At 72.9% G+C, this 49,524-nt stretch carries 32 protein-coding genes and 1 pseudogene (1 of these 33 only partly in view); 21 read left to right on the top strand and 12 right to left on the bottom strand.

The window, feature by feature from the left end:
• Positions 1–1,027: the 5' portion of an NAD(P)/FAD-dependent oxidoreductase gene (locus tag ACFP3U_RS12570; RefSeq protein ID WP_380225504.1), read on the bottom strand. Its footprint begins 191 nt before the window's first position; the window shows 1,027 of its 1,218 coding nt (coding positions 1–1,027); the start codon lies at positions 1,025–1,027; its stop codon lies off the left edge, out of view.
• Between the two features lie 5 nt (positions 1,028–1,032).
• The gene (locus tag ACFP3U_RS12575; RefSeq protein WP_380225505.1) at positions 1,033–1,221 is read right to left on the bottom strand and encodes a ferredoxin; all 189 of its coding nucleotides are present in this window, start codon (positions 1,219–1,221) and stop codon (positions 1,033–1,035) included.
• A gap of 310 nt (positions 1,222–1,531) precedes the next feature.
• Between ACFP3U_RS12575 and ACFP3U_RS12580 the strand changes: the two genes are divergently transcribed.
• From ACFP3U_RS12580 to ACFP3U_RS12590, 3 genes and pseudogenes are all read left to right on the top strand, one after another.
• Complete coding sequence (locus ACFP3U_RS12580; protein WP_380225506.1) at positions 1,532–2,890, top strand: glutamine synthetase family protein; 1,359 nt, start codon at positions 1,532–1,534, stop codon at positions 2,888–2,890.
• Between the two features lie 29 nt (positions 2,891–2,919).
• Positions 2,920–4,188, top strand: coding sequence for a cytochrome P450 (locus ACFP3U_RS12585; protein ID WP_380225507.1), 1,269 nt, complete (start codon positions 2,920–2,922; stop codon positions 4,186–4,188).
• 275 nt (positions 4,189–4,463) lie between these two features.
• A pseudogene (locus ACFP3U_RS12590) lies at positions 4,464–5,036 on the top strand (amidohydrolase family protein); the annotation flags it as partial.
• A 219-nt stretch (positions 5,037–5,255) separates the two neighbouring features.
• Here ACFP3U_RS12590 and ACFP3U_RS12595 read toward each other — a convergent pair.
• The gene (locus tag ACFP3U_RS12595; RefSeq protein ID WP_380225508.1) at positions 5,256–6,563 is read right to left on the bottom strand and encodes a glycoside hydrolase family 43 protein; all 1,308 of its coding nucleotides are present in this window, start codon (positions 6,561–6,563) and stop codon (positions 5,256–5,258) included.
• A 623-nt stretch (positions 6,564–7,186) separates the two neighbouring features.
• Between ACFP3U_RS12595 and ACFP3U_RS12600 the strand changes: the two genes are divergently transcribed.
• The 4 genes from ACFP3U_RS12600 to ACFP3U_RS12615 all read left to right on the top strand — a co-directional run bounded on the left by ACFP3U_RS12600 (position 7,187) and on the right by ACFP3U_RS12615 (position 12,429).
• On the top strand, positions 7,187–8,551 hold the full coding sequence (locus ACFP3U_RS12600) for an ABC transporter substrate-binding protein (RefSeq protein WP_380225510.1): 1,365 nt from the start codon (positions 7,187–7,189) through the stop codon (positions 8,549–8,551).
• The gene (locus tag ACFP3U_RS12605; protein WP_380225511.1) at positions 8,548–9,462 is read left to right on the top strand and encodes a carbohydrate ABC transporter permease; all 915 of its coding nucleotides are present in this window, start codon (positions 8,548–8,550) and stop codon (positions 9,460–9,462) included. The genes ACFP3U_RS12600 and ACFP3U_RS12605 overlap by 4 nt, the downstream gene beginning before the upstream one ends.
• Positions 9,452–10,390, top strand: coding sequence for a carbohydrate ABC transporter permease (locus tag ACFP3U_RS12610; RefSeq protein WP_380225512.1), 939 nt, complete (start codon positions 9,452–9,454; stop codon positions 10,388–10,390). The genes ACFP3U_RS12605 and ACFP3U_RS12610 overlap by 11 nt, the downstream gene beginning before the upstream one ends.
• A gap of 74 nt (positions 10,391–10,464) precedes the next feature.
• Positions 10,465–12,429 carry a DUF8034 domain-containing protein gene (locus ACFP3U_RS12615; protein WP_380225513.1) on the top strand — a complete coding sequence of 655 codons (1,965 nt, stop codon included), beginning with the start codon at positions 10,465–10,467 and terminating at the stop codon, positions 12,427–12,429.
• On the opposite strand, the gene ACFP3U_RS12620 is transcribed toward ACFP3U_RS12615, so the two are convergent.
• Positions 12,392–13,702 (bottom strand): cytochrome P450, encoded by a 1,311-nt coding sequence (locus ACFP3U_RS12620; RefSeq protein ID WP_380225514.1) that lies wholly within the window; start codon positions 13,700–13,702, stop codon positions 12,392–12,394. The genes ACFP3U_RS12615 and ACFP3U_RS12620 overlap by 38 nt on opposite strands.
• Positions 13,703–13,832: 130 nt before the next feature.
• On the opposite strand from ACFP3U_RS12620, the gene ACFP3U_RS12625 reads away from it, so the two are divergent.
• Entirely contained in the window at positions 13,833–14,453 is a 621-nt protein-coding gene (locus tag ACFP3U_RS12625) for an L-threonylcarbamoyladenylate synthase (RefSeq protein ID WP_380225515.1), read from the top strand.
• 32 nt (positions 14,454–14,485) lie between these two features.
• Here the strand turns inward: ACFP3U_RS12625 and ACFP3U_RS12630 are convergent, their stop codons facing one another.
• Positions 14,486–15,019 (bottom strand): universal stress protein, encoded by a 534-nt coding sequence (locus ACFP3U_RS12630; protein WP_380225517.1) that lies wholly within the window; start codon positions 15,017–15,019, stop codon positions 14,486–14,488.
• A 268-nt stretch (positions 15,020–15,287) separates the two neighbouring features.
• Here ACFP3U_RS12630 and ACFP3U_RS12635 point away from each other — a divergent pair, with 268 nt between their 5' ends.
• From ACFP3U_RS12635 to ACFP3U_RS12655, 5 genes are all read left to right on the top strand, one after another.
• Positions 15,288–15,860 carry a DUF4291 domain-containing protein gene (locus ACFP3U_RS12635; protein ID WP_380225546.1) on the top strand — a complete coding sequence of 191 codons (573 nt, stop codon included), beginning with the start codon at positions 15,288–15,290 and terminating at the stop codon, positions 15,858–15,860.
• Between the two features lie 48 nt (positions 15,861–15,908).
• A complete protein-coding gene (locus ACFP3U_RS12640; RefSeq protein WP_380225518.1) occupies positions 15,909–16,286 on the top strand; it encodes a hypothetical protein in 378 nt (125 codons plus the stop codon).
• Positions 16,287–16,290: 4 nt separating this feature from the next.
• Positions 16,291–17,007 carry a rhomboid-like protein gene (locus ACFP3U_RS12645; protein ID WP_380225519.1) on the top strand — a complete coding sequence of 239 codons (717 nt, stop codon included), beginning with the start codon at positions 16,291–16,293 and terminating at the stop codon, positions 17,005–17,007.
• Between the two features lie 40 nt (positions 17,008–17,047).
• Entirely contained in the window at positions 17,048–17,818 is a 771-nt protein-coding gene (locus ACFP3U_RS12650; protein WP_380225520.1) for a transposase family protein, read from the top strand.
• Positions 17,819–17,915: 97 nt separating this feature from the next.
• Positions 17,916–18,775 (top strand): IS5 family transposase gene (locus ACFP3U_RS12655; RefSeq protein ID WP_380225521.1). Its coding sequence is split into 2 segments (ribosomal slippage): positions 17,916–18,279 and positions 18,279–18,775, totalling 861 coding nucleotides; the frame shifts between segments, so codons are not numbered across the junction.
• Here the strand turns inward: ACFP3U_RS12655 and ACFP3U_RS12660 are convergent.
• From ACFP3U_RS12660 to ACFP3U_RS12670, 3 genes are all read right to left on the bottom strand, one after another.
• Positions 18,744–19,475 (bottom strand): Crp/Fnr family transcriptional regulator, encoded by a 732-nt coding sequence (locus tag ACFP3U_RS12660; RefSeq protein WP_380225522.1) that lies wholly within the window; start codon positions 19,473–19,475, stop codon positions 18,744–18,746. The two genes, ACFP3U_RS12655 and ACFP3U_RS12660, sit on opposite strands and share 32 nt — an antisense overlap.
• 107 nt (positions 19,476–19,582) lie before the next feature.
• Entirely contained in the window at positions 19,583–19,795 is a 213-nt protein-coding gene (locus ACFP3U_RS12665) for a DUF5988 family protein (RefSeq protein ID WP_380225524.1), read from the bottom strand.
• Positions 19,796–19,915: 120 nt separating this feature from the next.
• Positions 19,916–22,990, bottom strand: a complete 3,075-nt coding sequence (locus ACFP3U_RS12670) for a helix-turn-helix transcriptional regulator (protein WP_380225525.1) — start codon at positions 22,988–22,990, stop codon at positions 19,916–19,918.
• Between the two features lie 455 nt (positions 22,991–23,445).
• Between ACFP3U_RS12670 and ACFP3U_RS12675 the strand changes: the two genes are divergently transcribed.
• Positions 23,446–26,748 carry a BTAD domain-containing putative transcriptional regulator gene (locus ACFP3U_RS12675; protein ID WP_380225527.1) on the top strand — a complete coding sequence of 1,101 codons (3,303 nt, stop codon included), beginning with the start codon at positions 23,446–23,448 and terminating at the stop codon, positions 26,746–26,748.
• A gap of 91 nt (positions 26,749–26,839) precedes the next feature.
• On the opposite strand, the gene ACFP3U_RS12680 is transcribed toward ACFP3U_RS12675, so the two are convergent.
• From ACFP3U_RS12680 to ACFP3U_RS12690, 3 genes are all read right to left on the bottom strand, one after another.
• Positions 26,840–28,504: an MFS transporter gene (locus ACFP3U_RS12680; protein ID WP_380225529.1), complete on the bottom strand. Its 1,665-nt coding sequence runs from the start codon at positions 28,502–28,504 to the stop codon at positions 26,840–26,842.
• A gap of 209 nt (positions 28,505–28,713) precedes the next feature.
• Positions 28,714–29,778: an alpha/beta hydrolase gene (locus ACFP3U_RS12685; RefSeq protein ID WP_380225530.1), complete on the bottom strand. Its 1,065-nt coding sequence runs from the start codon at positions 29,776–29,778 to the stop codon at positions 28,714–28,716.
• Positions 29,775–30,590, bottom strand: a complete 816-nt coding sequence (locus tag ACFP3U_RS12690) for a 2-oxo acid dehydrogenase subunit E2 (RefSeq protein ID WP_380225531.1) — start codon at positions 30,588–30,590, stop codon at positions 29,775–29,777. The genes ACFP3U_RS12685 and ACFP3U_RS12690 overlap by 4 nt, the downstream gene beginning before the upstream one ends.
• A gap of 187 nt (positions 30,591–30,777) precedes the next feature.
• Between ACFP3U_RS12690 and ACFP3U_RS12695 the strand changes: the two genes are divergently transcribed.
• From ACFP3U_RS12695 to ACFP3U_RS12710, 4 genes are all read left to right on the top strand, one after another.
• The gene (locus tag ACFP3U_RS12695) at positions 30,778–31,791 is read left to right on the top strand and encodes a threonine ammonia-lyase (protein WP_380225532.1); all 1,014 of its coding nucleotides are present in this window, start codon (positions 30,778–30,780) and stop codon (positions 31,789–31,791) included.
• 127 nt (positions 31,792–31,918) lie between these two features.
• A complete protein-coding gene (locus tag ACFP3U_RS12700) occupies positions 31,919–32,482 on the top strand; it encodes an allene oxide cyclase barrel-like domain-containing protein (protein WP_380225533.1) in 564 nt (187 codons plus the stop codon).
• Positions 32,483–32,839: 357 nt separating this feature from the next.
• Positions 32,840–33,520: a thioesterase II family protein gene (locus ACFP3U_RS12705; protein WP_380225534.1), complete on the top strand. Its 681-nt coding sequence runs from the start codon at positions 32,840–32,842 to the stop codon at positions 33,518–33,520.
• Between the two features lie 26 nt (positions 33,521–33,546).
• Positions 33,547–34,323 carry an AfsR/SARP family transcriptional regulator gene (locus ACFP3U_RS12710; RefSeq protein WP_380225535.1) on the top strand — a complete coding sequence of 259 codons (777 nt, stop codon included), beginning with the start codon at positions 33,547–33,549 and terminating at the stop codon, positions 34,321–34,323.
• Positions 34,324–34,435: 112 nt separating this feature from the next.
• Here the strand turns inward: ACFP3U_RS12710 and ACFP3U_RS12715 are convergent, their stop codons facing one another.
• Positions 34,436–37,534, bottom strand: coding sequence for a non-ribosomal peptide synthetase (locus ACFP3U_RS12715; RefSeq protein ID WP_380225536.1), 3,099 nt, complete (start codon positions 37,532–37,534; stop codon positions 34,436–34,438).
• Between the two features lie 317 nt (positions 37,535–37,851).
• Here ACFP3U_RS12715 and ACFP3U_RS12720 point away from each other — a divergent pair, with 317 nt between their 5' ends.
• From ACFP3U_RS12720 to ACFP3U_RS12730, 3 genes are all read left to right on the top strand, one after another.
• A complete protein-coding gene (locus tag ACFP3U_RS12720) occupies positions 37,852–38,730 on the top strand; it encodes a hypothetical protein (RefSeq protein WP_380225537.1) in 879 nt (292 codons plus the stop codon).
• A gap of 4 nt (positions 38,731–38,734) precedes the next feature.
• Entirely contained in the window at positions 38,735–39,514 is a 780-nt protein-coding gene (locus tag ACFP3U_RS12725) for a thioesterase II family protein (RefSeq protein ID WP_380225539.1), read from the top strand.
• A 127-nt stretch (positions 39,515–39,641) separates the two neighbouring features.
• Positions 39,642–49,524, top strand: a 9,883-nt coding sequence (locus ACFP3U_RS12730) for a type I polyketide synthase (RefSeq protein WP_380225540.1), incomplete at its 3' end; no start/stop codon positions are given.

Genomic DNA, 49,524 nt, shown 5'->3' on the forward strand with positions numbered 1-49,524 from the left:
CGCCGAAGGACTGGAGCCGGAAGTCGTGCTGGTCGCTCCAGAAGGTGGGGAGCGGCGCGAAGGGGGCGAGGTCCGGCTCGGCGCCGCCGAGGTGCGCGACCAGCGTCTTCGCGCCGTGCTTGGCGGTGTCGCCGGGGATGGACCAGTGCTCGACGCGGCGCGGGACGCCGTCGTAGCGGGCGTTGGGGAAGCGCGCGACGTCACCCACGGCGACGACGTGGGGGAGGCCGCCGGCCCGGAGGAGTTCGTCGGTGAGCACACCGTCGGTGAGGTCGAGGCCGTTGCCGTCGAGCCATTCGGTGTTGGCGACGGAGCCGACCGACTCCACGACCACGTCGGCCGCGAGGACGGTGCCGTCCCCGAGGACCACACCGGTCACCCGGTCGTCGCCCTCGAAGGCCGACACGCCCGTCCCGAGGGCGAAGCGCACGCCCCGGTCCTCGTGGCGGCGGTGCAGGGCGCGGGCCAGCAGCTCACCGAGGGGGCGGAGCATCGGCAGCGGCTCGGGGTCGACGACGGTGACCTCGACCGCGCCGAGGCCGACGGCGGTGGCGGCGACCTCGCAGCCGATGAAGCCGGCGCCGACCACGACCACCCGCACGCCCGGGCGGGTCAGCTCCGCGCGCAGGGCCTCGGCGTCGGCGAGGGTGCGCAGGGTGTGGCGGCCGGCCACCGGGCCGGGGCAGCGGAGGCGGCGGGGGCGCATGCCGGTGGCGATGACGAGGCCGTCGAAGGGCAGCTCCGTGCCGTCGTCCAGCGTGAGGAGGCGGTCGGCCAGGCGGGCTCCGGCGACAGCGGCCCCGAGGCGCCAGCTCACGTCGGCGGCGGACGCCTTGGGGGTGAAGGCCAGCGACTCGAAGGGCGCCTTTCCGGCCAGCACCTCCTTGGACAGCGGCGGCCGGTTGTACGGCATGTGGGGCTCGTCGCCGATGACCGCGATCTCGCCGGTCCAGCCGGCGCCGCGCAACTGCTCGGCGGCACGCAGGCCGCCCATGGAGGCACCGGCGATGACGATGCGGGGGGCCATCGGGCTCAGTCCTCGATCCGGATGGCCTGGAGCGGACAGACGTCGGCGGCGTCCTCGACGTCCGCACGCAGCGCCTCGTCCGGCTCGCTGACGAAGGCCAGGTGGCCGCTGTCGTCGAGTTGGAAGACGTCGGGGGCGGCGAAGACGCACTGACCGTGGTCCTGGCACTTGTTCATGTCGACGACGACCTTCATGGCCGTTCCTCCTGCAGATGAGAGGCGTCGGGGCGCCGCGGGAGTGAGTGTGGGGGGAGTGGGGTCCGGCCGCGGCCGGACCCCCAGCCAAAGGGGTGCGAACCCCTTCCTCGTTTGGCTTCAAACAAGATAGGAGGATCGCCAGGACTGGTCAATGGCTATCCACCTGGATAAATTTGCGGCCCCAAACCCTTGCGACAGCGGGCGGCCCTCCCTACCGTTTGACATCAAATGACCACCTCCCCCCACCCTGGGCCCCACGAGAGGCCGGGAGGTGCCCCACCCAACGTCTGCCCGAGGAGATTCGCCCATGAGCGCATCCGACACCCCCGACGTCCGGCAGCACATGGACCGCCTGGCGGCCGAGGGCATCGACGTGGTCCGGGTGATCTACCCCGACCTGATCGGCACCGACCGGGGCCGCGACGTCCTACGCGGCCACCTGCCGTCGGCCGTCGAGCACGGCCTGGCCTTCTGCTGCGCCGTCTACCACACCACTCCCCGGGGCGGTGTGGTCCCGATCGCGGGCGGCCTGGAGGCCGGGCTGCCCGATGTCTCCGTCCACCCCGACCTGGGCAGCGTCCACGCCCTCCCGTGGGAACCCGGAGTCGCCTGGTGCCTGGGCAACACGACCGACCCCGCGACCGGCGCCCACTCCCCCGAGTCGCCGCGCGACCTGCTGCGCACGGTCCTCGCCCGCTGCGCGGATGCCGGACTGCGGCCCGTCGTCGGTCCCGAACTGGAGTACTTCCTGCTCGACGAGGCCCCGGAATCCCCGACCGGATGGCGCCGCTACTCCCGGGCCGTCGACGGCGCCGTCTACACCGCGGGGCTGCGCGCCGACCCCGACAACCACCTGCTGCGCACCCTGCGGCAGGTGCGCGACCTGGGCATCGGCGTCGTCAGCGGGAACCACGAGTTCGACGCCGGCCAGTTCGAGATCAACCTGACCCACTCCGATGCCCTGGACGCCGCCGACCGGGCCTTCCTCTTCAAGGCCGCCGTCAAGGAACTGGCCCGACGCGAGGGCCGGCTCGCCACCTTCATGGCCAAGCCGTTCAACGACGCGGGCGGCTCCGGTTTCCACCTGCACTTCTCCTGCCAGGACGAGGACGGCCGCAACGTCTTCGACGCCCCCGCCGCCCCCTTCGGCCTCTCGGACACCGGCCGCCACGCCATCGCCGGCATCCTCGCCCACGCCCCGGCACTGGCCGCGCTGCTCAACCCGACCGTCAACTCCTACAAGCGGTTCGGCCCGAACACCCTCGCCCCCTGGCTCATCGACTGGGGTCTGGACAACCGCAGCGCCATGATCCGCATCCCGCCCGAGCGCGGCTCCGGCGCCCGCCTCGAACTGCGCCTCGGCGACGCCAGCGCCAACCCCTACCTCGCCATCGCCGCCCTCACCGCCGCCGCCCTGCTCGGCATCCAGGAAGCCCAGGAGCCGCCCGCCCCGCTGGAGGGCTACGGGTACGACCCCGAGAAGTCCCGGATGCTGCCGATGGGCCTGCCCGCCGCGCTCGACGCACTGGAGGCCGACACCGCACTGGTGGACGTCCTCGGCAAGTCCTTCACCGACTCCTTCCTCGCCTACAAGCGCGACGAGGTCGCCCGTTTCCACCGGCACGTCACCGACTGGGAGTTCGCCGAGTACTCCTACCACCTCTGACCGATCCGCAGCACTCCCGGGAGAACCCCATGCCGAACCCGTTCGACCCCATGCCGCTGGACGAGATCGACCTCGCCGACAACGACAAGTTCCTCGACGGAGTCACCCCCTGGCGGATGTTCCACACCCTTCGCCACGAGGACCCGGTCCACTGGCAGCCCGAGCCCGAGCCCAACCGCGGCTTCTGGGCCGTCACCCGCCACGAGGACATCGCCCGGGTGGACCGCGACGCCGAGACCTTCACCTCCACGAAGTTCGTCAACCTCGAAGAGGTCGACGAGGACCAGATCAAGAAGCGCGCCTCCATCCTGGAGATGGACGGCGTCCGCCACCGCGCGATGCGTAGTCTGCTCCAGCGCCAGTTCGGCCAGGGAGTCATCAACCAGTACGCCGACTTCCTGCGCGGCCTGACCGCGAAGACCCTCGACGCCGCCCTCGCCAAGGGCAGCTTCGACTTCGTCAAGGAGGTCTCCGCCGACTTCCCCATCAACGTCCTCGCCCGGCTGCTGGACGTTCCCCCGGAGGACAACCAGCGGCTCATCGACTGGGGCAACCGGATCATCGGCAACACCGACCCCGACTACGCCGACGTCCTGCTCGACAGCGAGGAGAGCGAGAAGTACCGCGACCTTCCGTTCCGCTCCCCCGCCTCGCTCGAAGTCTTCGAGTACGGCCGCGAACTCGCCCGGCAGCGCCGCGGCGGCACCGGCACCGACCTGGTGTCCCGGCTCGTCAACGAGACACCGCGGGACGGCGTGCCACTGTCCGCCCAGGACTTCGACAACTACTTCCTGCTGCTGGTGGTGGCCGGGAACGAGACCACCCGGCACACCATCTCCCACTCGATGCTGGCCCTCATGCAGCACCCCGAGCAGTTGGCCCGCCTGCAGGCCGACCCCTCGCTGATCCCCACCGCCGTCGAGGAGTTCCTGCGCTGGGCCTCCCCGGTCTACCACTTCCGGCGCACCGCGACCCGCGACGTCGAACTCGGCGGCAAGCGGATCCGGGAGGGCGACAAGGTCGTCATGTGGTACGCGTCCGGCAACCGCGACGAGGAGGTCTTCGACAACCCCTACGACCTCGACGTCGCCCGGCAGAACAACGACCACGTCAGCTTCGGCAAGGGCAGCCCGCACCTGTGCCTCGGAAACCTGCTGGCCCGCACCGAGATCCGCATCATGTTCGAGGAACTGATCCCCCGCCTCGCGAGCATCCGCCTGACCGGGGACGTTCCCCGGGTCCGCTCCAACTTCGTCAACGGCATCAAGAAGCTGCCGGTCGAGGTCACCCTCGCCTGACGGTTCACCGATCCACCGGAACGGTCGCCCCGCGGTCGCGGCACCCACCACCACGGCCGCGGGGCGGCCGGCATCTCGGCCCATCTCACTCGGCGGGCAGTTCCCGATGGTTTTCGAGGCCACCGAGGCGATCGCCAAGAGGGCGTTGGACACGGGGCTGATCTGGGTGACGTACGGCGGATCGCTGGAACACCAGAGCGCGGACATCCAGTTCAGCTTCATCGAGGGCGGCGCACTGCTCGGGGAGGCCGCCGCGAAGTGGGCCAACCAGGAGCTCGATCGACACGGTGGTCGACGCCTTCCTCGCGGCGAACGCGGTTGCACCGCGCCCGGATGCCCGGCATTACGTCATCCACGGTGACTTCGTCAGCGCGGGCAGCCTCGCCAGGCTGGCCGCGCATGGCTACGGCGTCAATATGAACCCCGCCATCAAGTGGACCATCTCCGATCTGATGGACGAGGTCGTCGGCCCCGACCGCTCCGCCTACCAATGGCCCGTACGGTCCGCCGTCGAGGCCGGAGTCACGGTCTGCGCCAGCTCCGACGCGCCGATCACCGAGCCCGACTGGCGGCAGGGAGTGGCCGCGATGATGCTGCGGGAATCGAAGGCCAGCGGCCGACCGAGCGGGCCCGAGCAATGCGTGTCGCTCGCCGACGCCCTGCGCGCCTACACGATCGACCCGGCCCGTCAGGACTTCGCCGAGGACTGGAAGGGGTCCATCGAGGTCGGCAAGGTCGCGGACCTGTGCGTGCTTGACCGCCCGCCACTGGGCCTGGACCCGCACTCGATCACGGACGCAGAGGTGGACCTGACGGTATTCGACGGGCGCGTCGTTCACGAGCGCTGATCTCCCGACCCGGGTGTGGGGCACTCGCTGCGGTGGGGACACGGGCCGCAGTGCCGGGCGTCGAACGCCACGACTGTGTAGGGCGCTTGGGCGGGTGGCTCGGACCAGATGCCGCTGGTTCTCCCGCCCGGGCAGGTGACCTGGCGGCGGTCGACAGACAGGGTCGGGCGCCGAGTTGACGGTCCGGGCCCGACCCTGTGTTGGTTCAGCTCTTGCCGGTCAGGAGGTGAACTGCCACCAGTTCATATTGAACAGGTACCCGCTGCCACCGGCGAAGCGCAGGTACAGATCGTGCGTCCCGGTCGCACCGGTGACAGGGCACGAGACCGTGCTCCAGGACTGCCAGCCTCCGGTGCCCGACACCGTGCAGGTCCCGACCGTTGGCCCGGTAGTACTGTCCAGGTGCAGCTCAATGCGGCCGCCGCTGGTGCCTGAGGCCACCCTGGCGGTGAACGAGCGGGCACCGGTGCCGAATGCTACGCCCTTGACCTTGGTGTAATCGCCGTTCTCAATCCAGCCGATGTTCATCCCGCCCTCGCTGGAGGGTTCGGTTTCGATGCCGCTGCCCCACGCGATGGTCTCGGCTTCCTGACGGACATAAGGATTGAGCGTGCCGACCTGCGGCACCCCGGCCGTCGTCATATTGATCGTTGGAATGGTGCCGTCGGCGTTGTAGCTGAACTTCTCCACCGCGACCGACCGGGTGTAGCCACCGCCGCCCGGCAGAGCGCCGTTGTGGTAGAAGAAGTACGAGCCGCCGTTGAAGTCGACGAGGCCGGCGTGGTTGGTGAAGCTGCTGCCCTGCGTGGGCATGATGGTGCCGCGATACGTCCACGGTCCGGTCGGGCCGGGCGAGGTGGAGTAGGCGATGAACTCGGAGCAGCATTTCGCCGCGAACACCATGTAGTACAGGCCGTTTCGCTTGTAGAACCACGGGCCTTCCTCGTACTGGGTGGGCCGGTTCGCATCTCCCGTGCGGGTGCCGAACCCCGCGGTGGTCAGCGGTATCTGCGTCGGGCTGCCGGAGTACGAGGTCATGTCGGCGTTGAGCCGGACGTACCACAGACGCGGGTTGCCGTAATACAGATAGGCCTGCCCGTCGTCGTCGATGAAGACGGTGGGGTCGATTTCGGCGTTCTGGATCAGTGGACCGCCGATCGCGTCGCGGAACGGCCCGGTGGGGCTGTCCGAGACCCCGACTCCGATGGCTTGCGATCCGTTGGTCATCCGCACCGGCACATACCAGTAGAACTTGCCGTTGCGGTAGACGGCCTGTCCCGCCCAGGCGTCCGCGCCGGCCCAGCTGAAGGTCGCCAGGCTCATCGGCGAACCGTGATCGGTCCAGTTCACCATGTCCGACGAGGACGACACCCGCCACTCGCGCATCCTGAAAGTCGTCGAGTTGTCCTCGTCGTGTCCGGTGTACAGGTAGACCCGGCCGTTGTAGACCAGCGGTGCCGGGTCGGCGGTGTAGATGTGCTGCACGATCGGGTTGTCCGCCTGGGCCGCAGCCGGAAGAAATGCCATCAGACAGAGAAGGCTTACCGTCAAGGCGAGGACGCGTTGCGACCACCGCTGAAGTGTGGATGTCACTGTTGAGTCCCTTGTTCGGTTGGGCTGGGAAGGGGTGGCGTCGGCACCGACGGCAACTGCCCCGAAGTGGCGTGTGAGCGTTAACATTTCTGGGGACGAGCCGCACAGAGAGCCAACCGGCAGGGCAGCTGAACGCGCCCGTGCGACCTGAGTGTCCCTCAGCATGTGCAGGATCAGCCAGAGTTCTGTCTGAAGAGGAAGTGGCTGCTCCGCATCGAGGTCAGTGGCGGCGGCTGAACCGGGATCCACCGATCGGTTGGCACCGGGCCTTGGAGCTGTCGAGCAATCGGTGGTTCCCCTGACATGGGACCCATGGCGCCCTCGCGGCCCTACCACCACACCGCACCGCCGATAAAAGTATGAGTAATAGTCCCCCTGGGGGATTTTTCCGCCTACGAAAAAGTGCGCAACGATAAACGCTGGGGCATCTATAGAATGCCGATGACATTAACCCGCTCATCATTCCGACAGGCCTCGACATGAGGGCTTCTATGTGCGAAGAAAGCACGGCCCGCATCCCGGTGGTGTGCGGGCGCCACGACATAGTGGAGTTGTTCATGACAGCGAATGTCCGCGCGGTCGGCGCGAAGACAACTGGCGGACCCCGCAGACGCACCGGCCTGGCGGTCGTGGCCGGCGCTCTCGTGATGGCCGTCGTCGCCGCGTGCGGCAGCGGCGGAACGGCCGGGTCCGCCGGAAGCTTCCATCCGGTGGAGCAGACCGGCGGCACCCTGACGGTATGGGTGGACTCCACCCGCCTGGCGGCCGCCAAGCTGTACCAGCAGCAGCACCCCGAGGTGACGATGGACATCGTTACCTACGACGGGGACGCCAACGGCTCCGGCTACTTGCGCACCAAGGTCAGCCTGTTCAACCGCACCGGCAAGGGCTGGCCGGACGTGGTCTTCAGCAGTCAGAACAACGAGACCACCTGGGCCGTGGACGCCGGCTTCACCGCCCCGCTGAACAAGGGCCTCATCCCCGACTCAACGCTGTCCAAATGGGCGAAGGACGCCAACGTTCCCTGTACCGTCAACGGCACGTTGTACTGCCTGCGTAACGACCTGGCCCAGACGGTGCTGTGGTACAACGCGCCACTGATGAAGGAATGGGGCTACCAGGTCCCGCAGAGCTGGGAGCAGTACCAGGCGCTCGGGCAGCAGGTGGCCGCCGAACACCCCGGGTATCTGGTGGGTTCGGTCGGCGACGCCTTCGCTCCCGAGATCTACATGTGGGCGAGCAAGTGCGGGGCCAACCAGATCACCGGTCCCAAGACGGTGACGGTCCAAGCCACCGGTGAGAACTGCCGGCGCATGGCTTCGCTGCTCGACACGCTGATCGGGACCAGGACGATGTCGCTGAGCAGCGTCTTCAGCTCGGACTTCGGCAAGAACCAGGCCGACAAGATCCTCCTGATGCCCGGTCCGTCCTGGTTCGGCGGCGCGCTGTTCCAGGACACCCTCAAAACCCCGGCGGGCCAACTCGCCGTCGCGCCGACGCCCAGGTGGTCCGCCGAAGCCGACACCACCGTGGGCAACGTGGGTGGCGGAACCTGGCTGCTGTCCGCCCACAGCGCGAACCTCGCGGCCGGCACGGCCTTCATGACCTGGGTGACGACTTCGGACGAGTACCAGGTCGCCCTCGCCCCCACCTACCCCGCCTACGCTCCCGCGGCCGAGAAGTGGCTGGCCAGGCAGACCGCCTCGGGCTACTACGTGGGTGACATCGCCGGGCCGCTGCAGGCCGCGGCAGGCCAGGTCTGGCCCGGCTGGGGATACGGCGAGTTCAGCCAGGAAGCCATCTGGGCAGCCACGATGACCCCCAAGCTGACCGCGGGGGAGTCGATGGTCTCCCTCCTGCCGACCTGGCAGAAGGCGATCGTCGACTACGCCCGCGCCGCCGGCTACACGGTGACGCAGTGACCTCGCACCAGGTCGAGACCGGCCGGGCCACCGCGCGGAGCTTGCGCGCACGGTGGCCCGGCCGGGCCGGGCACGCCTTCGTCGCGCCCTACGTGGTGCTGCTGATCGCCTTCGGCCTGGTGCCGACCGGCTACGCGATCTACTACTCCTTCACCGACGACGGGGGCTCCTTCACCGGCCTGTCCAACTTCTCCACCGCCATGAACGATTTTCGGTTCGCCCCCGCCGTCTGGCACGTGGCCCTGTATCTGGTGTGCTGGATGACCTCGCTGGTCGTCTTCGTCGTCGGCCTCGCTCTCCTGCTGCACCGCCTGACACTGAAGGGCGTGAGCAGGGCCCTGCGGTTCCTCTACTACGTGCCCGGCGCGCTGGCCGGGGCGGCCGGCGTCATGGTGTGGCTGTTCGTGCTGGACCCCGCGGTCAGTCCCGTCGCCTTCCTGCTGCGGGCCCTCGGTTACGACTCCTTCGGCGAGGTCATCGCCCCAGGCCACCTGCCGATCCTGTTCACCCTCATGGCCTTCTGGACCGGGGCGGGCGGCTGGATCGTGGTGATGTACGGGGCGCTGAACAACATCTCGACCGATGTCCTGGAGGCCGCGCGGATCGACGGCGCGGGAGCCTGGCAGACGGCCTGGCGGATCGAGATTCCGCTGCTGCGGAAGTGGATCGTCTACATGGCCGTCCTCGTTTTCGCAGGCGGTACCCAGTTGTTCATCGAACCCCAGTTGCTCTCCCAGGCGAGCCTGGGCGTCGCGGGCCGGGACTACTCGCTCAACCAACTCGCCTACGATTTCGCGTTCCTGAAAAACGACGTCAACACCGCGGCCGCCATCTCGGTCGGGCTCCTGGTGGTCGGACTGGCCGCGACGGGCGTCTTCGTGGCCAGATCAGGGTTCTTCGATGCGGACTGACATCGGGCGGCGCTCCGTCGCCCCCCTCGTCCGGCAGGGCGCCGGGGCCGGTCCGGCCGGGACGACCGGGCGAGGCCGCGTGAACCCGCTGCCGGCCCTGGTGCTGCTGCTGTTCCTCGTCTTCTTCGTGCTGCCGGTGCTCTGGCTGCTGCTGGCCGCCACCAAGACCGACGAGCAGTTGGCGCACAGCAGTCCCCTGTCGTTCGGCTCCCTCCACGCGCTGAAGGCCAACTGGGATTCCCTGAGCGCCTACCAGGGTGGCGTGATCTTCACCTGGCTGCGGAATTCGGCCGTCTACTCCTTCGTCGCGCTGGCCATCACCTTGTGCGCGGTGGTACCGGCCGGCTACGCCATGGCGCTGATGGAGTTCCGCGGTCGGCACATGCTTCTGATCGCCACGCTGGTGGTGATGCTGATGCCGAACGCCGCCCTGGTCGTACCGCTGTTCCTGGAGCTCAACGTGGTGCACCTGATCGGCTCGATGTGGTCGATCATCCTGCCGTACGCGTTCTACCCGTTCGGGGTGTACCTGACCTACATCTACTTCAGCACGGCCCTGCCCCGGGAACTGCTGGACGCGGCCCGACTCGACGGCTGCTCGGAATTCGGCGTCTTCCGCCGGATCGCGCTGCCGCTGGCGGCCCCGGTCGTCGCCCTGGTCGGCTTCTTCAGCTTCGTCGCCAACTGGACCAACTACTACCTGCCCTACGTGATGCTGCCGGAGAGCAACCAGTACCCCGTCCAGGTGGGCCTGGGCATGCTGCTCAACTCGGTCCCCCAGTTCAACCCGACCGTGGGAGCAGTGGCGGTCCAGCGTCCCGAACTGGCCCTGGCCACGCTGCTGGCGATCACGCCCGTCCTGGCCGTCTTCCTGTTCTCCCAGCGGTTCCTGGTCTCCGGCCTGCTCGCCGGCGCCAACAAGAGCTGACCCCGGCCGGTCGCCTCACTTGCCTGAATCGAGTAGTCCCTGAATCGAGTTGTCCCTGAATGGAGTCGTCCCTGATGCATCCCCGCCTCACGGCCTCGGTGCCGCTGCTCGAACCGCCGGGCTGGGCGATCGCGCAGCGCGAGCTGTTCGATCTGCTGGACCGGGCCCGGCACCGGTTCGCGGCCGACTTCACCGGACCGGACGGGCGGCTTCGCTACACCGGTGAACTGACCTCCCGCGACGGCGCGGACGACTTCTACGAGGTCTTCTTCAACTGGCCGCAGCTGTACCTGCTCGGCGGCTCGGACGACATCCTGCACCAGGCCGAGCGGCACTGGGAGGGCGTCACACACCAGCTGACCGAGCTGGGCATGCTCAAGAACGAGTACGAGCGCGGCTATGACTGGTTCCACCAGGGCGAGAGCCTGCTCCTGCTGTACTTCCTGTGCATGGCCGCCCCCGACCGGTGGGCCGGGCGGGCACTGCGCTTCGCCGACCTCTACGTGGACCCGGCGCACGGCAACTACGACCCCGAACACCGCATCATCCGCCGGCCCCACAACGGCAGCGACCCCGACCGCGAAGGACTCTTCGACGGCGACGCCTACCCCTGGCTGCCGGACGAAGCCCGGACGTACGGCTTCCCGCTCGACTGGACCCTTCCCGCCGGGGCCCCGCAGCCGCCGCTGGAGGCCGACCCGCGCCTCGGCGAGGAGATGCGCCGCCGCATGGGCTCCGGCGACACCGCGGTCAACCTGGCCGCCGCCGGCCTGGTCCACAACGCCTGGATGCTCTCCGGCGAACAGCGTTACGCGGACTGGATCACCGAGTACGTCGGAGCCTGGCGGAACCGCGCCGCCGCCAACGGCGGGATCCTGCCCGACAACGTCGCCCCCGACGGCACGGTCGGCGGCCTGCTGGAGGGGCGCTGGTACGGCGGCCACTACGGCTGGTCCTGGCCGCACGGCTGGTACAGCATCGGGCACGCGGCGATCGTCGCCGCGCTGGCCGGCGCCGCCGTCACCGGCGACGACTCCTACCTGGACCTGGTACGCCCCGCCCTGGACGAGATCATCTCGCACGGCAAGGTGATGTCCTTCACCGCGGCGGACTCCAGTCTCCGCTCCAAGTGGATCCCCCAGCTCGCCGAGGAGGTACGCACCCCCACCTTCCACGTGCCGCTGCGTTACAAAGACGAAGGCTGGTTCGACTACAACCCCATGCTGATGGCGGTGCCGACCGCGCTGTGGCACCACACGGCGTCGGAGGCCGACCAGCAGCGCATCGAGCGCCTGCGCGCTGCCGCCGGATACGACTGGCGCACGGTCCGCTCCTTCCGCAGCAAGGAGGAAGCCGGGCATGAGGAGCCCTGGCTGGCGTTCCTGGCGGGAGACGATCCGGACTACCCGGAGAAGATCCTGGCCGCCGCCCAGGCCCAGGTACGTCACCGGCTGACCCGGATGGAGCTCTACCGTGACAGGGAGGTGCCTGAAGCCGACATCCACCTGTGGCAGCAGTCCAACCCCGTCGTCACCGAGGCACTGGTCCAACTGACCTGGGGCGGCCCCCAGGTGGTCTACAACGGGGGACTGCAGCAGGCGCGCGTGCGCTACTACGACGCCACCGCCCGCCGCCCCGGCCTGCCCGTCGGCGTCGCGGCCCTGGTGTCGTCCATCGACCCGGACGCCACGGTCGTCGACCTGGTCAACCTCGACCCCGAACTCGCCCGCTCGGTGATCGTCCAGGCCGGTGCCTTCGCCGAACACACCATCCGCACGGTCGATCACACCGCCTGCGAGGACCCCTCCTGGATCGGCGACCTGTACGACTACGGTCACACGGCCCCGACAGTCACCACCCGCTCGATGCGGGTCGAAGGGCCCTGGCTGCAAGTGGAACTGCCCCGCTCCAGCACGGTCCGCCTCACCCTGCGGCTCGGCCTGCGCACCCAGGCGCCCTCCTACCGCACGCCCTTCGACATGGCAGGCCCCGGCGCCGGCGTCAGTCCTGCCGGCTCCACCGCACGTCCAGGCGCTTGAGGCCGTTCTGGAAGTTGGACACCAGCCGGGCGGGCACCGCGCCGGGGGCCAGCTCCAGTGCGGGCAGGCCGGTGAGGACGTGGCGCAGCATCGCCGTCATCTGGAGGCGGGCCAGCCGGGCGCCGATGCAGAAGTGCGGGCCGTGGCCGAAGCTGACGTGGTCGTTCGGGGTGCGGGTGATGTCGAAGCGGTCCGGGTCCGGGAAGACGGTCTCGTCCCGGTTGGCGGAGGCGTGGTACACCACCACCTTGTCCCCCCGCCGGATGCGCCGCCCGCCCAGTTCGACGTCCCGGGTGGCGGTGCGCCGGAAGTCCACCACCGGCGGCCAGTGGCGCAGCATCTCCTCGACCGCCGAGTCGATCAGCTCCGGCCGCCGCAGCAGCAGCCGGTACTGGTCGGGGTGGCTGAGCAGCGAGTACAGGCCGCCCGGCAGGGCGTTGCGGACGGTCTCGTTGCCGGCGACCGCGAAGAGGAAGAAGGTCGTCTCGAACTCCGCCGTGTCGAGTCCGCCCGCCCGCATCCGGGCGAGCACGCTGCCGGGGCGGGGGCGTTCGGCGAGCGCGTGGGCATAGGCGAACATGTCCGTGAGGGCGGCGTGCGAGCGGGGGTTGACCGGGCGGCCGTCCGGCGTGGTGCGGGTCGTGGGGCGGTGGGCGAGTGCGGCGCGGCCGAGGTCGGAGAGGGCGGCCGGGTCGACCGTACGGGAGTCGGCGTGGTCGGCGTCCTGGTAGCCGATCACCCGGTCCGCCCAGTCCTGGAGCAGCAGCCGGTCCTGCTCCGGGACGCCCATGATCCGGGCCAGCGTCCGCACCGGGAGGTCGGCGGGGAGCCGGACGAAGTCCGCCTCGCCGCGCGCCCGCACCTGCCGGACGGTGTCCGCGGCGTGCTGCTCGATGCCGTCCGCGAGCTCCCGCAGGGCGCGCGGGGTGAACGCCCCCGCGACGATGCGGCGCAGCCGGGAGTGGCCGGGCGGGTCCTGGTTGAGCATCATCGTCCGGGCGAAGTCCAGGTCGGCCGGCGAGTCCGGGTCGCGGATCTGGGTCGCGCCCAGGTGCGAGGAGTACAGCTCCGGCGCGCGCAGCACGGCCTTGACGTCGGCGTGCCGCAGCACCGCCCAGTAGCCCGGCCCGGCCGGCCACGCCCCCGCCGCGGGCTCCTCCACCCAGCAGACCGGCGCTTCGGCCCGCAGCTCGCGCAGCAGCTCGTACGGCACGCCCTCGGCGTAGGTCTCGGGGCGGAAGATCCGGTTCACCCGCGCCTGCTCGAAGCCCATACCGCCCGACCGTACGCCGCGCCCCGGCGCGCGGCCAGACGGCGGGACGTTGCGGTGGCACGTGGCGGTGGCACGTGGCGGCTGCGCCCGGCTGCCGCCGGTGAGGGCCGGGATCCCGTAGGGTCGGCCAATGGCCAAGTACTTCGACGTGCACCCAGAGTCTCCCCAGCCGCGCACCATCAGCACGGTGGCCGCCAGTCTCCGGTCCGGGGCGCTGGTCGCGTACCCGACCGACTCCTGTTTCGCGCTGGGCTGCCAGCTGGACAACCGTGACGGCCTCGAACGGATCCGGTCGATCCGGCGTCTCGACGAGCGCCACCACTTCACCCTGATGTGCGAGGACTTCGCGCAGCTGGGGCAGTTCGTCCAGCTCGACAACAACGTCTTCCGCGCCGTCAAGGCCGCGACGCCGGGCAGCTACACCTTCATCCTGCCCGCCACCAAGGAGGTCCCCCGCCGGCTGATGCACCCGAAGAAGAAGACGGTGGGGGTCCGGATCCCCGACCACGCCGTCACCCGGGCCCTGCTCGCCGAACTCGGCGAGCCGCTGCTCTCCAGCACCCTGGTGCTGCCCGGCGACGACGAGCCGATGACCCAGGGGTGGGAGATCAAGGAGCGTCTCGACCACGTGCTGGACGCCGTGGTGGACTCGGGCGACTGCGGCACGGAGATGACGACGGTGGTCGACTTCTCCAGCGGCACGCCGGAGATCGTCCGCCGGGGAGCCGGCGACCCCGCGCGCTTCGAGTGACGCCCCGGGGCGCTGCGCCTCGGGCCAGTGCCTCAGGCCGCGGCGAGGGCCGCGAGTTCGCGCAGGTCGACGCCGCGGCGCAGCGCGCGCGCGTCTTCCTGGAGGTCGGACGGCGGCACCGCGAGGACGGTGCAGCGGGCGTGGGCGAGGCAGTAGTGGCTCACCGAGCCGCCGCCCTGGAACAGCCGGCGCACCGCGCCGCGCACCGCACCGCGCCGGCCCGCGCCGACCACCAGCAGGTCCCCCGGCCGGTCGGCCAGCCCGGTCAGCACCGGCCCGGCCGGGCCGCGGACCACCTGCGGCTCGACCCGCACCCCGGCCGGGAGCCCGCCGAACGCCTCGTCCAACGCCCGCTCCAGGCGGCCGGCGGCCATCTCCCGCCAGGCCCGGAGCAGCGGCGGGCAGGGCCGCAGCCGGTAGTTGTACTCCCCACCGACCGGCGTCCACGCCAGCACCGGCACCAGCACCGCACCCCGCTCACGCGCCTCGTCCGCCGCCCGGTGCAGGGCGGTCAGGCTCTCCAACGAGCCACTGACTCCGACGATGACGCGCGCGCCGTCCGACATGATCCTTCGCTTTCCGGTGTTCGATCGTCCGATTGCTTGGTGATTATGCTTCCACAAGGGCTCACGGCCTGCAAATCAAAGGCTTTAACTGTATATAGCCTTGCATCGTGCGGCGCCTCGCCCGTCCCCCGCCGAATTCACTGGCGGCGGCCCGACCGGTTCGGCCACCCTGGTCGGCGTGCCCGTACCGAACACCACCACCCCGAGCGCTGAAGCACCACAGAGCGCGGACCCGCAGAGCGCGGACCAGCCGGAACCGAGACACCGGATCCGCGCCGTCCATACCGCCGAGACCGTGACCGTCCACCAGGCGTACGCACCCGGGATCGGCCTGCCGGCGGCCCGCGACGGTCGCTTCCCCGAGCAGTGGAAGCGCGACCGGATGACGTGGATCAAGCCCTCCTTCCTCTGGATGATGTACCGCTCCGGATGGGCCACGAAGGAAGGGCAGGAGACCGTGCTCGCCGTCGAGATCGACCGGGCGGGCTTCGAGTGGGCTCTGGAGCACGCCTGCCTGGCCCATTACGAACGCGGACTCCACCCGGACCGGGCGACCTGGCAGCGCCTCCTGAAGCGCTCCCCCGCACGGGTCCAGTGGGACCCCGAGCGCGACCTGCACCTGCGGCCGCTGCCGTACCGCTCGCTGCAACTCGGCCTCACCGGCGAGGCCGCCCGGCGGTACGCCGACGAGTGGGTGGTGTCCATCACCGACGTCACGCCGCTCGTGCGGCGGATCCACGGGCACCTGAGGGACGGCGAGGCAGAGGCGGCCCGGCGGCTGCTGCCGGACGAGCGGCCCTACCCGATGGCCGGCGGCCTGCCGGCCCACCTGGGCGGGTGAGAGGCGGGGCGGAGGCGGACCGGCCGAGTGGCGGCATACGATCGGCGGGTGACCAAGCGCAGTGATTCCTCGTCAGCGTCCCCGGTGACGGTGTTCTCGCACGGCTGGGCGATGCCGGCCGGGGACTCCGTCCTGTCCGTCGGCTCCGTGGGGTCGGTGCTGTCCATCGGGTCGGTCGGTTCGGTGCTGTCGGTCGGGTCCGTCGGCAGCTTCCTGTCGATCGGGTCGGCCGGTTCGGCGGTCTCCGCGCTGTCCGTCGGCTCGTGGCTGAGCGTCGGCTCGCTGCTCTCCGCGAACTCGCGGTGGTCGGTGCTGTCCTGGCGGTCCCGGCGCGGGCTGATGGTGGCGGGCGCGGTGGCCGTCGCCGCCGGCGCGGCGGGTGCGGCGCTCGCGGGCGGGTCGCCGGCGCGCCGTCGGGGCCGGTAGGGCCGTGGTCCCGAAGCTTCCGCCGCTCGGCCCGTGGATCCGGCGCCTGCCGCGCAACCCGGCGTTCTGGTACGTCGCCGCGCTGGCCGCGATGTGGCCGGTGCTGCGGCTGCTGCCACCCGAGCGGGTGCACGCGCTGCGCGCCTGGGTGTCCACCGATCTCGGCAATCTGCGGCTGTGGCCGGACGGCCATCCGGTCGAGTCGCTGACCCTGTCGGCCTTCGTCCCGCAGGACACCATCTGGGTCTGGCCGGTGTTCGCGCTCTCCCTGTTCGCGGTGGTCGGGGCGCTCGGCGCCCGCCGGGCGGTGGCCGCGGTGGCCCTGGTCCACGTGGCGGCGACCGCGTTCACCGAGGGCCTGGTGTGGTGGCGGATCGAGCACGGCTCGCTGCCGGCCGAGGCCGCGCACGCGATCGACACCGGCCCGTCCTACGTCGTGGTGACCGCCCTGGCACTGGCCGCCACCCGGGCCCGGCCCGCCTGGTCGCGGGCGGTGTGGCTGCTGATGCTCGCGGTCGCGGCCCCGGACCTGCTCGGCGGCCTCACCGACGGCGGGACCGCCGCCGTCGGCCACCTGGTCTCGCTGCTCGGCGGGCTCGCCGTCGCGGCAGCGCACCGCTTCGGCCTGCGCCCGCTGGCCCGCCGCCCCCGCCCCGGGGCGCGTCCGGCCGAACCCGAACCCGAGCCCGAGCCCCAGCCGGAGCGGGTGCCCTGCCGCTAAAGCTTGTTCCGGAAGGTCGGAGAGTGGGCATTTCTGCGGTATGGGTGGGGTGCTCCGGGCTGAGCCGGTGTGGGTGGAGACGTTCACGGGTCTGCGGATGCGGCAGTTCGAGGGCCTGGTGCGGGTGGTGCGGGAACGGGGTGGCAACGGTCCGGGTGGTGGTCGGCCGTGGTGTCTGCCGCTGTCGGACAGGGTCCTGTTGGTGGCCGTGTACTACCGGACGAACCTGACCATGCGGCAGTTGGCTCCGTTGTTCGGGATCTCGACGGCGACGGTGTGCCGCGTCGTCCGGCGCCTGGGCCCGCTTCTGGCCCTGGAAGCCGTTCCACGCCCGGCCCCGGGCGTGGAACGGCTGTGGATCGTGGACGGCACCCTGATCCCGGTGCGCGACCGGAGCGTCGGGGCGTCGAGCCGCAATTACCGGTTCTCGGCGAACGTGCAGGTCGTCATCGACGCCGACACCCGGCTGGTGGTCGCCACCGCCCGCCCGGCGCCGGGCAACAAGGCCGACGCCCATGTCTGGCGGGCTTCCGACCTGCCCGCCGTGTGCGCCGACGCGACCGTGCTCGCCGACGGCGCCTACCCGAACACCGGGCTGGTCGTTCCCCACCGCCGACGACCCGGGCGTCCACTCCTGCGGGCCCAGGAGGAGGACAACGCCGAACACCGCCGCGTGCGCGCCCGCGTCGAGCACACCTTCACCCGCATGAAGAACTACAAGATCCTCCGCGACTGCCGACAGAAAGGCGACGGCCCGCACCACGCGGTGCAGGCCGTCGCCCACATGCACAACCTCACCCGAACCGCCTGAACCAGCAGGCCAGACCACACCCCCCACCTGCCCACACCCAGACTTCTGCAACAAGCTTTAGTGTCCGTCTTCAAAGCTGATCAAGTGATGAGGGATCATGGTGGTCGTGGTGGGTCGTCATGAGCTTTCGGATGCCGAGTGGGCTGTGTTGTCGCGGTTTCTGCCCGCTTCGGGGGTAGCCGGTCGTCCGCGGTCGGACGACCGGCTGGTGCTGAACGGGATCGTGTGGAAGCTGCGGACCGGCACGTCCTGGCGGGACGTGCCGGAACGCTACGGCTCGTGGCAGACCCTGTACACGCGTTTCCGCAGGTGGGCGCTGGACGGCACGTTCTCCCGAATGCTCCGTGCGATCCAGGCGGAGAAGGACTCGACGGGGGACATCGACTGGCTGGTGTCGGTCGACTCCACGATCGTGCGGGCCCACCAGCACGCCACCGGCGGCAAAAAGGGGCAGCAGACCGGGACGAAGCGGGTAATCACGCCCTCGGCCGATCCCGTGGAGGACTGAGCACCAAGCTCCATCTGGCCTGCGACGGACGGGGCCGCCCGCTCGGCTTCGTCCTCTCCGGCGGCAACACCAACGACTGCACCCGCCTCGAAGCCGTCATGGAAACGATCCAGGTCCCGAGGGTCGGGCCGGGGCGCCCGCGCACCCGGCCCGACCACGTCATCGCCGACAAGGGCTACAGCTCCCGCAAGATCCGCACCTACCTGCGCAGACGCGGCATCCCGCACACCATCCCCGAACGCGTCGACCAGGCCAACGGCCGCCTCACCCGCGGCTCGCACGGAGGCCGGCCACCCGCCTTCGACCGCAACACCTACCGGCTCCGCAACGTCGTCGAACGCTGCTTCAACCGGTTGAAGCAATGGCGCGGCCTGGCCACCCGCTACGACAAGACCCGCGAGTCCTACCAGGCCGCCGTCACCATCGCCTCAATCCTGCTCTGGATCTGACCTTTGAAGACGACCCCTGGCCGATAGCGCTCCGCAGGGCGGCCGGGTCGCCGACGACGATGCGGCGGCGGCCGCACTCGACACCCAGCGGTACCAGCTCGACCAGGGCCGCGCTGATCGTGTTCCGCGAGACGCCGAGGTGCTGGGCCAGCTCGTCGCGGGTCAGTGCGAGGGCGACTCCCGTTGGCGCCCCGGCGCCGGGTGCTCCGCCGGACAGTTCGGCCAGGACCACCAGGGCGGCCGAGAGCCTGGCCACGACATCCCCGCCGCCCCGGGCGACATCGGACTCCCGGAGCCGACCGAGGGCGTACCGGACCATGACGGGGTACAGGTCCTGGTCCGCGACGAACCGCAGGAAGGCCGTCCGGGTGACCACCGCGACCGAACAGTCCACCATCGCCTGCACGCTCGCCGAGCGCACGCCGTCGTCCAGTACGGCGACCTCGCCGAGCACCTCGCCCGGGCCGCGGAAGGCGAGGAGGGTGAGGTCGCCGTTCGGCTCGCGGCGGACTGCCTTGGCTACGCCGGTGAGCAGGGCGAGGACGTGGGTGCCGGGTTCTCCCTGCCGCAGCAGGGTGGTGCCGATCGGGTGGCGGCGTATGTGCGCTCCGGTCAGCATGGTGGACCAGCGCGCCTCACCCATGAGGTGACGCAGCGTCCGTTCCGACGGGTCCGGCGGTCCGCCGGCGCGGTCGTCCATGCGACGACGATAGGGGTGCCGGGGGGCGCGTGCGGGGCTCCCCCGGAAACTCGTCCGGTGACACGGTGACAGCCGCCGGGGGTGCGGCGGGCTGCCCCCGGCGGGTGTCACTCCGCGACGAAGGTGTTGCCGCTCCACTCGAAGACGGAGAGGGGGACGCCCTCGTGGACGGCCGTTCGGTCGGTGCGGCGGAAGTGTTCGTAGCGGTTTCCGGCGTGGACCTTGACGAGGCTCTCGCCGGGCGCGACCGCGCGCACGCGCTCGAACTCCGCCCCCGCCGCACCTCCTTCGAGCAGGATGTTCGCCTTCGGCTCCGTCATCTGTTACCTCCCGGGGGTGGCTTCGCCAGCGATACCTGACCTGGCCCCGAAGCTACGCGGCGCCTCCCGGCCGGTTAACCCCTAACCGACCCTTTGCCGGGTCGGTTAGGGGGTCCGGAATCAGCCAGTCGCGTCCGGCAGGAGGTGCGTCGGCAGGTCCGCCCGCCGGTTGACCCGGAGCTTGCGGTAGGCGCGGGTGAGGTGCTGTTCGACGGTGCTGACGGTGATGAAGAGCTTGTGGGCGATCTGACGGTTGGTGTGTCCGCGGGCGGCCAGCGCGACCACCCGGAGTTCGGCCCGGCTCAGCTCGTTGACCAGCGGTGGCTGCGGGCCGCGCGGTGCGGGCACGACCGCGCCCGGCCGCCGTACCGCGGGCCGGGGTGAGCGGCCGCCGGGCAGCAGCTCGGCGGGCTGGCCGGACAGCGGTCCGGCGGCCAGGTGGACGCTCCAGGCCGGGAGGACCGCACCGCCGACGGCCGCGCCGACACCGACCTCCGCGCCCACCACCCCGACACGCGTGCCGGCACCGGTGCCGATCGCGCCGCGTGGGGGGCGGGGCGGCGCGAAGGGCCCGAACCGGGAACCACCCCCGGTCCCGGGGGCCGAGAGCCCGGCGGACACCGGCTCGACCAGGCCGCACAGCTGGGCCAGCCGGTGCGCGCGGTCCTCCTCCGCCCGGGCCGACGCGTCGGCCCCCAGCCGCGCGTAGGTGCGGCTGAGTTCGGTCGCCGCGAGCATCTGCTCGTAGCGGTCGCCCCCGGCCTGGAGGTGGTCGAGCGCCTTGGCCAGCAGCCGGGCCCGCTCGCCGAGGTCCGCGGTGGCGGCGGCGAGCAGGACCAGCACCCGCCCGTGGGTGCGCCGGTCGTGGCGGCCGGTGGCGGCCAGCTGCTCGTCCAGCAGCTGACGGGCCTCCCGCTCGCGGCCCAGCCGCAGATGGGCCGCGGCCGCCTCGATCCGCCAGGCGACCAGGTTGGGCGCGTCGAAGCCGAACTTCTCCATCAGCTCCCCGCAGCGCAGGAAGTCGCTGAGCGCGGCCTGCACCCGGTTGCTGGCCAGGTGGTGGCGGCCGCGGGCGAGCAGGTAGAGCAGGCCGCAGGGGGTGCGGAAGACGATGTCGGGCACCGGCACGGCCAGGAAGGCGGCGGCCTCGGCGGGCCGGACGGCGGTGGTGGCGAGCAGCCCCACCGCCAGCGGCAGTCCGACGGCCGCGCCCCAGCTCTCCACGGGCACCATCCCGAGCGCCTCCCGGGCGCGCCGTTCGGCGGACGGGAGTTCACCGCGGCGCAGGTGGGTGAGCGCCTGGAGGGAGGTGAGCAGCGCGGCCCACATCGGGGCGTTGCGGCTGGCGGCCTCCGCGGCCAGCTGCCCGCACCAGAACGCGGCCCGCTCGCACTGGTCGGCGAGGATCAGCACGACCAGGGCGACGATGATCGCGCTCAGGGTGTCGTCGTCCAGCCGGGAGCCCTCCAGCACCGCCTCGGCGGTCTCCACCGTGTCGTGCCCGGTGTGCCCTGCCAGGACACCGGCCAGCGATCCGGCGGCGCGGACCTGGATGCCCGAGCCGAGTTCGGGATCGCTCGGGTCGGGGCGCATCCCGGCCGGCAGCAGCCGGTCGGACAGCTCGGGGTAGGCCTGGGAGATCATCAGACAGACCGTCAGCTTGTTGCGGTCCGGGGTGAGGCCGAAGTCGGCGAGGTGGCGGGCGATGGTGTCCAGGACCTCGGCGGCCTCGTCCAGCCGGCCGTGCCACATGAGCTGGCTCACCAGCGCGGACAGGTCACGGCAGTCGAGCCGGCTCTCCCGGGCCGCCGCGCACAGTTCGGGCAGGTGCCGGGCGGCCGCGGCCGGGTCGACCCGCCATTCGATGCGCAGCAGCGCGGCCCGCACCTCGGCGCGTTCCTGCGGTTCGCGGCACACCTCCAGGGCCACCCGCAGGCACTCGACGGCGAGCGTCACGTCGTCCACCCGCAGTGCCTCCTCGGCGGCCCGGCGCAGGACGTCCGGGGCCCAGGGGGCGGTGGGCCGCTCGGCGGCCACCAGGTGACGGGCGATCTGTTCGACGGGCGCGCCGGCGTTGTGCAGCGACTCGGCCGCCCGGGCGTGCAGGGCGGCCGGGCGGTCCGGCGGCATCGCGCGCAGCACGGCCATCCGGACGCCGTCGTGCCGGAACCGGCCGTCCGACAGCAGTCCGACCGCCTCCAGCGCGTGCAGGGCGTCGGCCGTGGCCTCGGGGCCGAGCTCCAGGACGTCCGCCAGCACCGGGGTGCCGAGGTCGGCGCCGAGGACGGCGAGGGCCCGGGCGACGTCGCGCATGGCGCGCTCGGAGCGGAACAGGAAGGTGCCGAGGGCCCGGCCGAAGGAGTCGCCGAGCACCACCCGGTCCGGCGCGACGGCCGCCCGGTGGTCGTCGGCGATCGCCTGGACGAGCAGCGGGCTGCCGCCGGTGATCCGGTGGCACTCGGCCGCCAGGGCCGCGCCCGCGGCCGGTCCGAGCCGGCCGGCCAGCAGGGCCGCCACCCCGTCCGGACCGAGCGGGCCGAGCCGGATGCCGGTGCAGCCCGGCTGGTCCAGGAACTCGGTCTGCAGCAGCGCGTGGCACAGGTGCGGCCGGCTGGACTGGGTGAGCACCAGCAGGATCGGCACGGTGCGCAGCCGGCGGGCCAGGTAGAGCAGGACGAGCATCGAGGAGAGGTCGGCGTGGTGGGCGTCGTCGACGCCGATGACCACCGGCCCGTTCGCGGCGAGGTCGAAGAAGACCTTGCAGAGCCGGTGCAGGGCGGCCGGGGCGAGGCCGATCCGGTCGCCGCCGAGGCCGTCCTCGCCGCCCCGCTCCCCGCCGAGGGCGCCGTCGGCGGCGGGCCGTCCCGGTTCGCGGGCCGGCAGGTCGTGGTGGAGGGCGGCCATGATGCCGTCCAGGGTCGGCTGGAGCCCGTCGGGGCTGCCGGCCGCACTGCCCGCGCTGTACAGCAGATGACTGACCAGACCGAGCGGCAGTGCCCGCTCGGCCCGGGATCCGGTGGCTCCCAGGAAGGTGCCGCCGGCGGCCACGGTTCGTTCGCCGAGGACCCTTAGCAGCGCCGTCTTGCCGCACGCCACCGGTCCGGTGACGATGGCGAGTCCGCCGGTGCCGTTTAACGTTTCGTCGAGCATTCGGTCGAGTTCGCCGAGTTCTCGTTCTCTTTCGACCAACCACATCAGCTACCATCCCCCGAATAGCATGTGTGACCGCATATTATTATTGATTGACTCGAATTTTACCGAGACCATACACTTCACAACAATTGCGGCGGCTCCGCCCCGATCGGCCGGGCCTCCGCCGGGCCGACCTGCTTCACCGCCCGCCGACCCAGGAATTTCCGCTGGTACGCCCAGACACCATTCGGACCGATACCCGTCCGACCGGCATCCAGCTGGCTTGGAATTCTCGCGGCAAGTGTGGGCGATTCTGCCATGCACCCGGCAGTGGAATCCACCAACTCCGGGTGCGAGTTCATTTACCATAGGCGGCGATTTCGGGCACATCAGCACACATCTTCCCCAGTCCGCGCGGTTCGGCACGGCACACGAATGGTCGGCGGGCTCCCCCGTACCGGTGCTCGCGACGGGCCCGACCGCGGGCCTGGCAGAATGACCGCCGGAGGGGTGGTTACGTGCGCATCGGCATCCTGGGTCCGCTCGAATTGCGGGACGAAGCGGCCCGGCCCATCGAGATCGGCGGTCAGCGGCTGCGGGCGCTGCTGATCAGGCTCGCCATGGACGGCGGGCGCGCGGTCTCCGCCGACCGCCTGATCGACGACCTGTGGGAGGGCTCCCGGCCGGCCGTCCCGGGCAACGCCCTGCACACCCTGGTGTCGCGGCTGCGCGGCGCCGGCGGGCGTGACCTGGTCGCCGCCGCACCGGGCGGCTACCGGCTCGGGGTGGACCCGGGCGAGATCGACGCCGTGGCCTTCGAGCGGCTGGTGGCCTCCGTGCGCCGCTCCGCCGCCCCGGAGGAACGGGCCGCGACGCTGCGCCGGGCGCTCGACCTGTGGCGCGGGCCCGCCCTGGCCGAGGTCGCCGACACCGCCTTCGCCGGCGCGACCGTCACCCGGCTGGAGGAGCTGCGGCTGGCCGCGGTCGAGGACCGGGTCGACGCCGAACTCGCGCTCGGCGACACCGCCCACCTCGTCGCGGAGCTCGAAGGGCTCTGCCGGTCGCACCCGCTGCGCGAGCGGCTGCGCGGCCTGCTGATGCGCGCGCTGCACGCCACCGGGCGGCAGGCCGCCGCCCTGGAGGTGTACGAGGACACCCGCCGGGAGCTCGCCGACCGCCTCGGCGCCGACCCCTCGCCGGAGCTCGCCGCCCTGCACCTGGCGATCCTGCGCGGCGACCTGCGCCCCGCGGCCCCGGCCCGCCCCGCCGAACCGGGCCCGGGCGGCGGCCGGCGCACCAACCTGCCCTCGCCGCTGACCAGCTTCGTCGGCCGCGAGGAGGAGTCCGAGCGGATCGGCAAACTGCTGCGCGAGGCCCGGCTGGTGACCCTCACCGGGCCCGGCGGAGCGGGCAAGACCCGGCTGGCCGGCGAGGTGTCCGCCACCCTGCTCGGCGAGTACCCGGACGGGGTGTGGCTGGTGCCGCTGGCCCAGGTCGGCGCGGCGCAGGACCTGCCGCAGGCCGTCCTCACCGCGATCGGCCAGGCCGAACCCTCCCGGGTGGGCGACGCCACCGCGGTGCTGCCGGCGATGAAGCGGCTGGTCGACGCGCTGGCCAACCAGCGGATGCTGCTGGTGCTCGACAACTGCGAGCACCTGGTCGAGGCGGTGGCCCGGCTCACCGACCGGGTGCTGGCCGGCGCCCCCGGCGTCCGGGTGCTGGCCACCAGTCGGGAACCGCTGGCCATCACCGGCGAGACGCTCTGCCCGGTGCCCTCGCTGCCGCTGCCGCCGCCCGGCGCGGGACCGGCCGAGGCCGGCGGGTACGCCGCGGTGCGGCTGTTCGAGGACCGGGCCGCCGCCGTCCGGCCCGGCTTCCGGGTCGACGCGGCCACCGGTCCGCTGGTGATCGCCGTCTGCCGCGCGCTGGACGGGCTGCCGTTCGCGATCGAGCTCGCCGCCGCCCGGCTGCGCTCCCTGACGCTCCCCCAGATCGCCGAGCGCCTCGGCGACCGCTTCCGGCTGCTCGGCGCCGGCAGCCGGGCCGCGGTGCCCCGGCACCAGACGCTGCGCGCGGTGGTCGACTGGAGCTGGGAGCTGCTGGACGACACCGAGCGGGCGGTGCTGCGCCGGCTGTCGGTGTTCCGCGGCGGCGCCACCCCGGAGGGCGCGGAGCGGGTCTGCGCACCGGAGCACGGACCCTACGGCGGCGGTGGCGGCCCGGCCCTCGACGGCCGGGACGTCATCGACGTGATCGCCGCCCTGATCGACAAGTCGCTGGTCATCGCCACCGGCCAGGGCGAGGTCCGCTACGGGCTGCTGGAGACGGTGCGCGCGTACGCCGCGGAGCGCCTCGCGGAGGCCGGCGAGACGGAGCGGCTGCGGGCCTCGCACGCCGCCCACCTGCTCGCCCTGGTGGAGCGGGCCGAACCCGAACTGCGCGGTGGCGAGCAGGAGTTGTGGACGGCCCGGCTGACCGCCGAGCGGGACAACTGCACCGCCGCGCTCGGCTGGGCGGTCGAGCGGCGGGACACCGGGACGGCCCTGCGGCTGGTCGGGGCGCTGGTCTGGTACTGGATCATGCACAACCAGCTGGCCGAGGCACACGGCTGGGCCGTCGCGGTACGCGAACTGGCCGGCGAGCGGCCCCCCGCCGACGCGCCGGAGCTGGCCGACGCCTACGCGCTGTGCACCTTCCTCGCGGTGCTGATGGTGGAGGGCCCCGAGAGCCCCGACGGCCCGGACGACGGTGACGACGGTGACCCCGCGGACGCCGCGGACGCCGCCCGGCGGCGGGCCGTACGGACCGCGCTGGAGTGCCTGCCCGAGCGGCCGGGGCACCCCGCGCTGCACCTGGCCCGGCCGGTGGCCGCGCTGTTCCTGGACGACGCGGCGGGCGCCGAGCTCGCGCTGCTGGCCGTCCGGGAGAACGCCACCGACCCGTGGGTGCGGGCGATCGCCCGGGTCTGCCTGGGCCACCTCGCCTTCAACGCGGGCCGGATCGACGACGCGCACACCGAACTGCGCGAGGGCTACGCGGGATTCCGACGGCTGGGCGAGCACTGGGGCATGAACACCGCGCTCGGGGGGCTGATGGAGCTGGCCCTGATCCGCGGCGACGGCGCCGAGGCCGTGCGGCTCGGCCAGGAGGCCTACGCGTACGCCGTCCGCGGCGGACCGGAGAGCGGCACCCTGACGCTGATCCAACTCGGCCTGGCCCGCGCCGAGTCCGGCGACCCGGCGCTCGGGCTGGAGGAGATCCGGCAGGGGGTGCGCACCTCGGAGCGGGTCGGGGAGTTCGGCAGCGCCGTGGAGGGGCACGTGGCACTGAGCCGGCTGGCCCGCGCGGCCGGCGACCTGCCGGGCGCCCGGCCGCCGCTGACCCGGGCGCTGGAGCTGCTGGACACCATGGCGGCCGCGAGCAACTCGGTACGGGCCACCGCCCTGACGTACAGCCAGCTCGGCTGCCTGTCCGAGCAGGAGGGCGATCCGGCCGCCGCCGCCGACTGGCACGCGCGGGCCGTCCGGGAGCTCGGCCGGGAGCGGATCGTCCACCAGCAGGCCGCGGCGGCCGTGGTGGAGGGCGTCGCCGCGCTGGCCGCCGCGCGCGGCGAGGCGGAACGGGCCGCCGAACTGCTCGGCACCGCCCACGCCCTGCACGGCTACCGCGACGACCGCAGCGCGGAGGTGCGCCGGGCCACCGAGCGGGTCACGGCGGCCCTCGACCCGGCGACGCTCGACGCCGCGTACCGGCGCGGCCGGGAGGTCCCGGCCGAGCGGGCGCTGGCGCTGGCCGAACGGGTGCTGGTGCCGGACGGCTGACCGGTGCGGGCTGGTCCGGGACGGCAGACCGGTCCGGCCGGGTGGCGAACCGCCCGGCCGGACCTCGGGAACCCCGCTCCGCACGGCAGCGTCAGACCAGCGACTCGCCCTGCTCCTGGGGGAGCCTGGCCGCACCCTGCGGCTGGTTCCCCTCGGCGCCGCGCGCGTCCTTCCGGTCCTTCTTCCCGCCCTTGTCCTTGTCCTTGTTCTTGTCCTTCTCCTTGCTCTCCGCCTTCGCCTGCACCGGGAACTCCGACTTCGGCGGCACGAAGGCGGCGGCCAGCAGCGCGGCCACCACGGCCACCACGCCACAGGCCGTCAGCACCAGGTTGCTGCCGTGCACGAAGGCGTCGTGCGCGGAGTGCAGCAGCCCCTGGTCGTTCAGCTGGGCGGCCACCACGTTGGCGCCGGTCACCGAGTCCCGGGCCGCCTGGGCAGCCTCGTCCGGCAGGCCGCCGGTGGTGATCCGGTCGAGGTAGCCGGAGCTGAGCAGGCTGCCCAGACCGGCGACACCGAGCACACCGCCGACCTGCTGGAGGGTCTCCAGCAGACTGGAGCCGGCGCCGGTGCCCTCCTCCGGCAGCGACCCGAGGACCATGCTGGTGCCGGGGACGATCGCCAGACCGAAGCCGGCACCGGTGACGGTCAGCCAGAGCGCCGCGAAGCCGTAGCCGTCGGCGCTGCTCGACTGCGCGCCGAGCAGGGTGCCGCCGGCCAGCACCAGCAGACCGAGCGGGATGATGACACGCGGCCCGACCCGGGGCACGAAGGCCTCGGCCAGCTGGGCACCGACCACCAGGCCGCCGATCAGCGGCAGCAGGCGCAGACCGGTGCCGAAGGCGCTGTTGCCGAGCACCGACGCCAGGTACTGCGGCACCACGAACAGGATGCCCATGATGCAGAAGTTGACGAAGGTCGCGACGACCGTGCCCCAGAGGAACTTGCGGTTGCCGAACAGGCCGAGGTCGACCAACGGCGAGGCGGCGCTGCGCTCGCGGAACACCAGGGCGATCAGCAGCACCACGCCGGCGCCCAGGGTGCCGAGCACCTTCAGGGAGCCCCAGCCGTCCTCCGGCACCAGGATGGAGCCGTAGACGAGCCCGGTGATGCCGAGCGCGCCGAGCGCCGCGCCCAGGCCGTCGAAGGCGGGCGGACGGCCGGCCTCGGCGCGCTGGGCGGCCGTCGGGTCGGCGGGCAGCAGGAAGGCCACGGCGACCAGCGCCGCCGCCACCACGGGGATGTTGAAGACGAAGACCGAGCCCCACCAGAAGTGGTTGAGCAGCCAGCCGCCGACCAGCGGGCCGATCGGCATGCCGATCGACGCGGCGGCGGTCCAGGTGCCGACGGCCTTGTCCAGCTCGTCCTTGGGGAACATCTTGGGCAGGATCGCCATGGTGAGCGGCATGATCATCGCGGCGCCGACACCCATCAGCGCGCGGACCGCGATCACCGATCCGGGGTCGTTCACCAGGAAGCCGGCCACCGAGGAGGCACCGAACACGGTGATGCCGGTGAGCAGCAGCTTCTTGTGCCCGAAGCGGTCGCCCAGCACGCCGATGGGGAGCATGACGGCGGCGAAGGTCAGCAGGTAGCCGCCGCTGATCCACTGGAGCTGGGTGTTGGAGGCGCCGAGCTCCTGGGAGAGCGTGGGCAGGGCGACGTTGATGATCGTGCCGTCCAGTGAGATCACGAGGACGCTGAGCACCAAGGCGCCCAACCCCCACCAGCGGCGGGGTGAGGGTGACGGGGTCGTCATGGCAGTTCTCCAGAGAGGTGTTGCGGAGCGGGTCGCTGAGGGGGCCGGGGCCGCTCAGACTGGTCGGATTCCACCGTGCCCGGCCGTGCTGGTACGGCGCTGGCAGCCGGCTGGCACCGCCGCGCGGGCCCTGTCAGCGGGCTGGCAGGGCCCGCCACCGGCGGCCGTCAGCGGCTGCGGCCGTCAGCGGCTACCGGCGGAACGGGCCGCTACCGGCGGCGCAGGGACGCGCGCAGCCGGGCGGCCCGCCACATCAGGCCGATCACCGCCGTCCGCGGGTCGAGGCCGCCGCGCATCCGCAGCAGCGACCAGGCCATCCACAGCCGGTTCTCCTCGGCGTGCGAGGGCGAGGCGTGCACGTCGTCGTGGACCAGCAGGCGCAGGTCGCGGACGTGGGTGCGCAGCAGGCCGAGGTCGCCGGGCGGGATGATCTCGTCGCGCAGGCTCGCGACGTACGCCACCGGGATGTCCAGCGAGCGCAGGCCCTCGGCGGGCAGCGCCCAGTCGCGCAGCCCGTCGAGGCCGAGCCCGGTCAGCTGGGTGAGGGTGTCGACGGTGACGTCGGGCAGCCGGGGGTGCCAGGCGGTGTCGGTGAAGAACTCCCGGACCGGCGCGCCGGCGGTGATGATGCCGCGGATCCGGCGGTCCTCCATCGCGCAGCGCAGCGCGAGGTGGCCGCTGAAGCTCATCGCGAACGCGCAGGTGCGGGAGACGTCGGCGCGCCCGGCGACGGCGTCCAGCACGGCGGACAGCGAACGCCAGGCCTCGGTGTCGTAGGGGGCCTCGTTCTCGCCGACGCCGGGCAGTTCGGTGGAGACCACCGCGAAGCCGAGTCCGGCGAAGACCGGCAGCGCGGGCGCCCACTGTTCCTTGAGGGTGAGGTGGCCGCCCATGATGACGACCAGCGGGCGGGGCCGGTCGGCGGAGAGGCCGGCCGTCCAGCAGCCGATCTGACGGCCCTTGAAGTCCACGTCCAGCCGGTGGATGTCCTGGCCGGAGCGCCAGCGCTCGAAGCCGGCCAGCGCCTTCTCGTAGGCGTCCTGGCGGGCGGCGCCGTCGACGTAGGGGAAGCGGGCCATCAGGTAGTGGCGGCCGGCCTCCAGGTGCTTGCCGCCGGCGGTGAGCCGGTCGCCCTGGGCGCACCACTCGCCGACCCAGGAACCGGGGCCGGTGCCGTCGTCGGTGACCCGGTCGAGCAGCTGCTGCCAGCCCTCGATCTCCAGTCCGCGCGCGTGTGCGCCGACGTACTGCTTGAGCTCCTCGATGTTGTTCACGCCCGCTCCCGGGTGGCGTCGGCGGGCTCGGCGGCGTCGGCGTCGGCGGGCTCGCCGGTGTCGGCGGCGTCGCTGGGGAACGTCTCCAGCCGCTGCTTGAGGTCGGTGAGCACGTCCGCCGCCTCCGCGCCGTCGATCACCCGGTGGTCGAAGGTGAGCGACAGCCGCATCATCGGGGCGACGGCGACCTCGGTGCCGCGGGCCACCGGGCGGTCGACGATCCGGCCGACGCCGAGCGTGAGGGTGGTGCCGCCGACGGAGTGGAAGCCGTCGACCGGCCGGTGCCCGAGCGAGGTCACCGCGAAGGTGCCCATCACGTCGGCGCGGCGGTTCAGCGGGCGGGTGCCCATCCGGAACAGCAGCCCGCCGACCGGGCCGGGCAGCCGCTGGAGCAGCCGGGCGCCGGCGAACTCCGGCAGCTCGGCCGGGTCGCCGTCGCGGAAGTGCTCCACCCGCCGCTGGATCTCGTCGAGGCTCGCGCGCTGGAGGTCCGGCAGCACCGTGGAGAGCACGATCCGCTGCCCGTTGAGGGTGCGGTCGAGGGTGAACTTGCCGTTGACGGAGGTGAAGCGGGCCACCTTGGGGCGCAGTCGGCCGCTCATCGCGGCGTTGGCCTCGGGGTGGGCGGCCAGGACGCGGGCCGCACTGTGGAGCACGTAGCTCACGACCGAGTACTTGTGCTGGGTCTCCCGGTGCCGCACGACCGCGGTCATGTCGACGTCGGTGTCCAGGAAGACCGGGGAGATCGCCCGGATCTCTCGAAGGAAGTGGAGCGTGGGCCTGCGCTCCGCGGCAACGGCACTGATCTTCATGGCACCAGGGTTCGCCCGGGGGCCAAAGGCCCGCTTGCCACCCCCTAAAGCCCCCCTACCGGGTGCGGGGCGTCCCGGCGGGCGCAGCGCGGCTTTGGCCGGACCTTAGCCGCCGTCCGGAAGCTGGACCGCGCCAACGACCGGCCGACCCGCGGGGGTTGGACGGAGCCGAGCGAGGAGAGACAGCATGACCGGGACGAACACCGGACTGCTCGCCGAGGGCGTGCCGCAGCTCAGCGCGGCGGGCGTGCACGAGGCCCGCCGGCGGCTGGGCGACCGCGTACTGCCCACCCCGGTGGTCCGCAGCGAGGAGCTGGACGCGGCGGCGGGCGCCCGCCTGTGGCTGAAGACCGAGAACCTGCAGCGCGGCGGGTCGTTCAAGATGCGCGGCGCGCTGCTCGCCGTGGAGCGGCTGGCCCGGGCGGGTTCGCCCGGGGTGGTCGCGCAGAGCACCGGCAACCACGCGATCGCGGTCGCGATGGCCGCCCGGGAGTGCGGTATGCCGGCCGTGCTGGTGCTGCCGGTGGACGCCGCGCCGACCAAGGTGCGGCGGATCCGGCAGGCCGGCGCGGAGGTCCTCCAGGTGGGGACGACGCTGGCCGACCGGCTCGCCGTGGTCGACGAACTGCGGCTGCTGCGCGGCCTGGACGTGATCGACCCCTACCAGGACCCGGACGTGGTGCTGGGCCAGGGGACGGCGACCGCCGATCTGCTGGACGGCGTGCAGGCGGCCGGCGGCCGGCTGGACGCGGTGGTGCTGCCGGTCGGCGGCGGCAGCGCGGTGGCCGGCGCGTGCCTGGTGACCGACGGGTCGGGGATCGAGGTGGTCGCCGCCGAGCCGGCCGCCGTCCCGGCCCTCGGTGCGGCGCTGCGGGCCGGCCGGCCCGTCACCGTGACGGCCGAACCGACCATCGCGGACGGCCTGCGGCCGGACCGGATCGGGCAGTTGCCCTTCGACCTGGCCCGGCACCGGGTCTCCCGGGTGGTGGCGGTGGAGGAGTCGGAGATCGCCGAGGCGATGCGCCTGGTGCTCACCCGCTGCCGGCTGCTGGTGGAGCCGGCCGCCGCCACCGCGGTCGCCGCCGCGCTGCGGATCGCCGCCGAGGGCGGCCGGGCCGACATCGGCGTGCTGCTGTCCGGCGGCAACGTCGAGACGGCCCTGGTGACGGAGCTGCTGTCGGAGCCGGTCGGCACGCCCTGAGGACCCGCCGCCCGCCGGATCCACCGTCCGCCGCACCCGCCGCCCGCCGGATCCACCGAACCACGGGCCGCAGCCCCGCCGCGGACCCCTCACCCAGAGAACCCCACTCAGAGAAACGGAACCTCCCATGCCGCTGCGTATCGAGGGTTGGAAGAGAACCACCGCCGTCCTGGCCTCGCTGGCCGCCTGCGTCACCGTGACCACGCTGGGCGCCGGCCCGGTCAGCGCCAGCGAGGAGGGGCCGGCCAAGCCCCACCGCGGCTGCGTCACCTACCACTTCACCGAGGTCATGACGAAGCTGGAGACCAACGGCACCCCCGGCATCGACGTCCCGGCCGGCTTCGAGGCCACCTGGCTCGACTACCTCTACCCGTTCGGCGCCGAGACCGTCCCGGCCAACCAGGTCGGCACCGCCACCGGCAACATGGACATCCTGGAGGTGCAGGCGCCGGGCGGCCACGGCATCGAGTACCAGTACGAGCTGTTCCACCTCGCCGACGGCGTGTTCACCGCGCAGAGCGCCTTCGACCGCGCCCTGGTGATCAACGGCTCGTGGATCACCCAGCCCGTCCAGGGCCTCACCGGCCGGTACGCCGGCTGGAAGGGCACCTGGACCTGGCGCGCGGTGCCCGGCGACAACGCCGACCACTGGCCGAACTTCGAGGACAAGTTCACCCTCTGCCCGCGCTGACCCGATCCCCCCGACCGTCCAGTCCCGATCCACCTGATCCACCGGTCCACCGGTGTGCCGAACCCCCCGGCCCACCGGTCCCGCCGTCCGCGGTGTCCCCCATGCGCGGATGGCGCTCCCCTACCGGCATCCCCCGAGCCTCCGGCCGCTCTAGGGGTGCCGGTAGGGGCTTTTCCGGGGTTACCCGCCGCCCTGCCGACTTCCTAGACTTCCGAGCGTTCCAGAACGCCCGGCGCTTCACCACACCGGGCGACAATGGCCCGGCGGTGAAAAGGAGTTACGGTGACGGGGACGAAGAATTCCGGCACGGAATGGATACGGCGCTTTCATCCCTCCGAGACGGCCGGCGTACGGCTGGTGGCCTTTCCGCACGCCGGCGGATCGGCGACCTACTGGTTCCCGCTCTCGGAGCGCCTGACGCCCGACATCGAGACCCTCGCCGTCCAGTACCCGGGGCGGCAGGACCGGCGCGCCGAGGAGCCACTGCGCAGCATCCCCGAGCTGGCCGACCGGGCCGCCGAGGCCCTGCTGGCCCGGGACGACCGGCCGCTCGCGCTGTTCGGGCACAGCCTCGGCTCCGTGCTCTCCTTCGAGGTGGCCCGCCGGCTCCAGGCCGCCGGGCGGACCCCGGTGTGGCTGTTCGCCTCCGGCTACCCCGCGCCGTCCCGGCTGCGCGGCGGGGACGTCCACCTGCGCGGTGACGAGGGCATCATCGAGGAGCTGCGCACCGTGGGCGGCACCGACCCGGTGTGGCTGGAGAACGCCGAGTTCATGGAGTCGGTGCTGCCGGCGCTGCGGGCCGACTACACGGCGATCGAGACCCACGAGCGCGGCGACGGCGTCCTGGACTGCCCGCTGACCATGCTGACCGGCGACGACGACCCGCACACCACCGTCGAGGAGGCCAAGGCCTGGGGCGAGCACACCACCGCCGCGTTCGACCTGCGGGTCCTCCCGGGCGGTCACTTCTACCTCGACCAGCACCTGCCGGAGATCTCGGCCCTCATCGCCGCCTCGCTCAAGGGAATCACCGGCTGATCCCGCCGGAGAAGGAGGTCCGATCGGTGCGGTACGAACTCCTGGGAAATCTGCGGGTGGTCGACGGGGGCGGTATGTCCTCGATCAGCGCGCAGAAAGTCGAAATCCTGCTCGCCTCGCTCCTCGCGCACGCCGACCACGTGGTGTCGGTCGATCAGTTGATGGGTGAGATCTGGGGCGACCGGCAACCCCGCCGCGCGCTCGCGGGACTGCATGTGTACGTATCCGAACTGCGCAAGTTCCTGCACCGCCCCGAGCGGGCCGAAGGGCCGATCCTGACCCGTTCCCCCGGCTACGTGCTGCGGCTCGACGGTGACGCCCTCGACGCGCGGGAGTTCCTGGACCTGGTGGGCCTGGGCCGCCGGCTCCTGCGCGAGCAGCGCCTGGAGGAGGCCGGCGAGGCCTTCGAACGGGGCCTGGCGCTGTGGCGCGGGCCCGCGCTGGGCGACGTCGGCCAGGGGCCGGTGCTGCGCAGCTTCGCCACCCGGCTCACCGAGACCCGGATGGAGTGCGTGGAGATGCTGGTGGACGCCCAACTGCGGCGCGGCCGGCACCGGGAGGTGATCGGCCTGCTGTACACGCTGGCCGCCGAGAACCCGCTGCGCGAGGCCTTCCACCGGCAGCTGATGCTGGCGCTCTACCGTTCGGAGCGGCGCGCGGACGCCCTCAAGGCGTACCAGGCGGCGCGGCGGACCCTGCTCGACGAGCTGGGCCTGGAGCCGTGCTCCCCGATGCAGGACCTGCACAAGGCGATCCTGCGCTCCGACGACCTGGACGGCGCGGCGGCCCTGGCCGCGGTGTGACGCCCGACAGGCAGACGACGAAGGGCCCGGTCCCGACCACCGGCGGGTGGTCGGGACCGGGCCCTTCGTCGCGTCCGGCCCGGAGGCCGCAGCGAGTAACGCCGTCAGGCCGTCAGGCCGCCGGGCCGCCGGCGCGGACCAGGACGGCGAGGTCGGCCGGGGTCGGCTCGGCGAACAGGTCGGCGAGCTTCACGGTCACCCCGAACTCCTCCTCGACCCGCTGGACCAGCTTGGCGGCGAGCAGTGAATGACCGCCGGAGGTGAAGAAGTTGGCCTCGCCGCTGAGGTCGTCGCGGCCCAGCAGCTCGCGCCAGAGGCCGACCAGCCGGTTCACCACCGGGTCGTCGGAGGCGTCCGCGACGGCCGCCCGCTCGCCGGCGCCCTCGGCGGGCCCGGTGCCGGGGGCGGTCGCCAGCGCCTCCAGCGCCAGGTAGTCGACCTTCTCGTTGGCGTTGGTCGGCAGGACGTCCAGCACCACGAAGTCCTGCGGCACGGCGGCGCGCGGCAGTTCGGCGCGCGCGAACTCCCACAGGCTCCCGACCAGGTCGCCGGTGTCCGCGTCGGCGCCCGCCGTCGCCTCGACGAAGACGACCAGCCGGCCGTCCGCGCTGCGGTCGCCGACCACCACGGCGGCGGCGCCCCGCACCCGCGGGTGGCCGAGCAGGGCGGCCTCGACCTCGCCCAGCTCGATCCGGTTGCCGCGCAGCTTCACCTGCCGGTCGGCCCGGCCGAGCAGTTCCAGGGTGCCGTCCGGCAGCCACTGGCCGAGGTCCCCGGAGCGGTAGAACCGTCCGTACCGGGGGTGTTCGCCGAACCGCTCGGCGTTCAGCTCCGGGCGGCCGTGGTAGCCGTGCGCCACGCCGTCGCCCGCGATGCAGACCTCGCCGCGGACGCCGACCGGCAGCTCCCGGCCGTCCGGGGCGAGCACGAACATCCGGATGTTGCGGATCGGCCCGCCGACCGAGATCCGCTCGCCCAGGTCCGCCGGGACGACGCCCCAGGTGCACCAGGTGGTGGTCTCGGTGGGGCCGTAGGCGTTGACGACCTCGCAGCCCGCCGCCAGCAGCCGCTTGGCGAGCGTCACCGGCACCGGCTCGGCGCCGGTGACCACCCGGCGCCCGGCCAGCCGGTCGGCCACCTCGTCGAACACCATCCGCAGCGTGGTCGGCGTGGCCTGGAGGATGCCCGGCTCGTAACGGTCGATCAGCTCGCGCAGCACCCGGCCGTCGGTGCGGGCCGCGTCCGGGGCGACCACGATCCGGCCGCCGGAGAACAGCGGCACGTAGTGCTCCAGGTTCGCCATGTCGAAGGCGAAGGTGGTCATCCACAGCGTCGCGTCGGCGGGGGTGGCGCGCAGCCGCTCGGTGTAGTCGGCGGCGATGTTGGAGATCGCCCGGTGCGGCAGCACGGCGCCCTTGGGGCGGCCGCTGGAGCCCGAGGTGTAGATGAGGTAGGCGGTGCCCTCCGGGTCGAGCCGGACCGGCAGGTCGCCGACCGGGCGCTGCGGGGCGGCGTCCGGGACCACCGGCAGCGGCAGCCGCGCCAGTTCGGCGGCGCCGGGCAGGGCGAGCTCCCGGTCGGTGAACACCGCCTTGGCGCCGGAGTCCGCCATCAGGTAGGAGACGCGCTGCGCCGGGTGCTCGGGGTCGACCGGCAGGTAGGCGGCGCCGGTCAGCCACACGCCCAGGACGGCGGCGGTGAGTTCGGGCGAGCGGGCGGCCGCGACGGCGACCACGTCGCCCGCGCCGATCCCGGCGTCCTTGAGCGTGGCGGCGGCGGCCAGTGCGGCCTCCCACAGCCGGCGGTAGCCGATCTCGCGGTCGCCGTGCTGGACGGCCACCGCGTTAGGGGTCCCGGTGGCGTGCCGGTGCACGGCCTCCAGGACGTCGGCGGGGCCGTCCGCGGCGGGGCGCGCCGCGGTGTCGTTGGCGGCGTCGATCACCGCGTGGTCCCGGCCGCTCCACACCCGCAGTTCGCCGGTGGGCCGGTCGACGTCCTCGGCGACGGCCAGCAGCAGCGCCTCGTAGCGCAGCAGCAGGTCCTCGGCGTCGGCGCGGCCCAGCTTCTCGGTGGAGTAGCGGGCGGTGACCTGGATGGTGTCGGCCGAGGAGGCGACGAAGAACTCCAGGTCGTACTTGCTGAAGCCGTTCTCCACCACGATCGGCCTGGCCCGGAGGCCGCCGATCTCGAAGTGCGTCATCTCCAGCTGCGGGAAGTAGTTGAACAGGTGCCGGCTGAGCCGGTTGCGCCAGGCCGAGCCGGCCCGGGGCACCAGGCCGGCGATGGTCTCCTCCGGCACCCCGGCGTGCGCCAGCGCGCCGAAGTACATGTCGCGGGCCTGCCGGACCAGCGCGCGGAAGCCCTCCTCGGGGTTCACCCGCACCCGCAGCGGCAGCACGTTGGTGTGGTGGCCGACGGTGCGCGGGGCGTCCTGCGGGCGGACGCTCACCGGGCAGCCGACCACGATGTCCGGGCCGACCCCGTGCGCGGCGAGCAGCAGGTCGAAGGCGCCGAGCAGCACCACGGCCTCCGGCGCCCGGACCTCCCGCTGGAGGCGGCGCACCACGTCCCGGGCCTCCGGGGAGAGGGTGTGCACCAGTTGGTCGCCCTTGAGGGTGGACTCCGCGCTCTCGGCGGCGCCGCACCACAGGTCGAGGGCGGCCGGGTCGAAGTCGGTCAGCTGGCCGCGCCAGAACTCGACGCTCTCCGGCCGCGGTTCGGGCTCGGCGAAGGCCGGCACGACCTTCAGCAGCTCGGGCGCCGGCGGCGTCCCGGTGGTGAGGGCGCCGTACAGGGCGACGATCTCCTCCAGCAGCGCGGTGCCGGAGATGATGTCGTAGTCGAGGTGGTGGAAGGTCAGGCAGAGGACGTCGCCCTCGGGGTGGTGGAACAGCCCGGCCCGGACCAGCGGGCGGCCGTCGAAGACGAAGCGGCGGTTGACGTACGGGAGCAGGGCCGCCGCGATCCCGTCCCGGGGCGGCTGGAAGTCGTCGACCTCCTCCACCGGGACGTTGAATTCCGCCGGTGGGACGACGCCTTTCAGCAGTTCGGCGCCGGTCGCGAAATACACCGTGCGGAGCACGTCGTAACGGCGGAAAAGCACCGCCAGGGTCTCGCGGATCGCCGGAACGTCGAGTTCGCCGTCGACCTGGAACGCCAGCGCCAGATTGTTGGCGGTGCTTTCGGGTACCAAGCGCTCCAACAACCACATGGCCTGTTCCTTGCGGGTGGCCACGGATAGCTGACGTGTCGTCCGGGCGACGGGCTGCGCTGCGGGTGCCAATGGGTCCTCCCCTACAGGGCGGGATGTGAGGCAGTTCACACCCTGCTTGCGATTGCCGGTTTGCAGCACACGTTACGAGCCGCCACCCGGGGCGGGGCACCCCTATCGGGGGGGCACCCCGGCTTTTTCTGGGGCGCCCGGAAGCGCCCCCTACCGGTCCCCAGAAGGATCTCTAGGGGTACAGCGGCACAAGTCGTTCGACCTACGCTGCTTGCGGTTCTGGAGTCCGCGACGGAGGAGTGACGGTGACCGCAGGAAACGCTTGGAAGAGTCTGACCGGGGGCGGGAATTCCAGGGGAATTCTGCTGGCCGTCGACTTCGACACCACGGGCCGGCCGGAGGCCCGTTTCGCCGACCTGCTGGCGAATCTCGGCCCGGAATTCGCGGCCTGGGAGACCGTCCCGCCGGCGGCCGACGCCGAGGCGGCCCGCAGCGGCGCCGGCTACCTCGACCACTGGACCCGGGGCCTGGCCGACCTGACCGGTCATAGCGGGACGGACGGCGTGACCGGCGGCCTGACCGGGACGGACGGCGAGCGGCCCGCGGTGCACGCGGTGCTCGGCTTCTGCGGCGGCGCCATCTACGCCGCCGCGCTCGCCGAGCGGATCGCCGAGCAGCAGGACGAGGCGCCGCTGCTGGTGCTCTTCGACCCCGAGCTGTCCACCGCCCAGACCTTGATCTGGCAGTTCCACAAGGTGATCGGCTTCCTGTCCGCGGTGATCTCCGAGGAGCAGATCGCCGAGGCCCGCGAGATGGGCCAGCAGGCCTTCGACGAGATCCCCGACGTCATGGCGCTCAAGGACGAACTGCTCCGGCTGATGCGGGAGTTCGGCGAGCCCGCGCTGATCGCCGCCGGCCTGGACGAGACCCGCCGCGAGGAGCTCTTCGCGGTCTTCGAGTCCTTCCTCTGCTACCTCGCCGCCGCCAGCCAGATCGACCCGCTGCCGCGCTGGCGCTCGGCCGTCTCCTACAGCTCCACCAGCCCGCTCAGCGGCCTCAACGCGATGCGCAGCGCCGGCCTGGAGATCGAGGTCGGCGAGGAGATCCGGATCGACACCGACCACGGCGTCATGCTCGCCGACAAGGAACTCGCCTCCGCCGTCGCCCGCCTGCTGGACCGCTGAGCCGATGGCGACGCCCGACACCCCGACCGCGACGCCCTACCTGGCGCCCGCCGCCGGCACCGACGCGGAGCTGCGGCTGTTCTGCTTCCACCACGCCGGCGGCGCCGCCTCGGCGTACACCGGCTGGCAGGAACGGCTCGGCCCGCGGATCTCCGTCCTGCCGGTGCAGCTGCCCGGACGTGAACGGCGCGCCGCCGAACCGCGGTTCACCCGTATCGACGCCCTGGTCGCCGACCTCGACCGACAGCTGGACCCCCTGCTCGACGCGCCGTACGCCTTCTACGGGCACAGCATGGGCGCCCTGGTCGCCTACCGGCTGACCCTGCTGCGCGCCGCCCGCGGCCGCAGCCTGCCGGAGCGGCTGATGGTCGGCGCCTACCCGCCGCCGCACCTGCTCGCCCCGATCGCCGACGCCCTGAACCTCGACGACCGGGACCTCGCGCGCTGGCTGGTGGACACCGGCGGGATGTCCGAACTGGTCCTGCGCTACCCCGACTGGGTGCGCTCCGCGCTGGAGTTGCTCCGCGACGACCTCCGGGTCTGCCAGAGCCACCGCCCGGCGGGCGAGCCGCCGCTGCCCTGCCCGATCGACGTGTTCGCCGGCGAGCAGGACCCCCTGCTGCCGATCGACCGGGTCGACGGCTGGGCCCGGCACACCACCGCCGGGTGCGAGGTGCACGCCCTCCCCGGCGGCCACTTCTTCCTGCACGAGTCCTCCGCGGTGCTGCTGCGCACCGTGGCCCTGCTGCTGTCCGGCCGCGACGCCTCCCACCGCCGGATCTGACCCGCCCGCCGGCCCCCGCCGCACCCCGCGCGGGCGTCCGCCGGCCGTCCGCCGCCCTCGGCCGGCCACCGGTCGCCACGGCGCGCCGCCCTGCGACGCCTCCACTGCTGAACGACATGGGGAACTCATGCCTTCCGACGCTGTTGCCATCATTGGACTGTCCTGCCGGCTCCCCCAGGCCCCGGATCCCCGCGCCTTCTGGGACCTGCTGCGGCGCGGCGCCTCCGGGATCACCGAGGCGCCGGCCGACCGGTGGAGCGGACCCGAGCTCGACGGGACCCCGGGTCGCGGCGGCTTCCTCGACCGGATCGACACCTTCGACCCGGTCTTCTTCGGGATCTCGCCCCGCGAGGCCACCCTGATGGACCCCCAGCAGCGGCTCATGCTCGAACTCGCCTGGGAGTGCCTGGAGGACGCCGGGGTCGTCCCCGACCGGCTCCGGGCCACCCAGACCAGCGTCTTCGTCGGCGCCATCGCCGCCGACTACAGCACCGTGCTCCAGCGGCACGGCCTGGAGGCGATCACCCCGCACACCGTCACCGGCCTCAACCGCGGCATCATCGCCAACCGCGTCTCCTACACGCTCGGCCTGGAGGGCCCCAGCCTCACCGTCGACGCCGCCCAGTCCTCCGCGCTGGTCGCCGTCCACATGGCCTGCGAGAGCCTGCGCAGCGGCGAGTCCGACCTCGCCGTCGCGGGCGGCGTCAACCTCATCATCGCCCCCGAGAGCACCCTCGGCCTCACCCGGTTCGGCGGCCTCTCCCCCGACGGCGTCAGCTACACCTTCGACGCCCGGGCCAACGGCTACGTCCGCGGCGAGGGCGGCGGCGCCGTCCTGCTGAAGCGCCTCGACCGGGCGCTCGCCGACGGCGACCGCGTCCACGCCGTGATCCGCGGCACCGCCGTCAACAACGACGGCGCCACCGACGGCCTCACCGTGCCCAGCCCCGAGGCGCAGGAGAAGCTGCTGCGCCGCGCCTACCAGCGGGCCGGCGTCGACCCCGGCGAGGTGCAGTACGTCGAACTGCACGGCACCGGCACCCGGGTCGGCGACCCGATCGAGGCCCGGGCGCTCGGCGCCGCCCTCGGCGCGGCCCGGCCCGCGGACGCGCCGCTGCTGGTCGGCTCCGCCAAGACCAACGTCGGCCACCTGGAGGGCGCGGCCGGCATCGTCGGGCTGCTCAAGGCCGTCCTCGCCATCTCCCACCGGGAGCTGCCGGCCAGCCTCAACTTCGAACAGCCCAACCCCGACATCGACTTCGCCGGCCTGAACCTCCGGGTGGAGACCTCGCTCGGCCCCTGGCCGGCCGGGACGCTGCGGGCGGGCGTCTCCTCGTTCGGCATGGGCGGCACCAACGCGCACGTCGTCCTGGAGGAGGCCCCGGCGGCCGTCCCGGGTAGTACGGGTGATGTTCCCGGGGCCGGCGCCGTCGAGCCGGCGGTGTGGCCGCTGTCGGCGAGGACCGAACCCGCGCTGCGCGACCAGGCCCGGCAGTTGCTGAACTGGCTCTCCCAGCACCCCGACGCCGCGCCCACCGCGGTCGCCCACGCGCTCGCCAGCGGGCGTTCGCTGTTCGAGCACCGCGCGGTCGTCCTGCCCGAGGAGCGGGAGGAGGCGCTGCGCGCCGTGGCCGACGCCACCCCGCACCCCTCGGCGGTGACGGGCAGCGCGGCGGGCGCCGGGAAGCTGGCCTTCCTGTTCACCGGCCAGGGGTCCCAACGGGTCGGGATGGGCGAGGAGTTGGCGTCGGCGTTCCCCGTCTTCGCCGCCGCGTACGAGGAGGCGCTCGGCCACTTCGCCCCGGAACTGCGCGAGATCATCGCGAACAATCCGGACGGGCTGCTGGACACCACCCTGCACACCCAGCCGGCGCTCTTCGCCCTGGAGACCGCGCTGTACCGGCTGATGGAGCACCACGGCCTGAAGCCCGACTACCTCGCCGGGCACTCCATCGGCGAGATCGCCGCCGCCCACTGCGCCGGTGTGCTGTCCCTGGCCGACGCGGCGAAGCTGGTCGCCGCCCGTGCCCGGCTGATGCACAGCACCCGCGAGGGCGCGATGGCCACCCTTCAGGGGACCGAGGAGGACGTCCTCCCGCACCTGAACGAGGCGTTGACGATCGCCGCCGTCAACTCCGCGGACGCGGTGGTCGTCGCCGGGGACGTCGAGGCCGTGCACGCGCTCGCGGCGGCCTGGAAGGAGCGCGGCCGCAAGGCGAAGGTGCTCAACACCCACCACGCCTTCCACTCCGCCCACATGGACCAGGTGCTCGACGAATTCCTGCTGGTGGCCTCGGGTTTGACGTACCACCCGCCGACCGTGCCCATCGTCTCCACGCTCACCGGCCGGATCGCCGAGGAACTCACCGAACCCGCCTACTGGGTCCGGCAGTTGCGTGAGGCGGTGCGCTTCCACGACGCCCTCAGCACGCTCGGCGAAGCCGGTGTCACCGGCTACCTCGAACTCGGCCCGGACGCCACCCTCACCACCCTCGCCCGCACCACCCACCCGGACGCGGTCACGGCGGCGGCCCTCGCGCCCAACCGCCCGGAGCCGCACACCACGCTCAGCGCCCTCGCCGTCCTCCACACCCACGGGCACCCGGCCACCTGGCCCACCCACGGGGCCCCGGGCACCCGTACCGACCTCCCGACCTACCCGTTCCAGCGCCGCCGCTACTGGATCGACACCGCGGCCGCGCCGCTCGCCCCGGACACCGCGCCCGCCCCCCGCCGGGAGGACGATCCCGAGCCCACCGCCGACCTCACGCCCGCGCAGCGCCTGGCCCGGCTCACCGGCGAGGAGTTGGAGACCGCGCTCCGGGACCTCGTGCTCACCAACCTGACCATCACCCTCGGGCACGTCACGCCCGAGGCCGTCGACACCTCCGCCGCCTTCCGCGACCTGGGCTTCGACTCCGCCCTCTCGCTCGAACTGTGCACCCGGCTGTCCCAGTGGACCGGCCTGCGCCTGCCCGCCGGCCTGCTCTACGACCACCCCACCCCGACCGCGCTGATCCGCCACCTCCGGACCGAGCTGTCGCAGGACGCCACGACCACCGGCCGGATCGTCTCGGCGGTCGCGGCCGACGAGCCGATCGCCGTCGTCGGCATGGCCTGCCGCTACCCCGGCGGCGCCAACTCCCCCGAGGAACTCTGGCAGTTGGTCGCCGAGGGCCGGGACGCGATCGGCGGCTTCCCGACCGACCGCGGCTGGGACCTCGACGGGCTCTACGACCCCGACCCCGCGCACGCCGGCACCACCTACGCCCGCGCGGGCGGCTTCCTCTACGACGCCGCCGGGTTCGACCCGGAGTTCTTCGGCATCTCGCCGCGCGAGGCGGCGGCCATGGACCCGCAGCAGCGCCTGCTGCTGGAGACCTCCTGGGAGGCCCTGGAGCGGGCCGGCCTCGACCCGGCGGACCTCGGCGGCCGACCGGTCGGCGTCTTCGTCGGCGCGATGTCCCAGGAGTACGGCCCCCGGCTGCACGAACCCGCCAACGGCCTGGAGGGCTACCTGCTCACCGGCAGCACGGTGAGCGTCGCCTCCGGCCGGATCTCCTACACCTACGGCTTCGAGGGCCCGGCGGTGACCGTCGACACCGCCTGCTCCTCCTCGCTGGTCGCCCTGCACCTCGCCGCCCAGGCCCTGCGGCAGGGCGAGTGCACGATGGCCCTCGCGGGCGGCGCCGCAGTCATGGCGACGCCGGGCATGTTCGTGGAGTTCAGCCGGCAGCGCGGACTGTCGCCGGACGGCCGCTGCAAGGCCTTCGCGGCGGCGGCCGACGGCACCGGCTGGGCGGAGGGCGTGGGCCTGGTCCTGCTGGAGCGGCTCTCCGACGCGCAGCGCAACGGGCACGAGGTGCTGGCCGTGATCCGCGGCTCGGCGATCAACCAGGACGGCGCCAGCAACGGCCTCACCGCCCCCAACGGCCCGTCCCAGCAGCGCGTCATCCGGCAGGCGCTCGCCAACGCCCACCTGGACGCCGCCGACGTCGACGCGGTGGAGGCACACGGCACCGGCACCAGGCTCGGCGACCCGATCGAGGCGCAGGCCCTCCTCGCCACCTACGGGCAGGACCGTCCGGCCGAACGGCCCCTGTGGCTGGGCTCGTTGAAGTCCAACATCGGCCACACCCAGGCGGCGGCGGGCGTGGGCGGCGTGATCAAGATGATCATGGCGATGCGGAACGGCGAGCTGCCGCGCACCCTGCACGTCGACGAGCCCACGCCGCACGTCGACTGGGCGGCGGGTGCGGTCGAGCTGCTCGGCGCCAGCCGACCGTGGGACGCCGACGGACGTCCGCGTCGGGCCGCCGTCTCGTCGTTCGGTATCAGCGGGACCAACGCGCACGTGATCCTGGAGGAGGCGTCGGCGGCCGTGCCCGTCGAGGTCGAGGTGGGATCCGAACTGCCGGTCATGTGGGCGCTGTCGGCGAAGACCGAGGACGCGCTGCGCGACCAGGCGGCGCGGCTCGACGCCTGGACCGGCGCGAACCCCGGGGCGGACGAGCGGGAGATCGCGGCGGCGCTGGGGCGTAAGCCCGCGTTCGCCCAGCGCGCCGTCGTGTTCAACCGTGAGGCACTCGCGGCGCTCGCGGACGGTCAGCCGCACCCGGACCTGGTCACGGGGACGGCCGGGGTGAGCGGGAAGACGGTGTTCGTCTTCCCGGGGCAGGGCTCGCAGTGGCCCGCCATGGGCCAGCACCTCATGGCCACCAGCCCCGTCTTCGCTCAGCACATCGCGGCGTGCACGGAGGCGTTCGCGCCGTACGCGCAGGACTGGAACCTGACGGAGCTCCTGAGCCAGCCGAACGCCGAGTTGCTGGAGCGCGTGGACATCGTCCAGCCGGCTCTGTTCGCGGTGATGACGGGTCTGGCGGAGCTGTGGCGACACCACGGCATCGTGCCCGACGCCGTCATCGGCCACTCCCAGGGCGAGATCGCCGCCGCCTACGCCGCCGGCGCCCTGAGCCTCGCCGACGCGGCGAAGACCGTCATCCTGCGCGCCCAGGCCCTCATCAGCCTCGAAGGCACCGGCGGCATGGCCTCGGTACCCCTCCCACCAGAAGAACTCCAGCTCAACGACGACCTCCACATCGCCGCCCTCAACTCGCCCACCACCACCATCGTCAGCGGCACCCCCGACGCCATCGACGCACTCGTGGCACAGCTCCAGGAACGCGGAGTCGACGCCCGCAAGATCCCCGTCAACTACGCCTCCCACTGCGCCCACGTCGAACCCCTCGAACACAACCTCGTCACCGCCCTCAGCCAACTCGCACCCCGCGCCACCGACACCGCCTTCTACTCGACGGTCACCACCGAGCCCCTCGACACCACCACCCTCACCGCCGAGTACTGGTACACCAACCTCCGCAACCCGGTTCAGCTCCACCCCACACTGACCCGTCTCCACGCCGACGGCTACCGCCACTTCATCGAGGTCAGCCCCCACCCCGTCCTCCTCCCCACCATCCACCAAACCCTCGACGGTCACGCCACCACCATCCACCCCACCCTCCGCCGCCACCACGGCCACCACTTCCCCCACGCACTCGCCCACACCCACACCCACGGAGTCACCCACCGCACCGACCAAACAGCCAGCGGCGAACTCACCCTCCCCACCTACGCCTTCCAGCACCAGCACTACTGGCTGACCACCCCCCGGTCCGTCACCGACCCCGCGCACCTGGGCCTCACCGCGACCGAGCACCCGCTGCTGGCGACCGCCGTGACGGCGGCCGAGGACGGCACGACGCTGTTCACCGGTGTGCTGTCCCGGCAGGCGCAGCCGTGGCTGGTCGACCACGCCGTGGCGGGGACCGTCCTGCTGCCGGGCACCGCCTTCGTGGAGCTGGCCGTCGCGGCCGGCGACCACGTGGGCGCGAGCGTCCTGGAGGACCTGACGCTGGAGGCGCCGCTGGTGGTACCGGAGAGCGGCACCGTCCAGCTCCAGGTGCAGGTGGGCGTCCCGGACGCGCAGGACCGGCGGACCATCGCCGTGCACTCGCGGCCGGACGACGCGAGCCCGTGGACCCGCCACGCCACCGGCCTGCTCGGCGAATCGCCTGCGGAGCCGACCGAGTTGACCGCCTGGCCGCCCGCCGGCGCGACTCCGGTGAGCACGGCGGAGGCGTACGGGCAGCTGGCCGTCCACGGCTACGAGTACGGGCCGGTGTTCCAGGGCCTGCGGGCCCTGTGGCGGCGCGGCGAGGAGCTGTTCGCCGAGGTCGAGCTGCCCGAGGACACCGAGGTCGACGGCTTCGGCCTGCACCCGGCGCTCCTGGACGCCGCCCTGCACCCGGCGGTGCTGGAGCCCCTGGCGGCCCTCACCGCGCCGTCCGGCGAGATCCCGCTGCCGTTCGCCTGGTCGGGTGTGCGGCTGTACGCGACGGGCGCCCGCGAACTGCGGATCGCCCTCACGCCCGACGCGTCCGGCGCCTATGCCCTCGCGGTCGCCGACGGCACCGGCGCCCCGGTCGCCTCGGTGGAGTCGCTGGTGCTCCGTCCGATCGCGGCGGGCGCCCTCGGGGCCCGTCAGGACGACCTCTTCACGGTCGACTGGCAGCCCGTGCCGCTGCCCCTGGAGGCCACCGACCCGCTCCACGACTGGGCGCACCTCGCCGAGGCCCTGGCCGGCGACACCGCCCCCGAGGTACTGATCCACGTCCTGCCGCCGTCGCCCGCCGGACCGGAGGACGCCGGGCCGGACGACGCCGGACCGGAGGACGTCCCGGCGGCGGCGCGCGCCGCCGTGGGCGAGACGCTCGCGGCGGTCCAGCGGTGGCTGGCCGCGGAGCGCTTCGCGGACAGCCGGCTGGTCGTGGTGACGGCGCGGGCGGTCTCCGTGCGGGACGGCGAGGACGTCGCCGACCTCGTGCACGCCCCCGTCCACGGTCTGCTGCGCACCGCGCAGACCGAGCACCCGGGCCGGATCCTGCTGCTGGACACCGAGGAGCCCGGCGAGGGCGGCACGGGGCCGCTGCCGGAGTCCCTCCTGCGGGCCGTCGCCGCGGCCCTGACCGTCGGGCGGGAGCCCGAACTGGCCCTGCGGGACGGTCGGGCCTGGGCGCCGCGCCTGGTCCGCGCCGTCCCGGCCGACACCGCCACCCCTACCGCGTCCCCCGCCACCACGGTCGCCGGGGCCTTCGACCCGGACGGCACCGTCCTGATCACGGGCGCGACCGGCACCCTGGGCCGCCTGCTCGCCCGCCACCTGGCGACCGGCCACGGCGCGCGCCACCTGCTGCTGGTCTCCCGCAGCGGTCCTGACGCGCCCGGCGCCGCCGAACTGCGCGCGGAGCTGGCCGGACTCGGCACCGAGGCCACCCTGGCCTCCTGCGACATCACCGACCCGGCCGCCCTGGCCGAGCTGCTCGCCGCCGTCCCGGCCGCGCACCCGCTCACCGCCGTCTTCCACACCGCCGGCGTCCTCGACGACGCCACCGTGGCCGGGCTCACCCCCGAGCAGGTCGACGCGGTACTGCGGCCCAAGCTCGACGGCGCCTGGAACCTGCACCGGCTCACCGGCGAGCCCGACCTGTTCGTGCTCTTCTCCTCCGTCGTCGGCGTCATCGGCGGCGCCGGCCAGGCCAACTACGCCGCCGCCAACGTCTTCCTGGACGCCCTCGCCGCGCACCGCCGCGCCCTCGGCCGCCCGGCCCTCTCGCTGGCCTGGGGCCTGTGGGAGCAGGCCAGCGGCATGACCTCGGCGATGACCGACGCGGACCGCGCCCGGATGGCCCGCACCGGCATCGTCCCGCTCCCCTCCGAGCGCGGCCTCGCCCTGCTGGACGCCGCCCTCACCGGCGCCGACGCCCTCGCCGTGCCGACCCGGGTGGACCTCGCCGCCCTGCGCACCCTCCCGGAGGTCCCGGCCGCGTTCCGGGCCCTGGTACGGACGCCCGCCCGACGCGCCGTCGCCGCGGCCTCCGGTGGCGTCTCCTGGGCGCAGCGCACCGCCGCCCTGCCCGCCGACCAGCGCGCGGAGGCCGTCCTCGACCTGGTCCGCACGCAGGTCGCGACCGTGCTCGGCCACGCCACCCCGCAGAGCATCGACGCCGAGCGCGCCTTCAAGGAGCTGGGCTTCGACTCGCTCACCGCCGTCGAGCTGCGCAACCGCCTGATCGCCGCGACCGGACTGCGGCTGCCCAGCACGCTGGTCTTCGACTACCCCACCCTCAGCGCCATCGCCGGCCACCTGCTGGACGAGGTCACCGGTACCGGCGCCGGCCCGGCCCTCACCGTGCAGCACACCCACACCCGCGCCGGCCTCGCCGAGGACCCGATCGTGATCGTCGGCATGGCCTGCCGGTTCCCCGGCGGGGTGCGCTCGCCCGAGGACCTCTGGCGGCTGGTCGCCGACGGCGTCGACGCCGTCGCGCCGTTCCCCACCAACCGCGGCTGGGACCTCGACGACCTCTACGACCCGGACCCCGACAAGGAGGGCAAGGCCTACGCCAAGGAGGGCGGCTTCCTCTACGACGTCGCCGACTTCGACGCCGAGTTCTTCGGCATCTCGCCGCGCGAGGCGCTCGCCACGGACCCGCAGCAGCGGCTGCTGCTGGAGACCGCGTGGGAGGCCTTCGAGCGGGCCGGCATCGACCCGGCCGCCCTGCGCGGCAGCCGGACCGGCGTGTTCGCGGGCGTCATGTACAACGACTACCGGTGGCGGCTGCGCGACGAGGCCCCCGAGGGCTTCGAGGCCTACCTCGGCAACGGCAGCGCGGGCAGCGTCGCCTCGGGCCGGGTGTCCTACACCTTCGGCTTCGAGGGCCCGGCGGTGACGGTGGACACCGCGTGCTCCTCCTCGCTGGTCGCCCTGCACCTCGCCGTGCAGGCGCTGCGCAGCGGCGAGTGCGAGCTGGCCCTGGCGGGCGGCGTCACCGTGATGGCCACGCCGGCGCCGTTCATCGAGTTCAGCCGCCAGCGCGGACTCGCGCTCGACGGCCGCAGCAAGTCCTTCTCCGCGGAGGCCAACGGCGCCGGCTGGGCGGAGGGCGCGGGCCTGCTGCTCGTCGAACGGCTGTCCGACGCGCGCCGCAACGGGCACCAGGTGCTCGCGGTCGTCCGCGGCTCCGCGATCAACCAGGACGGCGCCAGCAACGGCCTCACCGCCCCCAACGGCCCCGCCCAGCAGCGCATGATCCGCCAGGCGCTGGCCAACGCCGGTCTGGCGACGGCCGATGTGGACGCGGTGGAGGCGCACGGCACCGGCACCACGCTCGGCGACCCGATCGAGGCGCAGGCGCTGCTGGCCACGTACGGGCAGGACAGGCCTGCCGAACGGCCGCTGTGGCTCGGCTCGTTGAAGTCCAACATCGGACACGCCCAGGCGGCGGCCGGGGTCGCCGGCATCATCAAGATGGTCATGGCGATGCAGCACCGCGAGCTGCCCCGCACCCTGCACGTCAACGAGCCCACCCCGCACGTCGACTGGACGGCGGGCGCGGTCTCGCTGCTCACCGAGGCCCGGCCGTGGGAGACCCCCGACGAGCGCCCGCGCCGCGCCGGCGTGTCCTCCTTCGGCATCAGCGGGACCAACGCGCACATCATCCTGGAGGAGGCGCCCGAGGCCGTTGACGAGCCGGGTGCCAAGGTGTCCGAACTCCCGGTGGTGTGGCCGCTGTCGGCGAAGTCCGATGCCGCACTGCGCGACCAGGCGCGGCTCCTGCTGGAGTGGATCACCGAGCACCCGGACGTGCCCGAGACGGACGTCGCGTACTCGCTCACCGTTGGCCGCTCGATGTTCGAGCAGCGGGCGGTCGTCCTGCCGGGCGAGCGGGAGGCGGCGCTGCGCGCCCTCGCGGAGGGGACGAACCACCCCGACAGCGTGGTGGGGAGCGCTACGAGTGGCGGAAAGCTGGCCTTCCTGTTCACCGGGCAGGGGTCGCAGCGGGTGGGGATGGGCGAGGAACTGTACGGCGCGTTCCCCGTGTTCGCCGCCGCGTACGACGAGGCGCTGAGCCACTTCGGGCCTGAGCTTCGCGACATCGTCGCCAATA

Origin of the sequence: Kitasatospora misakiensis, from assembly GCF_042656005.1 — a bacterium.
Classification (GTDB): Bacteria; Actinomycetota; Actinomycetes; order Streptomycetales; family Streptomycetaceae; genus Kitasatospora; species Kitasatospora misakiensis.

Excerpts from the sequence above, each read along its gene's own strand:
- ACFP3U_RS12575 (WP_380225505.1), bottom strand. The coding sequence starts at position 1,221 with ATGAAGGTCGTCGTCGACATGAACAAGTGCCAGGACCACGGTCAGTGC.
- ACFP3U_RS12580 (WP_380225506.1), top strand. The coding sequence starts at position 1,532 with ATGAGCGCATCCGACACCCCCGACGTCCGGCAGCACATGGACCGCCTG.
- ACFP3U_RS12585 (WP_380225507.1), top strand. The coding sequence starts at position 2,920 with ATGCCGAACCCGTTCGACCCCATGCCGCTGGACGAGATCGACCTCGCC.
- ACFP3U_RS12595 (WP_380225508.1), bottom strand. The coding sequence starts at position 6,563 with ATGGCATTTCTTCCGGCTGCGGCCCAGGCGGACAACCCGATCGTGCAG.
- ACFP3U_RS12600 (WP_380225510.1), top strand. The coding sequence starts at position 7,187 with ATGACAGCGAATGTCCGCGCGGTCGGCGCGAAGACAACTGGCGGACCC.
- ACFP3U_RS12610 (WP_380225512.1), top strand. The coding sequence starts at position 9,452 with ATGCGGACTGACATCGGGCGGCGCTCCGTCGCCCCCCTCGTCCGGCAG.
- ACFP3U_RS12615 (WP_380225513.1), top strand. The coding sequence starts at position 10,465 with ATGCATCCCCGCCTCACGGCCTCGGTGCCGCTGCTCGAACCGCCGGGC.
- ACFP3U_RS12620 (WP_380225514.1), bottom strand. The coding sequence starts at position 13,702 with ATGGGCTTCGAGCAGGCGCGGGTGAACCGGATCTTCCGCCCCGAGACC.
- ACFP3U_RS12625 (WP_380225515.1), top strand. The coding sequence starts at position 13,833 with ATGGCCAAGTACTTCGACGTGCACCCAGAGTCTCCCCAGCCGCGCACC.
- ACFP3U_RS12630 (WP_380225517.1), bottom strand. The coding sequence starts at position 15,019 with ATGTCGGACGGCGCGCGCGTCATCGTCGGAGTCAGTGGCTCGTTGGAG.
- ACFP3U_RS12650 (WP_380225520.1), top strand. The coding sequence starts at position 17,048 with ATGGGTGGGGTGCTCCGGGCTGAGCCGGTGTGGGTGGAGACGTTCACG.
- ACFP3U_RS12660 (WP_380225522.1), bottom strand. The coding sequence starts at position 19,475 with ATGGACGACCGCGCCGGCGGACCGCCGGACCCGTCGGAACGGACGCTG.
- ACFP3U_RS12665 (WP_380225524.1), bottom strand. The coding sequence starts at position 19,795 with ATGACGGAGCCGAAGGCGAACATCCTGCTCGAAGGAGGTGCGGCGGGG.
- ACFP3U_RS12670 (WP_380225525.1), bottom strand. The coding sequence starts at position 22,990 with ATGTGGTTGGTCGAAAGAGAACGAGAACTCGGCGAACTCGACCGAATG.
- ACFP3U_RS12680 (WP_380225529.1), bottom strand. The coding sequence starts at position 28,504 with ATGACGACCCCGTCACCCTCACCCCGCCGCTGGTGGGGGTTGGGCGCC.
- ACFP3U_RS12690 (WP_380225531.1), bottom strand. The coding sequence starts at position 30,590 with ATGAAGATCAGTGCCGTTGCCGCGGAGCGCAGGCCCACGCTCCACTTC.
- ACFP3U_RS12695 (WP_380225532.1), top strand. The coding sequence starts at position 30,778 with ATGACCGGGACGAACACCGGACTGCTCGCCGAGGGCGTGCCGCAGCTC.
- ACFP3U_RS12700 (WP_380225533.1), top strand. The coding sequence starts at position 31,919 with ATGCCGCTGCGTATCGAGGGTTGGAAGAGAACCACCGCCGTCCTGGCC.
- ACFP3U_RS12715 (WP_380225536.1), bottom strand. The coding sequence starts at position 37,534 with ATGTGGTTGTTGGAGCGCTTGGTACCCGAAAGCACCGCCAACAATCTG.
- ACFP3U_RS12725 (WP_380225539.1), top strand. The coding sequence starts at position 38,735 with ATGGCGACGCCCGACACCCCGACCGCGACGCCCTACCTGGCGCCCGCC.